This is a genomic window from Methylocapsa palsarum (assembly GCF_900114285.1).
Classification (GTDB): domain Bacteria; phylum Pseudomonadota; class Alphaproteobacteria; order Rhizobiales; family Beijerinckiaceae; genus Methylocapsa; species Methylocapsa palsarum.
Genome location: NZ_FOSN01000019.1, coordinates 1 through 49,661, shown reverse-complemented (window position 1 = coordinate 49,661; position 49,661 = coordinate 1). Strand labels below are relative to the sequence as shown.

Here is a 49,661-nt window from a genome sequence, read left to right as displayed (position 1 = left end):
CCGGGACGTCAGATCGCCGCCGATTTCGGGACCAATTCGGTCATCCAGAACAACATTTTCGACACGGCGGACGGCGTCATCAAATACAACTGGAACGATGGCGAAACGATATTGAGCGAGGCTGGCAACGCACACGACCGCGAAGACAGCGGCTCGGTGACGGCGGCCCAGGCGCTCAGCGTCACCGACAGTTCGCGCGGCTCCAACGCCTGGCACTATGATTCGACGAAACCGCACGTCCTCGTCATCGTTAACGGAATGGGCGGAGGCGAGTGGCGCAATATCGTCAAAATGACCGGCAACACGTTTTACCTGGATAAGCCCCTGGATATATATCCGGCGGCCGGCGATCGTTTCATCATCGCGCAGCCGTCGTACCTCAATGTCATCATCCGTAACAACATGATGAGCGGCAATCCCTTTGGCGTCGCCATGTACGACGGCACGTTCCTCAACGTGTCGGTGACTGGCAACAAACTGACCGACAACGGCGGCATCTATCTCAGTCCCGATCAGGAAAAGAGCGGGATGGCTGGACCTGGCCAGACCGGAACGAAATTCAGCATCTACCGGAATATCGAGATCAACAACAACATCGTCACCGACAAGTCGGGATATTACCCCGCCTATATCCAGATCTTTTTCCGGCTGGTCAATCAGACGACGCTGTTTGGCCGTAGTGTCGAAGCTGTGGAGGTGCGCAACAATCAGGTGACGGCGCGCTCCGGCACCAAGCTTGATTTGTTCCCCTTCGCCTCGGGCTACGGCGCATGGCTCGCCTATCAATACGCCGGCGCCCCTTATGTCGAGACGAAGGTGAAGCTCATCCTCGGCGCCGTGTTCCAGGGGGACAGCTGCGTGAACTGCCCCGTCAACTACAAACTGACCGGAGGCGACTCCGCCACGGTGATCTGGAATGCGACATCGCCGAACACCAACGGCTTCCAATCGACCTTCATGACCGACATGCCGATCTGGAGCTCGACAAAGGTGACCTCGACCGCGACGATAGTCGGCAAGGACTGACGAGACATTGCTCCGCTGGGGATGCGACTGCGCAAAGTTCCACTGCGCAGTCGTCCCCTGCCAGAAATTGCAGCGGGGTGATGGGACGCAGTCCTCTCATCCGTCAAGCAAACTCCGAACCAGCCAGTGCGGAAAGGCGCGTCCCGACTGCTGTTTCAGCGCGACAGGCGCGGCGGCCGGTACGGCGGCGTCGCTAAAATCGAGGTTCGAAACGCGCGAATGTGTGAAGCAAAGAGCCCTCAAGTCCTCGAGTCGAACAAGACGGGCTCCCAGCCGCCGGCTTCCATTTCGATGGCGAAGGCGACGCCGCGCGAGATCAGCCGGTTTCGTTTGGTGATGCCCGCGACCCGCGCTCCGGGGGTCGCGGAAATTTCGGCGATCAAGGCCCCCTTGACGACGGCCTGTCCCTTCCGAACGATGCCTCTGATCCGTCCCGCCACCGGAGCGATGACGATTGTTTCGCCGATGGCTCCGAGCGCCTCGCCGGCCTCAACCACAGCGCCGATCAATTTCGTCGCCGCGAAAACCCCGGAGGCCGGAGCGATAACGCCGCGCCCGGAGGAACCCTCATCGTCCGCGCGCCGATGTCTTGCCGGAGCGCGGCCACTCCGCACGATGGCGCCAGGATCTGGTCCCTGCGTTTCGATGACCGCATCGCAATTGACGCCGGCGGCGTAGTTGGGTCCGAGCCCCAATGTGAGGTTGGCGAGGCCGCCGATATTTTCAAAGGACAGATCTTCCTCGGCCTGAACCGAGACGATGACATCCCAGGGCCACCGCCCGGTCACGTCGACGAAAGGCTGCGTCAGGAGCGGCATGAACTGCCGGGTGCTGAGGCCGAGGATGAACTCGCCGTTGACGTCGGCGCGCCGCGCCTCGACCCCGTCAAGAGTTGCGACGCCGTCGAACCATGCGTCGGCGAAAGCCATTCGGCGCCGGAGGGTGCGGGGCGGCGCGCTCTGGTGAATCGCGACGGCGCAGTCTTCAGAAAAAAGCCGTCGCGCGATCGCCGAAGCGATTTCGGAGAGCCCGCAGACCAGGACGGAAATATCCTTGTTCATGGCTTCAACCGGCTGGTGAACGCCGACAGCGATCGGATCGATTCGAAAGCGTGCTCCTGTTGGCGCATCAGTCTAGTCTCCTCTGAAAAGGCGCGGCGTCCCGGCTTCGAACTCTGGTAAGGCGGCGCGATCATTTCCCGGCGATCCGAGGAAGCGGTGGGCCTCGTCCCGGCAGATCGCGCGCAAGGCGCGTAGATAAGGCCCTTGCGGGTTTGGCCAATGAATCAGATTGAGGGGCGGCCCGAGGTCTGCGATCAGCGCTCGCGCGACGCTTTTGACCTCGCGCGGGACGAGGATGAAACCGTAGCGCAAGTTGGCCCTCATCCAGAGCGCGAGCCGCAGTTCGCTGTTGTCGCAGAATCGGTAGTTCCGCGTGGCTTTTGACTGCGGCAGCCCGCGCGGGATCGCGCGAAGGCGCAACTGCTCCTTCAAAAGAGCACCGAGCGACCGGCGGAGCGTCGAAAATCCGCTATCGGCGCAGGCGAATTGATCGCGGACGTCCGCGCTGGACTCCGCCGCGCCGACATAGATCAGACCGCGCGGTTCGGCGCGCATCCCGGCAAGCACGGTCGAGCCGGCGAGGAAAAAAGCGTATACGCCCGTCCCATCCTCGGGAGGCAGGTCATCGGCGCCGAACCGGCTGCTCAGGAGATGGTCCTTGACCTTCGGCAGATCAGTCATTGACGCGTCCACGGAGCGACGGCGCATTCTCCGCCGCTCCCGACGACCAGCCAGCCAGAATGAATGTGGGTCTTAGTCAGCATCGCAACTTTGAACATGGCGCGCAGGACTCAAGCCGACAGGCAGAGGCGGGGTCCATGCCGAGTCGCTTTTGCCATAATCGCTCCACCAGGCGTCGAGCGCTTGCATCGTCGGGGCGACGTCATCGGACAGCGCTCCTGCGAAGCGCGACCAGTCTTCGGTCAACCCCTCTGAAACAGCCGTAATAATGGGAAGTCCCGCGAGGATCGCCGCGCGGAAGGCGTCGCAGAGCCCGCCGCGCGCGGCTTCCAGCTTGCCAAACTTGCTCAGGACGACGACGTCGACGCCGTCCCCAATCGCCCGCTCCACGTTGGCGCACGCTTGCGCAAGACCATATGGGTCGAGGTTGCAGGCGGTCGAACCGGGACCAAGATCCTGCGAGATCGAGATCGATGCGCCGGAGATCAGGTCGCGAACCGTCAAATGGCTGCAAGCGCCTTCACTCGCGCACTGGGAGAACTCGACGACGCCGCCGACGCGCAATCCCCTGCGCTTGAGGTCTTGGGCAAACTGCCAAAGAATGGGCTGCGCCGGCTCGAAGCGAAGGCCTCGAACCGCCGCAATGCGGGAAGTAAGGTCGATCGATTCCACTGCGCTCATTGTACGACCATCTCGTTCGAGGTTCGCCGCCAATCGTTTCGCCCGACGCCGTCTTGCTGTAGCAAAATTCGCACTCAGGACAACGAGACGCCGAGCATAGTGGCGGACGGCCGGCGCGGCAAGCTTCGAGCCGCGCCCTGACTCCTAAAAAAATTATTGTTTTCATCGAGTTAGACGCGCGCCCGAGCAGGGATCCGATCCGGAACCCTGCCGCAAGCTATATTGATTTAAATATAACATGCCTTACGTCGAGCCTGTCCGGAAGATGACAAAATGTCCCTGGATTGGCGCGGGCCGCGCCCGCCGCATCAAATGCTGCGCCAAAAGCGCTATATCCGGGATATTTTCCGGATCTCGCTCGCTTTTCACGTAACGGTCACACTCCTTTTGCCGGCCCTGTTCATTATGACTTCGCTCAAGGCGAAGGGATCATGCAGATGGAGCAGGCGAGTTCATGCAGCGCCAGGCGATTTTGAGATCGGGACTGCGGCGGCAGATTTTCGGAGCCGCGGCGCTGATCCTGTCGCCGATTGCGATCGCGGGCTTTGCGCAGGCGCAGAACGTCCCGCTTTTCGCGCCGCAGGAAGCCGATCGGCTGGGACACGGCGTCGATCAGCCGTCGCTGGCGCCGACAATTCCTGGATTGGGCGAGCTGAAGAAGGCGCTGCTCGACCGCGGGATCACCCTCCAGGCCGATTATATCGCGGAGGCTTTCGGCAATCCGACGGGCGGGGTCAAGCAAGGAGCGAATTTCGCCAACGCCCTCTATATGGCGCTGGATGCAAATCTCGCATCGTACGGGTTGAACGGCGCCAACTTTTACGTCAACGGATATGAAATCAACGGACGCGATCTGACGACGAACAATATCTACAATCTGGCGAATATCTCCAGCATCAACGCGCGATCCACGGCGAGGCTTTACGAACTCTGGTTCGAACAGAAATTTTCCGATTGGGGATCGATCCGAGTCGGCCAGCTCGTCGCCGACAACGAATTTTTCGTCAGCGCCTTCGACGACATGCTCATCAACGGAACCTTCGGCTGGCCCGTCATCACTGCGGCGAATCTGCCGAGCGGCGGCCCCGGATACCCCCTGACGACGCCCGGCGTGCGGATCAAGCTGACTCCCAACGAGGACCTCGCTCTGCTCGCCGCGATCTACAACGGTGACCCGAGCGGAGCGGGTTTCACCGGATTGCAGGAATACAAGAATCCGAGCGGGTTGAATTTCCGAATTCAGGACCCGCCCCTGGTGATGAGCGAGATTCAGGTCAATTATAATCAGGAGAAGGGCTCAACAGGGCTCGCGGGAACCGCCAAGTTCGGGATCTGGGCGCATTTCGGCAATTTTGCCGATTATCATTTCGACGCCGAGGGGCAATCTCTCGCCAATCCGGAGAGCTGCGGCGCCGCGCAGTTCCAGCATGGCGATTCCGGCGTTTACGGGGTCGTCGAGCAGATGCTCTGGCGTGCGCCGGGGGATGAGCCGTTGAAAGGGGTAGGCGTCTTCGGTCGGGTTTCATTCAGCCCGTCCGATCGCAATCTGATCGATTTCTACGCCGATGGCGGCCTCATCTTCTCGGGCGTTCTGCCTGAAAGGCGCGCCGACGCGTTCGGCGTCGGGGCGGCCTTTTCCCGGCTTTCCCCTGCGGTCGGCCAGCTTGATCGCGACCAGGCGTATTACGACGGGGCTCGCCTTCCGGCATGCGATTACGAACTTGTCCTGGAGGTCACCTATCAGGCGCAGGTCATCCCCGGCTGGACGCTGCAGCCTGATTTTCAATATGTCGTCCACCCCGGCGGCGGCGCAATCAATCCCAACGATCCGTTGGGCGGACGCGTGCCGAACGCCGCAGTTTTTGGCGTCCGGAGCATGATGCGATTTTGACGCGCCGATCCGCTGGCGCGGAAAACCCTCAGGCGTAGATGGGATCTTTGCGTTCGAGTGCACGACTTCTGTGCAAGTGCCGCAAACTACGCCTTGCGCCGCCGTTTCACTGCCTCACACTGATCCGCAAGCACTTCTTTTCATTCAATCGACGAGAGCATTTCGCTCGGCCTTCTCCAATGCGAAGGGTGGAACGATGCCGGCATCAGTAACGTCGCAGGAGGCGGAACCCCGCGCCGCTCAAGACGGGCAATCGTCCGACCTTCAAAATCCGCGCGGCCAGAGGTTCGCGAATTTCGCCGAGATCTCGCTGCACGGCGTTTATGAGATCTCGAAGATTCTCGCCGCCCCGGCGCGGTTGGAGACGACCTTGTCCAATGTTCTCAAGGTCCTGTCGAGTTTTCTCGACATGCGCCACGGAGCGATTGGGCTGCTCGACGAGCATGGCGCCCCCACCATGGTCGTTGGCTCGAACTGGACCGAAGACGCGGACAAAACCCGGTTCGACAAGATCCCGGAACGGGTGATTGGTCAGATCGTGACGACGAAAATGCCCGTGGTGATCGAAGACGTGGCGACGAACCCGGTCTTCGGCGGTTGGTCCGCGGAGCAGGACCTCAAGCCCGGCGTCAAAGTCTGTTTTGTCGGCGTCCCCATCAAGGAGGGCGATCGCGTCGTCGGCGCCCTGACGACCGATCGGATATGGGATGGCGGAGCCGAAGTTCGTTTTGACGGAGACGTCCGGTTTCTCGTCATGACCGCCAATATGGTCGGACAGACCCTGCGCCTGCACCGGGTGGTCGCGCGCGATCGCGAACGTCTCATATCCGAGCAGCACCGCCTCGCGAAGGAGCTCTCGGAGGTCAGCCCGGCGGCGCGGGGCCTGCGCGCCAGGAGTATCCTCGGGGAAAGCGACGCGCTCCATGCGGTGCTTGACAAGATCGCTATCGTCGCGCGCACGAATTCCACGATTCTGCTTCGCGGCGAGTCTGGCACCGGCAAGGAGCTGTTCGCGCGCGCGGCGCACGACCTTTCGCCCCGAAACAAAGCGCCCTTCGTCAAGCTCAATTGCGCCGCGTTGCCGGAATCCGTGCTGGAATCGGAACTTTTCGGGCACGAAAAGGGCGCCTTTACCGGCGCTTTGGCGCTCCGCAAAGGCCGCTTTGAGCTTGCCGACCAGGGCACCTTGTTCCTTGACGAGATCGGCGAAATTTCGGCTTCGTTCCAGGCCAAGCTTCTGCGCGTTCTACAAGAAGGCGAGTTCGAACGCGTTGGCGGCATGCGGACGTTGAAGGTGGACGTCAGGCTCGTCGCCGCCACCAACAAGAACCTGGAAGAGGCGGTCTCGAAAGGCGAATTCCGCGCCGACCTTTATTACCGCATCAATGTCGTCTCCATTTCATTGCCGCCGCTTCGCAACCGACCCGAAGATATTCTGTTGCTGGCCAACGAATTCCTGAGGCGCTTCAACGAAGAGCATGGGACGCATCATTCCCTGACCCCGTCCGCGAGCGGCGTTCTGCAGGGCTGCTATTTCCCCGGAAACGTTCGCGAGCTTGAGAATTGCGTGCGCCGGACGGCGACCCTCGCAAAGGATGACAAAATCGTCGCCAACGATTTCGCGTGCCGTCACGACGAGTGCCTGTCCTCGACCCTCTGGAATCGGTCGTTCGTTCCGGTCGAGTCCGACAAATCCGTTCCCCGGATGCGTCCGGGCGATGAGCGGGGTCCGTCGCGAAAAATACCAAGCCCGCCGCCGCGGCTTGATTCACCCGCGAATCAGGCCGGCCAACTCGATCGCGACCAATTGCTTGACGCGATGGAGAGGGCCGGCTGGGTGCAGGCCAAGGCCGCGCGCATTCTCAATCTTACGACCCGCCAGATCGGTTATGCGCTTCGCAAACACAATATCCCGATCAAACGCTTCTGAGGCCGCCGGATCAATTGCGGGCTTTTTCAATCGGACACAGACCGGGAGAGCCGCACGCAGCCGGCTTGGGAAGAGTTCCCGATATGAGATGGGGCGGATTGAGCGCGCCGCAAAAATACTGAAGGATGGTCCGGCCTGATCATATTCGCAGGAAGGAAAGACGCTCGCATCGTTCAGGATGCGGGCGTCAAAGCGATTTTAAGTCAAAGAGGCTGAGCTACTTGGGAGCAGCCGACGTTATGGCGCTTTGGGCCAGAGCGCCAAGCTCAACGGCCTGCTTTTGCATTGCCGCCAGTTGCGCCTTGGCGAACTCGGATTGCAACGTGAGAACCTCGGTCACATCCTTGGCGCGAACGATCTTTTGCGCCAGATCGAAGGCCGCATTGACGTTGTTTTCCGCAAACGACATCGCCTTGGTCATTGCGTCCTTGGCTCCCGACGGCAGCGCATCCGCGGCGCCCGTCGCCTTTTGAGCGGCGCCGATGAATCCCAAGAACGCCTCCCGCGCCTGATCGACGTTTTTTTCTGCAAGCTCACGGATTTGCGACGGTATTTCCTGTGGAATGCCGATCATGAGTGCTCTCCTTCAGCAGGGCGTATTTTTGCTCTAGCGGCGAAAAAACTCTCGCATTATTGGCGTGGGGACGCAAGACGCGCGCCAGCCTCCGTCTTCAGTTCAGCCGGGGCGGATGCGCGGCGGGGCGGCCCTTGGGCGTTCAATCCGGCGGGCTCGCCGTTTCGTATATTCTCCGTATCGTATTTGAACGAGAAGGCGTTTGTCGGTCGGGACGGCCATTCCATGATGAGAGAATCCAGTTCGTTGAATGTTATCAGCCTTGAGGTAGAACGCGCGCGTCGCCGGGAATCGAAGCCCGCCCCGTTGATGAATTCTGTTCTTGAAATCGGGCTTTACAGCATGCTTTGGTGGAACGCCTGCTGGCGCTGCTTCATGAACGCTCCCTAGAGCATATTCTGCTCGGATTGAATCAATCCAATCGAGAAGAATATGCTCAAGCTTTTGACTCTGGAGCGATTTCTGATCGATCGCATGACTTCATGCGATCGGAAAGCGCTTTAGCCGCCCGGGCAATCCGTCGCTGACGCGCTTGACGCCAGGCGACCGAACGCGGAACCGCCGCGGCCCAATTTTGAGGACGGGCGAATGATTTTGCGCGGCCTTCGTCCGGCTCGTTAACGCGATAGACTCTAATCCGGTCTACATCAGCCTCGATCCGAACGAGCGCCGCGACCGGGGTGCGTTGCATGATGGCCAGGGAAAAAGCGTCTCCGCCTCGGCAGAACGCGCCCGGCGTTCGCCCGCGCGTCGTCGCATCAAACGCGGCGCCCCTCCGCGATGCGACGCCCCTGTCGCCGACGCAGCGAATCAGCCGCGGCTGGAACGTTTTCTGTGGCTGGCTTGGCCGTCGGCGCGATCATGCGATTGCGGCCTGGCGCAGACCGCATTCTCCTTCGCCTCTGCGTACCGTCGCCATAGCGGCGCTCGCAATCGGCGCTTTCTGCGTGGCGAATATCGCGTATCATGTCGTACGAAAACCGACGGAGATCTTGTTTTTACTGAGCGGCGCGCTCAACAAGATGCCGGCCGAGACCTGGCGTCAGTATGCGCCGCTGTTCAAGGAATATTCCACGGCCGTCATCACGCCTGAACTGCTGGCGGCGCTGGCCCAGGTCGAGAGCGCTGGCAATCCGGCGGCGCGAACCTATTGGCGTTGGCGGCTCACGTGGAACCCGTTCGAACTTTATCAACCCGCCTCGAGCGCCGTTGGCATGTATCAGCTGACCGACGCCGCCTTTGCCGACGCCAGGCGCTATTGCATCCGCAACCACGCCGTCATCGAGGAAGGGCCGTGGAGCGACTGGCGCTCCTGCTGGTTCAACGCGCTCTATACCCGCGTCCTGCCGAGCCACGCCATCGAACTGACCGCTGCGTCCCTCGACAGGAGCGTCGCGAGAATCCTTGCGCGCCGGCCAAAGGCGAAAGCGGGATTGCAACAGGCGCAGGATCTTGCCGCGATCATCCATCTCTGCGGCGCCGGCCGGGCCAAGGGCTTCGTCCGGGCCGGCTTCCATCTGAAGCCCGGAGAGCGCTGCGGCGACCACGACGTCGCGACCTATGTCGCCGCGGTCAACGCAATGGAGCGCCAGTTCCGGCGTTTCTCCGCCGAAAGGTAGAGGGCGCGTGTTTTATTTCGCAATCGGTTTTGCTAACCTCGCCGCGGATCCTTTTCAGCGCGGGCACGGAAGTTTGAAAGTAAATGTCATGCTCGGAAGATGGACGCATCCCGCGCCAAGCCTTGCAACCTGCCTTGCGCCAAACCTTCTGACGTCATGTCTTCTTGCGCCGTGTCTTCTGGCTCTGTTTTTACTGGCGCCGGGCGCCGCCGCCGGTTCTGTCACGCATTGCGATCCCGCCGAGACGATCGTTTACTCCTGCGCCTCCGGAAAGCAGATCGTCTCGCTGTGCGCGTCGAGGGATGTCGCGAACCAGTCAGGCTATCTGCAATATCGGTTTGGCCCGAAGGGAAAGCCGGTTCTGGTTTTTCCAGCGGACCGGACGCCGCCGGATCATCATTTCGTACCGGGAAACTTCAGTTTCGCGGGCGGCGGGGGCGCTTATCTGCAATTCGAAATCGCGCCGTACACCTACACCGTGCTCAGCGCGATAGGAAACTGGGGTCCGCGGGGAGCCAAGGCGACCGTGGATGGGGTTTCGGTGCAGAAGCAGGGCAAGGTTCTGGCGAATTACGCCTGCAGGGCTGACGCCAATGAGGCGGAGGGCGAATTCGGCCCTGACTTTTTCGAAAAGATCGGCCTTGGCGAGTCCCGGACGGATTTCGAGATTCCCGACGCGTTTTTCAAAAAGGGCTCCCGTCCCCGTTAGCGCTTCTGATCAGGCAGGTTCTGGATGCTGACCCGAGGCATCCCATGACGTCATCGAGCGGCGGGAGCGTCCGCTGACGAAAGGCGACGATCATGTCTCCTCGAGGCGTCAGAGCCTGAAAACATCTTTGTCACTCCTCTGATCGAAATCATGCGATCTTGGGTTGCCAACATTGGCTTGCGCGCGACTCAAGATGTCTTGTGGGCGCTTTCCTTTACGGCGACGACCTGGTCGAAGGCGGCGAGAGCATGACTCGAATACATCACGGAGGGGCCTGCGCCCATGTAGATCGCCATTCCCAAAGTCTCAAGAACCTCGTCCCGCGAAGCTCCCTGCGCGAGAGCGGCCTTGGTATGAAAGGCGATGCAGTCGTCGCAGCGCACGGCCACCGAAATCCCGAGCGCGAGGAGTTCCTTGGTCTTCGCGTCGAGCGCCTTCGGCTCGAGGGCGGCTTGAGCGATCGCGGAGAAAGCCTTCATCACGGCTGGCGCACCGCCGCGCAGGGTCTTGAGATCGGACGACAGCTCCGCTGTCAGTTCGGGCCAGTTGACGTCCATCATGATTGAGTTTCCTTCCGAGGCGACGACATTGCGGGAGTTTGCGTTTCGCGCTCGAAGCTCTGGTTGTCGTCGCGCAGCCAGACATAGAGGGCCGGGATGACGAGCAGCGTGAGCGCGGTCGAAGAGGCGAGTCCGAAGACGAGGGAGATTGCGAGGCCCTGGAAGATCGGGTCGGTCAGGATGAAGGCGGCGCCGATCATCGCCGCCGCCGCCGTGAGGAAAATCGGCTTGAAGCGGATGGCGCCCGCGTCGATCAGCGCGCGACGGAGCGTCGCCCCTTCGGCGCGGCGATGGCGGATGAAATCGACGAGCAGAATCGAGTTGCGCACGATGATCCCCGCGAGCGCGATGAAACCGATCAGCGATGTCGCGGTGAAGGCGGCGTCGAGCGCCCAATGGCCGAAGACGATGCCGATGAGCGTCAGCGGCACGGGAACAAGGATGACGAGCGGTAGCTTGAACGAGCCGAACTGGGCGACAACGAGCAGGTAGATGGCCAAAAGCGCAACCATGAAGGCGGCGCCCATATCCCGGAATGTGACATAGGTGACCTCCCATTCGCCGTCCCAGAGCAGCGTCGGCTTCAGATCGTCGACCGGTTGTCCGTGGTATTTGACGGCGGGGGGGCCCTCGGCGCCCCATTCGATCGATTTGAGCGCATCCTCCACCGCAAGCATGCCATAGACCGGCGCCTCGAAGCGTCCGGCCACCTCTGCGCTGACCATTTCGGCGAAACGCCCGTTGTGCCGGAAGATAGGGTAGGACGCGGGCTCGCGCGTGACGCGCGCCACGTCGCCCAGTTCGACATTGGCGCCTTGACGGGGCGTGCCTCCGGCGGGCAGGGGCGTCGACAAAAGACGTTCGCCCGGCGTCAGCGCGGATTTCGGCATTGCGACGACGATCTCGATCGGCTTCAGGCCGCTGCCGCGCTGTGAATACCCTATCTTCACCCCGCCGAGGATGGCGCTGATCGTATCGTAGACGGCCTGTTCCTGGACGCCATGGAATTCAAGCGCCTCCTGGTTGATCGACAACCGCAATCTTTCGGCCTGGACGCCAAAACTGTCATCGGCGTCAACGATGAAATCAACCGACTCGAAGCCCTTTCGAACTTTCGCAGCGAGGTCGCGCCGCGCCTTGGCGTCCGGGCCGTAGATCTCGGCCAGCAGCGTCGAAAGGACCGGCGGCCCTGGAGGCGCCTCCACCACCTTGAGCGACGAGCGCGGCGGGAGCGCGAGGCCGGCAAGCCGCTTGCGGATGTCAAGGGCGATCGCGTGACTCGCGCGCGAGCGATCGCCCTTGGGAACGAGGTTGATCGAGAGCTCGCCTTGTTGCGGAACGCCGCGCAGGTAGGAGTGGCGCACAAGGCCGTTGAAGTCGAAGGGCGCCGCCAGCCCGACATAGGCTTGCATCGACGTAAGCTCGGGAAGATCTTTCAGACGGTCCGCAATGGCTGTGAGCACGCGGTCGGTCTCTTCAAGCGAGACGCCAGCGGGAAGATCCGCGACAATCCGGATTTCGGATTTGTTGTCGAACGGCAGAAGCTTCACGCGCACGGTCTTCGTTGCGAAAGGCGCGAGTGACGCGAGCGTCGCCGCCCCGATGATGAGGAGGAAGACTTTCGATCGGGCTCTGCCGGTGAGCAGAGGCGTCGCCACACGAGCGTAGAACCGGCCCATGAGTCCGTCGCTGTCGTGAGTGCGGCTCTCTTTTGCGCTGGTCGCGGTTTCGAATTGTCCGCCGGCGATCTTGAGGAGCAGCCAGGGCGTGATCGTGACCGCGACGAAGAAGGAAAACAGCATCGCCATCGAGGCGTTCGCCGGAATAGGGCTCATATAGGGTCCCATCATCCCGCTCACGAACATCATCGGCAGGAGCGCCGCGACGATGGTGAGAGTCGCGATAATCGTCGGATTGCCGACTTCGGAAACGGCCTCGATCGCGGTTTCGACGAGGCCGCGCCCGTTCCGCATGCGCCAATGCCGGACGATATTCTCAACCACCACGATGGCGTCGTCGACGAGGATGCCGATTGAAAAGATCAGCGCGAAAAGGCTGACGCGGTTGATGGTGTAACCCATCAGCCACGAGGCGAAGAGCGTCAGCAAAATCGTCGTCGGGATGATGATGAAAACGACAAGCCCCTCGCGCCAGCCGATCGCGGCCGTGATGAGCGCCACGATGGAGACCGTGGCGAGAGCGAGATGAAACAGAAGCTCGTTCGCTTTTTCGCTGGCGGTCGCGCCGTAGTTCCGGGTCACCGCGACGTCGATGTCTTCCGGAACGATCCGCCCCTTGACGATATCCATCCGATCGAGAATATCGCGGGCGACGACGACGGCGTTGGCGCCCTTGCGTTTCGAAAGAGCGATGCTGACGGCGGGGCGCTTGTCCAGCCCCCCGCTGGCGTTGCGGGTCAACGTCCAGGCGCGCTGGTCGCGCTCGGCGGAGGCCACGCGAACGTCGGCTACATCCTTGACATAGACCGGCCGACCGTCGCGCGAGGTGAGGAGCAGAAGTCCGATATCTGGAACGCCCTGAAGGGTCTGGCCGGCGACCACCGGAAGGGAGCGGTTTTTCTCCCGCATGTCGCCGAGAAGAAAGGCGCGGTTGGCGTTGGTCAGCTTTTCGGTCAGCTGTCCGAGGGTTATGCCATAGAGCGAGAGCCGTTCCGGATCGGGCTCGACCCGGATCTGGTTCGGGCTGCCGCCGACGATGTAGCTCGCCCCGACGTTCTCGACCTTGGTCAGATCGTGCTGCAATTCTTCGGCGATCTGGAAAAGATCGTTGTCGGTCCAGCGGCTGGCGCGCTCCGGCTTGGCGGCCAGGGTGAGGACGATGGTCGCCACATCGTCGATGCCGCGCCCGACGATCAGGGGCTCGGGGATTCCTTTCGGCAGGCCGGTGATGTTCGCCCGGATCTTTTCATGGATGCGCAGGGCCGCCGTGTCCCGGTCAGTTCCGACAAAAAAGCGGGCGGTGACGACCACCTTGTCGTCTTGTGTCTGCGAGTAGACATGCTCGACGCCATCGATCCCCTTGATGATGTCCTCGAGGGGCCGGGTGACGAGTTCGACCGCTTCGTCGGCCTTGTAGCCATTGGCCGCGACGACGATGTCGACCATCGGGACGCTGATCTGCGGATCTTCCTCCCGGGGCAGCGACACAAGAGCGAGGACGCCGACAAGAAGCGCGGCGAGAAGCAGCAGCGGAGTGAGCGGCGATGTGATAAAGGTGCGTGTGAGCGCGCCGGAGACGCCGAGTTTTGTGGGCGGTCTCATGGGAGGCCTCATAGGCGGTCTCATGGGCGCAGGACCACGTCGCCGTCCTTGAGGCCGGACAGGATCTCGACGCCGTCCGGCCTCGTCTCGCCCGGCTGAACGACGACTTCCGCTCCATCCCTGAGCCGCACGAAGTTGACGCCCGCGCGCCGGTAGACGGCGTCCGCCGGCACAAGGATCGTGTCGCGCTTGCCTGTAGGCAGATAAACGCGGGTGCGCTCGCCGACGAAATAGTCGCCAAGATCGCCGACGTCGACGTCGGCGATCACCCGGCCGCCCTGGATCTCCGGATAGACGATGCGAACCTTGCCGCGCCGCATCGCGCCGTTGTCCTCCGCCTGATCGCCGCGGGCGGCGATCAGCACGTCGTCGCCCGCCCGCATGAAGCGCGCATGGCGCTCCGGCAAGGACAGCCGCAGAACGTAATTGTCCTCTGCGAGCGTTGCGAGCGTCTCGCCTGGCAGGACGACCCTTCCTTCCGACGCCGGCACGGTCAGGACGCGTCCGGCGCCGGGCGCGAGAACTGTTCCTTCCGCGGTTTGCTGAACGATAACGTCGCGGTCCGACCGCATGGCCGCAGCGGTCCGCTCGGCGACGTCGAGCGCGGTGCGGGCCTGATCGAACTGCACCTGCGAACTGATGCCGCGGCTTCTTAACTCGGTTACGCGATCGAAGTCGATTTTCGCCTGGTCGCGCTGCGCCTGCTGGGATTTGATGCGCGAGTCGAGCGCCTGGATCTGCAGGGCGAGCTTCTGGTCGACGACAAGACCAACTTCGGCGCCGGCCGTGAGGCGATCGCCCTCCTTGACCTTCAGGCGTATGATCGTCCCGCCGATTCTCGCGCGAGCGGCGAGCAGGTGCACGGGCTCGACCGTTGCTATGACCGCCTTTAGATCGTCTACTTGGCTTGAATGGACGCTGAAATCTTCGGCGAACGCATGGGGCGCGAGAATGGCGGTTGAGAAAACGATCAAGGCGAAGCGCATGACGGCAATCCGCAAAAGAGAACCCTTGACACTTAAAACAGAACAATCTAATTTAGCAACAATGAAATTAGAGGAATTGGGATCGCGGGCGGGAAAAGCGGAAGCCTTCCTCAAGGCGCTCGCAAACCGGCATCGGTTGATGATCTTGTGCGAGTTGCACAAGGGCGAGCAATCCGTCGGCGTTCTTCACGAAGCGATCGGCTTGAGTCAGTCCGCGTTGTCGCAGCATCTTGCCCGGTTGCGCGAGGATAAACTCGTCAAGACGCGCCGGGAATCGCAGACAATCTACTACTCGCTCGCGAGCAAGGAAGCCAATCAGGTTATCGCCTTGCTTTATGATCTGTTTTGCTCGGGGACCGCAAATACTGACCCGGGTTGCAAATACTGACGGGCTGCAAGCGCCGAAAGGGGAAAGTCATGAGTATCGACCGCGTCGTCCTTGCGTTCGCCGGAACGATGATCCTGTTGAGCCTCGCGCTCGCGCACTGGCATGGCTCCGGGTGGCTGTTGCTCACTGGATTTGTAGGCGTCAATCTTCTGCAGGCCGCGTTTACCGGCTTCTGCCCGCTTGCTACTGTGCTGAAACGCCTCGGCTATCGGCCGGGATGCGCTTTCGATTAGGCGTGTCCGCAGACCGGTGTTTGCAGAGTCCAGCCGCAAAAAGAAAAACAAACCCGGAGAGGAAACACTATGCCCAAGGTTGTTGTCATTGGCGCCGGTATAGGCGGAATCCCGACGGCGTTCGAGCTGCGTGACCTGCTCGGTCGCGACGCCGACATTTCGGTCGTGTCCGATAATGACTATTTCCATTTCGTCCCTTCAAATCCGTGGGTCGCGATGGGGTGGCGGCGCCCCGAAGACATCAAGGTCGCCCTGCCCGAAGTCTTCGCCAAAAAGAAGATTTTCTTTTCGTCCGCCGGGGCGAAACGCGTCGTTCCCGATGAGAACAGGATCTATCTCGGCGACGGAACCGCGCTCGATTACGATTATCTCGTGATCGCGACGGGTCCAAAACTCGCCTTCGACGAGATCGAAGGCCTCGGACCGCAAGGCCACACTCAATCAGTCTGCCACGTCGATCACGCCGACGGCGCTTCCAAACAATGGGAGGCGTTCTGTAGCGATCCGGGTCCGATGGTCGTCGGCGCGGTTCAGGGCGCTTCGTGTTTCGGGCCCGCCTATGAATATGCCCTCTGCGCCGTCACCGACCTGCGAAAGCGCAAGATCCGGCACAAGGTTCCGATGACCTTTATCACCTCCGAACCTTATATCGGGCATCTCGGGTTGGGCGGCGTCGGCGACACCAAGGGAATGCTCGAGTCGATCCTGCGCGATAAGGACATCAAGTGGATCACCAATTGCAAGATCGACCGGATCACTGCGGAGGGCGTCGAGGCGACCGAGGTCAATGACGACGGCAGCGTCAAGCGCGTGCACAAGATCGCGTCGAAATTTTCGATGCTTCTTCCGGCGTTTCGCGGCGTCGACTGCTTCAAGACCGAGGACGGCAAATGGATCGAGGGATTGACCAACCCACGCGGTTTCATCCTCATCGACAAATATCAACGCAATCCCAGATATAGCAACGTCTTCGCCGTCGGCGTCTGCACCGCGATCCCGCCTGTCGAACAGACGCCCGTTCCCACCGGAATGCCAAAGACGGGTTACCTGATCGAATCGATGGTGACCGCCACCGCGCACAATATCGCCGACCTGATCGCCAATCGGGAGCCCTCTCACGAAGGCACCTGGAACGCCGTCTGTCTCGCTGATTTCGGCGACAGCGGCGTCGCTTTCGTCGCGTTGCCGCAGATCCCGCCGCGCAACGTCAACTGGTCAAGCCAGGGCTATTGGGTGCATCTTGCTAAAGTCGGTTTCGAAAAATATTTCCTGCGCAAGATTCGCATCGGATCGAGCGAGCCCGGATACGAGCGTTTCGTCATGAAGAAGCTTGGGGTGGAGAGGCTGAAGGCGGCTCCGGGCAGGCACGCATCTTAGCAACGCACGCATGTAGACGAGCAGCATACTCCACCGCCACAAACGTAAGGAAACTTGAGATGAACGCGAATGTTGGAGCCCTCGACCGCATCCTCCGCATCCTCGCCGGCGTCGTGATGATCGGACTCGCCGCAAAAGGAGCTATTGGACTCTGGGGTTATATCGGCGTCGTTCCGTTGCTGACCGGCCTGTTCAGGTTCTGTCCCGCTTATACATTGCTTGGCTTCAACACCTGCGGCGTAAACAAATAAGGCCGGCCCCGCGCGTCATTCGGGAGCGTCAGGAAAGGCGAACAAACAGTCGACTTTCTGCCTCCAGGGCCAGTTCTATGTGGTAGACAAGGCGTAGGCCCCGCCAGTGGCCGCCGCCGCGACGGCGCCCGTTTCAACGCCTCTCGTTGAAACCGGCGCCGCGCCGCGCTAACATCCAGCGCTTCGGCGGAAGACGAGGCTGAGATTGTTGGCGGGCATTTCGATGATCTTTGGCCCCGCGAAACCCTTCGACCCGGCGTAGTCCGTGACTGCTTCAAGATCGCGCACGCCCCAGGCGGCGTTCTGAGCGCGAAGATTTACGTCGAACGCAGCATTGCTGGGAGCTGTATGCCCGCCACAGCGCTTGTAGGGACCGTAGAGATAGAGCGGCGCGCCGGTCCGCAAAATCTCTGAAGCTCCCTCGAACAAGCCTTCGGTCGCCGCCCAGGGCGAAATGTGGACCATGTTGATACAGATCACGGCGTCGGCTCGAAGGATGGGCCGGGGCGTCGTTTTCGCGTCGAGCGCCAGCGGCGCAAGGATGTTGGCGGCGCCCGAGAAAGCAGTCCACGATGAAATGCTGGCTCGCGCGGCGGCGTCGGGATCGGAGGGGCGAAATGTCAGATTCGGCAGTTGCGAGGCGAAAAAAGCGATATGCTCACCCGAGCCGCTCGCGATTTCAAGCGCCAGTCCGGTCGGGGGCAGGACCGTCCGCAAGACGTCGAGAATGGGACCGCGATTGCGTGCGGCGGCGGCGGAGAAGAGACGGGCGTCACTCATCTTGGACCGAGGACAGGCGCGAAACAAACCATGCGTTTACTTCTCTATCTGTCCGGCCGGCCGCCGTATACGCAAGCCTTTTTTATGTGCTTCCGGGGGATTTCCGTCCCTTGAGAATGGGACTAACCGGTTCCGGACTTTCCTGTCCCGGATTTCTCTAACCCGATGGCCGCTCATTCTTTTGCGGGGAATCCTGGACGGCGTTTGCGAACATGCCCCAGACAAAGACTCTGACCAGGATCCAGGTTAGAATATTTTCCAGCGCAAACATGTGCGTTTCCTTTATGCAAAAACTTGAACGGCGCGAGGCGCGACATGAATGTAACGAGAGCTTAGTTGAAAAGTTCACTCACTGCGTACGGCATCGCAAAGATGTGAAACGAGAAGCTGAGGCCGATTAAGAGCCGGCTGTCCTTGAGCCCAGGAACAGAAGCCAAGGCGCCACATGACTCCGGCTTCCGTCGCAAGCGCCCGATTGGTCAGAAAGATCCGCGCCGCGCAATTGGCGACGGGGGGCGCTGTTCAGCAATTCCCAGGGCTCTCCATTGGCGTAAGCGGTCCATGTTGACGACGCGCGCTTCGAAAACATAGAGGCCTCCTTCGCTTGGCCAATTGATCTGTCCGTCGGCGTCACGGATCAGGATCGTCTGACCTTATCGGATCGTGATCTGAGGCGGACCAATCCGCACCTTTCGGCTCCTCTCTGAATCACGCCCGATCGCGAAGCCTCGGAAACGATCCCCACGCCCTGTGGCGAGGATTCTGCCGCTTTCTGATCCGCCTGCGTGACAATCCGCGCTTCGGCGAGGACATCGCGGCGGGACCCGCGCCGTCGTCCCGATGTGCGCACAAGCCGGGGACCGCGAAATCGCCGTTCCGATCGACCGTGGCGGCCACGGCGTCTTCGCAACCGGCGTTTCCACGCATTCTTCTGATGTCGGGATGGAGCAGGCGGGCGCTTCAAGATGGAACGGCAATGAACATGGCGCCACTTTTCAAGCGCCGGAGGAGCCGAATGCGAGAGAAAAAAATTCACGGCTTGACAAGCGCCCCGATCGACGAAAGCGCGGTCAATTCGTTGTAAACGTTGCTATTCGAGGGCGATCTCCGGCGCGCGCGCAAGATCATGCCGACGCCTCTTTATGGCAGATCTACGGCGACAGTTTGGAGTCTACGGGGTAAATTGATAGATTATGACCGCTAAAAGCCACGATATTGAATGTAATGAAAAAAGATAAATAATAACACAGGTCATTTACAAATGTATAAAGCATCATAGCAAATATTTTAACCATCCATTTTAAATATAATACTAAAGTAGTCAATGACAAAAAACTGAACGTGGCCATAAGACGTCATTTGTATTGCAAAACTGTAGCTTGACAGTGACGATTAAAAGATTTTGACATTTACATATTTTAGCCTTAAACTTTGTAAAGATGGTCCCGTGAAGGTCAAGCAGTTGTGTTGCTTTGACCGGTCGGTTTTGCCGTGGTTCGGTGAAAGGAACAGTGATGTCCAGCCTCGAGATCTCCCGTCGGTCGTTATCCTCCGCCGCCTCGCATCGGGAGCGGCAAGGTCAGAGGGGGCGGATCGACGGCCGGCATCTCCTTAAAGATTGTCTTGGCGTCATGACGCTTCTCCTGGCGTCGGGGTCAGGCGCGCATGCGCTGACAGACCCTTGCGCCAGCACGGCGCAGCAGCAGAACAGCGTCTTGAATATTACGTCGCCCACCGCCCAGGTCGTCGTGCCGGGAGTCGCCGGAAGCATCACGCATATTTGCCAGATCCAATGGGCGACAGGCTCGAATCCCGCCACCTTCTCGCTGAACGAAGGCACAGGCGCCGCTTGCGCAACAGCCACGAAAAGCCTTCACGCATCAACGTCATTGGCGGCCTATTCCAGCGCGACGTGGAATCAGGCTGGCGTCGGCGCCGCGACCGTCGCCCAGACAGCGGTCGCCGGGGACGACATATGCGTCACCGCGACTCGGCCTGCGGCAGGCCCCCTCGTTCTTCTCGCAGTCACGGCGCAACAGCAGGTGGTGAGCCAGCCGCCGGCGCCGACTCCCAAAGTGAACGAAGTCTTCAATCCCCCAAATGGAACGGCGTCGCAAACGGGAACCACCGGATTAACCACGCCGGATGGGTTGTTCAAAGTTGACGGCACATGGACCGGCACGGGCGGTAATACGATCGTTCCCTCCCTCGCCGTCTTCACCCGTGCTGATCCAAGCGGCGTCAATGATCCCGCGGCGGGGTTTCTGTCGCTTGCGACAACTCCGAGCAAGCAAGCGGGCGAAATCATATCGAATGCGCTTCCTGGCTATGGATACGGCTATTACGAGGTGCGGATGATCGTTGATCCGCAAAAGGTCTCAGGCGGCGTTGCGTCCTTCTTCTGGATGCAGGCGGGCGGAACCCTTAACGCCAGAACATACGGCCCGCAGGAATTTGACATCGAGTTTCTCCTGAACGAGTCGTGGCTCACGTCGAGCAATGCGGGTCTGGTTCATTTCACGACCCATCCATCCAATGCGACCTATGCGCAAAAGCTCAATTTCAATCCTGCCCTCGGCTATCATAGGTACGGGTTCCTCTGGGTTCCGGGATCGCTGTCTTTTACCGTCGATGGCGTGACCGTCCACACCGTGACCGGTTCCGATGTGGCGTCTGCCCCCGCCAATGGCGGCTGGATCATGGCCAATGTCTGGACGGGAGCAGCAACGTGGGGCGGCGGCCCGCCGTCCAAGACATTCACCGCGGACTACAACTGGATCAAGTTCTGGCCAGGTGTCACGTCGGTGCCGACGAATTAGCAGGCAGGGCGCCTCTCTCGCTTCGAGGTCACTCCTTTCACGCGTGACGACAACGCTCCGACAGTCTCGTCGAGCGCGACAATAAGGTCGCGGCCCTGGGCGCGTCCTTGCCAAATGACTCCCCCCAATCAGACCGCCCAAAGGCGGCAAGTACAGGATTGATCAAAATGAACGTGTTGCGTAGGAAATTTTCATCGAGCAAGCTCACGAGAACCGTGGCTTTGATCTCGCCCTTATACCTTCTCTTGATGGGTTCCGTTTCGGCTGCAAGCTTGTTTTCAGCAAGCGATGTTCCGGCGAGGCTGAACGAGGACGACACATCTTCCGTCGAACTTGGAGTCAAGTTCAAGGCTTCGTCCGCGGGCAAGATCACCGGCATCCGTTTTTACAAGGGTTCGAGCAATAAGAGCCTCCATACGGTTCACCTCTGGAGCGCGAATGGCGCTCTTCTCGCCAGCGCCGATTCCGTCGGCGAGACGGCGAGCGGCTGGCAACAGGTCAATCTCGCGTCGCCCGTTGCAATCTCTGCAAATACAACATATGTTGTCTCCTATCATACCAATGGATATTATTCAGAAACCGATAATTATTTTAATGTGGCGCGCATCAGCGGCCCCTTGACGGCGCTCGACAGCGCCTCGAGCGGCGGGAATAGCGTTTACACCTATGGAACCACCGTGCAATTTCCGACCAGCACCTTTCGTGCTGCGAACTACTGGGTGGATCCCGTTTTCTCCGTCGCCACAGCTTACGTTCCGCCTATAGCAAATTCGTTCGGCGGCCTGGTCGCCGGAGTCAACACGCCGCTCCAGATCCAGTCGTCGACGATCCTGTCGCACGCGAGCGATCCCAACGGCTATCCGCTTTCAGTTTCGGCCGTTGGCAGCCCTAAGAACGGCTCAGTCGCGATGAACGGAACCGTCGTGACATTCACGCCCGCGACGAACTACACCGGCGCAGCAAGCTTTGCCTATACGGTTAAGGATACCGCGGGGGGCACAGCGTCCGCTGTTGCGTCCCTGTCGGTCAATGCTCTGGCTGCCCCGGTCGCCCGCAACGACACCGGATTTGCGATAACGAAAGGCTCGAATTTCTCGGTCCAGTCGTCGGCTCTACTCGCCAACGACACCGATCCTAACGGGCTTTCCTTGACGCTCACGGGTGTGAGCAATCCCGTAAACGGAACCGTTTCCCTCAGCGGCTCCACGATCACGTTCATACCGACGTCGGGCTATACAGGATCGGCAGGCTTCACCTACTCGATTCAGGATACAGCCGGCGGCAAGGCTTCCGCGACCGTTTCGCTCACCGTCAACGCCACGGTCAGCAACAGCGTCAGCTCGGCTAACCGGTATTCGCAATTCGCCAATTACCCGAATGATCCAAATTTCATCATGATCGCGAGCTGGCTGCAAAATCCCAATCGGCCTATTGGGGGCGCCTACGCCACGAATCTTGACGCCACTGTCGCCTCGAAGATCAACACCTATTGGGACATCGACAACGCGGCGGGCGGCTCCTGGGGTCCGACGAGTTTTGGTAAGGGCGATCCAGGCGGTGAGTTTGCCGCTATCTCGAAAGCCGGCCTCTATGTTATTGCCAACGTCAACACGAATGCTGGAGCCGGGACACCGAACAATACTGACCCAAGCTCAATCGCCTCGATTCTCGCCGATGTTGGCGCGACGGGCGCGAAAAACGTCATTGGCTGGAGCATGGGAGACGAACCGCAGACGGGGAGTTGCAGCGCATGGCCCATCAGCGCGATTCCGGGCCAGGTGGCGACGCTCAAATCTTATGATTCGACGCGCCCGACTTTCCTGAACAGCGATGAGTATCAAGTGAACGGCAGTGGTACTTGTCCGGGAAATGACGCCTACATCGCGGCAATGGGCGTCGCCTCATTTGATTCCTATCCCCTGACCAGCCCATGGAATTGCGGCACAGCCCAATGCGGCTCGCCGCGTGACGCGGCGTGGCTCCAGGGCTGGGCGGTCAACCGGTTCATGTCGGTGAGGGCTGCCGGCGCGCCGTTTACGCCCTTCGTCGATACCGGAACTGACGAACTTGCGTTTTCTTCGCAGAACGGTTCGAGCTGTTCTGAATCGACCAATTTGTGCACCGGCGGTCAATACAAGCGCGCTCCGGCTCCTCTGGTGAACGCCGAGGTGTGGATGTCGCTCATCAACGGCGCGTCCGGCTTCGCTTATTTCTGTCAGGATAGCAACGGATATTCCTGGTGTCTTGGCGAGGGCGGCTCGGCTGCGGCGAAGGCGGTCCAGGCGAACCTGACTTATATCAACACCAGCGTGCTTGCCTTCGCTCCGCAGATCAACGCCGCGACGGTCGGCAGCTGCACCATGATCAACGGATCCTCTTATACGAGCTTTGCAAAGTCGTGCTCGAACGGAGTTCTGACAATGAGTTCGTCGGCGACGCCCGGCTCGGCGATGGCGAAGTCCTACAACGGCGCCATTTACCTCTTCGCTCAGCCTGCGCACAATGGATCAGCGACGATGACCTTCACCCTCGCGGGATATGCTGGCAAGACCGCCACGGTCGTGTACGACTCGAACGCTCACTATGACGCCGGAAATTCTGCGATGGGTCGCACCTTCGCCTTGAATTCCTCTGCTCAGTTCGGCGACTCGTTCGGAGCCAATGGCGATAATTACCAGGTCAAAATCTACAAGATTCAATAGCAATCCATGAGGATGCGTTCCGGTTGACCCGGAACTTCATCTGAATGTAAGAAAATATTGTTGAGTCCCATTCTCCGATTCCGCGCCCTCAGGTTATAAACTGGTTCCCTGAGAAGCGCGGGAACGGCGGAATGAGAGGTGATTCAGAATCCCGACAGCTTGAAAGACCTTTCATATTGAAGTTCAGCGTCAAAACGCGCTATCTGCATGCGTTGCGTTCCTCCGAAAGGCGCCAGCGCTGAGGAACGCCAGACCGTCACGAGCCTTTGGCGGCTGACTGTTGGATCTTCTTCAAACTGGCGTGAAGTTGAGGGATTCGGGATGAACAACGAAGGTTCGGCCGTCGAAGGCGCAACGGAGGGGCCTGGAGGGGCGGCTAACGTCGACCAGGCGTTCATCTCGGTCATTATTCCCCATTATAATGATCTCGAAGCCCTGTCTGTGTGCATCGCCGGGCTTCATGCCCAGACCTGGCCTGCCGACCGGCTGGAAATCATTGTCGCCGATAACAATTCCGCCTGCGGTATAGAAGCTGTTGTGCGCGCAGCGCCCGGTTGCCGCGTCGTTCCTGCTCCAGTGCAGGGAGCGGGTCCGGCGCGCAATTGTGGAGCGGCGGTGGCGCGCGGCGAGGTTCTGGCCTTTATCGACAGCGATTGTAATCCGCGGCCCGACTGGGCCGAGAACGGCGCGCATGCGCTCGCCGCTTATGATTTTGTCGGGGGGCGCGTCGAAACGGTCGCGAAGGATCCGGCGCGGCCGACGGCGGTTGAAGCCTGGGAAATCGTGTTCGGATTCGATTTCGAGCGCTATATCCTGATCGAGGGCTATACGGGCAGCGGCAACATGTGGGTATGGCGCACGGTATTTGACTCGGTCGGCGGCTTTCGCACCGGCGTCGCCGAGGATATGGATTGGTCATTCAGGGCGCGCGCCGCCGGATTTCGTCTTGGCTACGAGCCTTCTGCGGTTGTCAGCCACCTTGCGCGGCCAAGCTGGTCCGACCTCAAGACGCGATGGCGGCGGGTTCTGGCCGAACATCATGCGCTGACGCTTGAAAAGCCTTTTGGGTTGATGCGTTGGGCGGCCAAAACGGCGGCGATGCCGCTGTCGGCCGCGCCCCATTTGCTGAAAGTGCTCCGCTCGGATCGGCTGCCGGACGGGCGGGCGAAGGCGGGAGCGGCGGCGGTTCTGGTGGCGCATCGGCTCTGGCGCACGGGCGTCATGGCGCGGCTGCTCTTCACCGCGCCTGCCCGCGACGGCATCCGCTCGACGTCCGCGTAATTTGAATTTGACGAAGATCCAGCCATTGAGGCGGCGCACGATGAAGTGCGGCGCCTGATCCTGCAACTCGGCGTGTAAAAAGTTCCTGGATTACGAAGGTTCAGCCGGAGGCGATTTTTCTTTCAGGGGAATGGCGCCGTCTCGAAGAAAGAATTGCGAAGCGGCCAGCCATCCCTTGTTTGACGCCCAGCAAATGTGTTCCCAGAGCGGGTGCCCGGTGAGAAACAACCCGGCCAGCCATCCCATCACTCCGAGCAATCCGACCCCGATGAGTTCGGCGATCCGCCCCGATCCGCTGACGTTGCTGATAAAGATGCCGAGCAGGATCGCGGCTGTGCAACAGCCCGCGACAATGGCGCTCTTCGCGGTGGCGCGGAGCAATTCAGCCGGTCGAATGTCCAGACGCTGGCTTATGAAATAGATTGCTACTCCCGCCTGAAGCGGCAAAGCAAAAAGTGTCGAAAAAGCGACTGCCTGGACGCTGAAAAACGAGGCGATTAAAATCATCAAGAGCGACGGAGGCAGCGAAATGAACGATGAGACAAGCGAATCCCGCACTCTGCCAACAGCGACCAGCACCGGATAGGTCAGAGAGGCCGCAAACAACGACAGCGAGGCGACGCAAATGAATTGAACCAGGGTAACGATCTGGATCCATTGCGGACCGAGCCAGATAAGGACGATCGGCTCGGCCATGAACGCCAGAAAGATCAGGAAGGGCCATTGAACGGCTGAAAGCAGCTCAATCCCGACAAGGTAAATCTGCTTCAGGTCGCCGCCGGCCCGGGTCTGGTCGAAGATTGCCGGCATGATCACGGGACCCAACACCTGCATGATAAGCTTGTCGAATATCTGGGTCACGCTGATGGCGCGGCCGTAAAGCCCAACCGCGGTGAAGTTCAGAACACGTCCAAGAATGAGTTGGGGCGACATCTGGTAAAAGACATTTATGATCGCGACGCCGCTGGAATAGGCGCCGAACGCGATCACGTCGCGATATCCAACGAAACTCGGGAGAAAAATCCGCAAGTTGCGCTGAAAGGCGATGAAAAGCGCCACCAGCGCCGCATTTCCTGCAACCGTCCCGATCACGGGACCCATAAAGCCGGCGCCCGACGCTGCGAGGGCGACCGATGTCGCCGCAGTGACGAAGTTTGCGACGAGATTACATTGGGCCACCGTATCGAACGCCATTTCGCGGCGTAGCAATGCCGATATTGTGCTCGAGAAGGGCAACAGAAGAAAACTCAGAGCCGAAACGCCGATCCCGTCTTTCAATCCTTCCAGGCCGTAAAATGTCGCGATGGCGTCCCGAGATAAAAAAAGGGCTGCCGCAACCGCGGCGGAAATCGCGAAATTGATTGTGAACGCCGTGCGGATATCCGGTTCGGACAACACCTGTTTCTGGATGATGTATCCGGCGCCTCCGAATTCCGCAGGCGTATTCGCCAGCGCCGTCAGCGCGGCGATCGCTGTATAAATGCCTGTCTGCTCCGGCGTCAGCAATCGTGAAAGAATTGCTATCGAGAAAAAGAAGAAAATGAAGCTGCCGTAACGCTCGCCGGCAGAGAAGAGTATAGATCGGTGGATCCGGCTCATGGGAAATGTTTCTGTCCATATTGAAAGACGAAGGTTCGCGTTTGTTTAAGTGAACCTGGATCGCGTCACGATGAATCAACGGTTCGCGTTTACAACGGCGTCCTGCATCCTACGCTGCAGTTCGGCGTCGCGCCTGCGTTTATAATTGGGCAGGTGGTACTGAAGTTCGTTGACGAACGCCCGTCCCGTTACCTGCGCGAAAGCCGCCGCCTTTCGCCTGAACGCAATTCGTGGTTCGCCGAGGCGGACGTTTTCGAACATTCCGATGAGCGATTTCGCGGCGGCCTGAAGGCTAAATCGCTCGATCACTGTCTCGCGGCCCCACTTGCCAAGCAAGGTCCGCCGTTCGGCATCCTCCAGTAAGCGCTCGACGGCCGCGGCCAAAGCGGGTGCGCCGGAACTCCCCGCGCCTTCTCCGAAGAAACCCTGATGCAGGAATACGCCGATCGTGTCGGGATTGCATGGAAGGGCCCAGCCGCGCTCGCCCTGGACGACGAGAGGTTTTTCATGCGCCATGGCCCTCAGCGCGGAACTGCCCATGCCGATCACGACATCCGCCCCCGCGTAGGCCGGACGCGGGTCGAGGCTTGGTCCCGGCAACAGGATCACTTCCCGGTTGTGCAAGGCGTTGACGATGTCCGCGCGGCGCCGGCATTCGGATTCCGCATCGCCTCCGCCAACCAGGACCAGCCGGATCGGCCACTTTGCCGCAAGGCTCGCCGCCGCGTCGATTGCGTCGGTCAATGCATCAAATTTGAGGTCGAACGACAGGCGCGAGACGGACGCCACAAGCAGCTCGTTGTCGGCGATGCCGAGCTGGCGACGAAACGCCCCGCCGTCGGTTGTGGGACGATCGGCGACGATATCGATGGGTGGTTCAAGCACATACACGTTTGCGCCGTCGCCCCGACGTTCGCGACGGACCTCGTCGCCGAGCGCTTCGGTGCCCATGATGAGGGGAACCGTGTCAGGCACTAGAGGCGAGGCCCACATTGACAAGACTGAGCACAGCACGGGGACGCCGAGAAGAAGATGGGCGCCATAATAGGCGTCGAGGCACGGAGGCCATTCATAGGCGTGGATCAGATCGATGCGTTCGCGTCGGCATAATCGGGCGAGCTGAGCAATGCGGATCGGGTTCGGTCTGACCGCATTGGGGTGGGCCGCGTGATAGTCCAGCCCTTTGCCGCGGATATATTCGGTCAGAGGCCCTTCGACGCCATAGATGATGGAATCGTGGCCGGCGTTCTTGATCTCGGCGGCAAGGTCGATGGCGTTGATCTGGCTCCCGCCAAGCGACAGTTCGTGAGGATAGACGAGGATTCTCACGGCAGGTTCACCGGCGTCGCGAGACCGAGGAGATCGGCGACGCGCAGGGCCTTCCGTTCCCAGGAATGCGGCGCGGCCGCGGCGCGCCGGGCGGCGACGAGTTCAGGCGTTCGATCCATCGCCAGAGTCGCCTCCACGGCGTCCGCGAATGCTTCGGGATTGGTCTCGATGGCGACCAGCGGCGTGCCAAGCGACCTGACGCCCGGAAGGTCCGTCGCGACCGAACCCCGCCCCGCGGCAAGATATTCAAGAGTCTTGAGGGGAGAACTGGACTTGTTGAATTCAGTCGGCGAGTAGGGCGTCATGCCCACGTCGATCAGCCGCAAATACGACGGCATCCGCTCGTAGGGTTGCGGTCCGACCCAGCGAACGTTTGGCCGCGCGACCAACCGGTCGAACCGGTCGCCTCCGAACTGCGCCCGGCGGGGACCGACCAGCAGGGTTGAAACGCCACGTTCGGCGACCGCCTCGAGGTAGCTGAGATCGATCCGGTCGGAAAGATTGCCGAGAAATCCTGCGATGGGTTTGGGCAAATCGACATTCTGAACGGGTTGCGCGCGGTCGACGCCGTCGAGCGTGTCGAGGTCGCAGCCATTGGCGACGACTTCGACAGCCGGGTGACCAGCCGAACGGTATCGCTCCGCCAGCACGTCGGAAACGGCGATGACGAGGTCGGCTGTCTCAAGGTGCCGCCTTTGAACCCAGCGCATCCTGTCCTCGGGCAAGCCCATGAGCCCTGCTCCGACGATCCAGTCGTCCGTGGCGTAAACGATGTGGCGGCTTTCCGGGAAATGAGACAAGATCGCCAGAGGGGCCGCAACCATCACGGCGCGCGGTTTCACGCCCGCCAGATTAAGCTGGCGCTTGACGGCGTGCGCAACGAGCGGCGCAATTGCGTGATGCGCGAGGGGTCGATACATCCCCCGCACGCCATTTGGCGTGATTCTCGTCACGCCGGGGTGCGGTTGATCAATCTGCGGCCTCGAAAGCGTCGGCCATGATCTGCTGACGGGAGGGTCGACGTAAACGACCGGCCCAAACGCAGCCAGCTGAGCGCCGAGCTGACGCTCGGACGCCAGCATGCCATCCCAGGGCGTGCCCGCGATAATGACGACCGGATCCCTGCCTCCAAACGGCACGCTCATTTTCAATTCGTTCATCCTCGAACGAGTTCGGATAAGTCAACGTTTTGACCATACCAGAGTTAAAACGGGGAGTTCTTCCGCTCCATATTGAATCGAGCAACCGAAGACAAACCGAGTAATCAAAGCGCAGGCGACAAATTTTGATAAAAAATCTTTATTGTTATAATGTTGTTGATCGCGCGGCATGTCGCGTTTGCAACTGATCTCCTAGGGGGGACTAAGGCTCTAGCTGGGACACAAGGCTTTAGCTCGGACATTGGTATCATCCCAGCTCATTGGCAAGTGAATAGTTTACCCATTTGGAACATTGACATTAACATGCCGATCAAGAACAAGAGGTAATTAAGATTGAGGTTTGCTGGAGTCTCACCCAAAGTTGAGATGTTTCTTGGTCTGCTGATCTTGACTTGTTTTTTATTCCTTCCATTCATAGCTAAGACTACGATGAGCGGTTGCGCCCTAAACAAAGCCAAAACGAAGACGAGGTAGTTGATGAGTGGTTATGCGCCGGCGAGGGTCGGGCAGCGTAAAGGCGCACAGGCGGCGCCCGAAGCTGCGGGTCTGAGTCTTGGCCAGCTCGCAGGGGTGTTCGCCCGGCGATGGCGGGTCGTGTGCGGCGTGACCTTACTGGTCGTGCTGGCGGGCATGGCGATTTTTGCTTCGTTGACGCCCCGCTACACCGGGACCGCGACCATAATGATCGACCCTAAAACGCCGGGTTCGATTGGCCCTGGAACGGACTTCGGTTCTGCGATCGCGGTTGACGCCGCCAAGATCGCGGGGGTCGCGTCCGTCATCCAGTCGGCGGGGTTGCTCGAGCGGCTGGTGAAGTCCGAGAAGCTCGATGAAGATCCGGAATTCGCCTATCGGGAGCCAGGCCTGCTGCAGAGATTTATCGCTTTGTTCCAGGGTCAGCAGGTGACGTCCGCGCCGCCGAAAAATCTTGCCGGGGATCACGACGATCCGATTGAAACGGCGGTGCAGCGGCTTCAAAGCGCGACGTCCGTGACTCGCGACGGGGCGTCCTACATCGTCAAGGTTGAGGTCAAATCCCGTGACCCCTTGAAGGCTGCGCGCCTCGCCAAGGCGGTGAGCGAGGCCTATATCAACGATCAGATGCAGTCAAAGCGCGACACGTCGCGGCGCGCCTCGGATGGCCTTGTCAGCAATCTCTCGGAGCTTCGGAAGGAAGTCATCCGCAGCGAGGAAGCGGTCGCCGAGATTCGCCGCGCCTATGGTCTGACGGCGACCGACGGAAGCGGCAGTTCGACGATCGCCAGCCAGCAGATCACGGATCTCAATGCGGCGATCGGCGGCTTGGAAACACAGCTCTCCCTCAAACAGGCCAAAGTCGAACAGGCGCGTCACGTCCAGCAATCCGGCGGCAACGCCGAAAGCCTTCCGGAAGTGATGGGATCGAGCGTAATCTCGGCGCTTCGTGGCGAACAAGCCTCGTTGCTGAGGAAACTCGCCGAGATGAAGCCGTTGCCGTCTCAGGGAGGGTTCGCCGAGGCCCGTCCGGTCGCCGTCCGCGCGGAACAGGCCCTGCGCGCGATCGACGCCTCGATCGCTGCCGAGGTGAGCCGCATCATCGCGAATCTTGAAAATGACTACACGTCGTCCCGCAATAATCTCGACGCCTTGAAGGAGCAGCTCAAAAGACTGACGGGAACACGGGCGGGGCCGGCCGCCGGCGACACTTTGAACTCCGAGGGGCAGGCGAAATTGCGGGAGGCGCAGAGCGTCGCCGATGCGAACCGTCAAGTCTACAGCTCGATGTTGAACAAGCTTAAGGAGCTGCAGCAAGGCGAGACGATTCAGGAACCCGAGGCGCGCATCTTCGAGATTGCGCATGCGCCCAAGACTCCGAGCTTTCCGCGGCTTCCCTACTTTTTCCTGGGATCCCTTCTGCTGGGATTGCCGCTTGGCCTCGCCACAGCCTTCGCCGCCGAGCGGTTGAGTTCCAACCGGATGCGGACGTCGGCGTTCGTCACGCCGAAGCAGGTCGAACAATCGCTGCAGCTGCCGATGCTGGCCGCCGTCCCCCGCTATAAGATTGACGACGCGCCGGAGGATAAGGTCAAAGGTAAGCCAGCTGAGGCTGACCTCGTTTTTATCAAAGGGCTTGTCGCAAACCGGTTTTCCCAATTCGCCGAAGCGCTGCGCTCGATCCGGCTCGGGTTGCGCAAGGGAGATGAAGAGTCGACAGAGAATGTGATTCAGATCACTTCCTCTCTTCCCGGCGAAGGCAAGTCGACTCTCGCTGGCGCTCTTGCCCTGTCAGCGTCGCTTTCAGGCGCGCGCGTGGTGCTCGTCGATTGTGATTTTCGCCATGCGACGACGTCAAGATTGTTCAATCTGACGCATGAAAAAGGGCTAAGCGATCTCCTGGCTGAGCGAAATTCCTGGGCCGAGGTCGCGCACAGATGTCCCGGCACGTCGTTGACGGTGGTGCCGGCGGGCACGTGTGACGACTCGTCTGTCGACCTTATCGGATCGTCCAAAATGATCGAGATGGTGAACGCCGCTTCCCAATATTACGATTTTGTCCTTCTCGACAGCGCGCCGGTCCTTCCCGTCTCGGACGCCGTATTGATCTCCGCGGTCGCCAAGAAAACGATCATCCTCGTCGAATGGAACAAGACGGATCGCGAGCTTGTGTCGCAGGCGGCCGCCAGCGTCAATCTCAACAAGGGCCACGTGATCGGGGTCGTCCTTAACAAGGTCGATCTCGAGGTCGTGAAATCCTACGGCTACGAGTACAGCAAGCACTTCGCCTATGGCGAAAAATACTATCAGGATGCGTATTAGTCTTTTGCGCGGCTCGATCGGGCGCGGCGCTTCGCGCCCTGGAGATCCGCAGCTGCGCCACGCTGAAAATGAACTGGCGGCCATCACGCGCCAAGGACCCTGCCTTTGTCTTTCGTCGTCGAGCCGCGCGTCATGAATGTTGATCTGACGTCTCCCGGCGCCTTGCCGGACGATGACGCCGAGGCCGGCCCTCTGAATGCGGGGCTCGCCAAGCTTCCGCTCCTGCCGGCGCTTCTGGTCGTCGCCGTGCTTTTGCCGGAGGAGCTGTATTTGCAGGTCGGCGGCCTGTTCCTCACGCTGCCCCGCGTCCTGCTTCTGGTGGCGTTCCCGTTGCTTCTCGTGCGGACGATCCGGCAGGCGACCAGGCCGGGGTTTCACGCCAGCATATCGGATTATGCAATCTTCCCTTTGTCGATATGGATGTTTCTGGCGGTGGCCGTCAGCCAGGGCTTCACGCGTGCGATGGTCGGCTCCAGCGCGCTGATCCTCGATTTTGCCGGCTCGTACCTTGTCATGCGAACGATCGCCAATGAGCCGGGCGCGGCCGTAGCGGTCGCGCGATTCATGGCCGGCGCGCTTGCGGTCGCCGCGTTGCTTGGCCCCCTTGACCATTTATTCGGTCAATACGCAATTCACCGGATTGGCGACATGCTCACGCATCTTGGTCGAGATCTGGACCCTGAATTCCGGCATGGCCTGATGCGCGCGCGCGGCGCGCAGGAGCACTCCATCCTGCTCGGATCCATTTCTTCTTTTGGCGCCATCCTTTCGCTTTCGGTTTTTCGAGGTGTTCCGCGCTGGATCGCGGTCATCTGCTGCCTGGCGGGGTTGTTTTCGGCTGTTTCCTCGGCCCCGATCCTGGCGACGTTGATGGGGTTCGGCCTCTTGTTCTTCCGGCGGCAAACGCCGCACTTCCCCTCGCGCTGGCTGGCGCTTGGAGTGACGGGCGGAAGTGTCGCTTTGCTGGTGTTCACGCTGCATCCGAGTCCGTTTGCGTTCATCTTTCAGCATTTCACGCTCGATCCGCAGACCTCCTGGTACCGGCTTGTGATCTGGCAGGTGGCAGGGTCTCTGGTGCTCGCAAATCCGCTGTTCGGGATCGGTCTCGACGATTGGGCGCGCGAGGCCTGGATGCCGAGCACGGTCGATTCAGTATGGCTGCGGAGCGCGATGATGTTCGGGATCGTCGGTTCCGCGCTGATCGCGGTCGTCGTCATCGGCGCATGCAGTCGGCCGCTCCGCGTCTCAGGACGCGAGGAATTGCCGCTCGCGGAGCAATCGCTTGGGGTCGGCTTAGGAATCATCACATTCCTGATCGCCTACCTTGGCTTTACTGTGCATTTCTGGGGCTGCACTTGGTTCATGATGGGCATGTTCGCGGGATTGCGAGCGCATCTTGGCGGGCTTGCGGCTGATCAGCCAAGTCTCGATGATCTGGATTTCACATTCGCCGATGACGAGGATGCGTGACGCCGCGGGAGGCGTTGTTGTCCCGGTGAACGGGATCACGCGGGAAACCACATAAAGCGCGATGCTGATCTGCGTCCCAGATTAGTCGAAAACAGCAATGCCGGCCGACGCCCTTGATCAGCCGGTATCGTAAACCAACCAGCGCACTGATTGTCAGCACCAGTCAGTCGCACCGCATATTCGTCCGGTCAGGAAACCGCCGACATTCATTCTACCTAATATCCCGCCGCATCCCGCCGGCGGAGCGATCGCCCGGCGTCAGGTCGACGGAGCGCATGACGCAACACAAAAAGAACGCCCAGCGGACTTTCCACCAGATAGCGGCGCGCGAGGCGGCGCGGATCCTGGAGCAGGCGGTAAGCCCATTCGCAAGCCATCTGTTGAACGAAGCGCGGCGCGCGTTTCTGGGCGCCTGACAAAAACTGGATCGATGCGCCAGCGCAAAGTCCAACACCGCGCGCGCCGCCGATCTCGGCGACTCGCGCAGCCAGCACTTCCTGTTGCGGCGATCCGACCGCCAAGAATGTGTAGTCTGCGCGGCTCGCCACGATGAAAGCCGCCGCCTTTGCGACTTCCTCTTCGCTCCGCCAGAATCCATAAGGCGGATTCATGTGGTGCACGTTGGTGAGGGCGAACCGGGATTTGATCGTGTTGATGCAGCTGTCGTCGCCGCCGATGACGCAGATTGGCGTCGACGGAGATATCACTTCGCGGAAGAGAACCTCGCACAGATCGGAGCCGGCCACTACAGGCGGGGGCCTCAGGCCAACCCGTCGGGCGATGCGCGAGATCACACGGCTATCTAAAAGGCAGAGCCATGCGTTGCGATAGATTCGCTCCAGATTCGCATCGCCTTTATACAACCGCGCCAGATGGGCGGCGTTTGGTGTGACGACATAACGCCAGGCGCCGCCTAGCGACGCCTGCTCGACCACCTTGACGGCTTCAGCCATGTCGAGTGAGGCGAACGGCAGACCAAGGAAGTTCTCGTCGGCCAGAGGCTCGCTATGCATAGCCAGCCCCACGACGTCAAGTTGCGTCATATGACCCTCCCAAGTAAGACTTGTAGATGTTAAATCATCATCTTTAGCAGATTTGAAAATAGACAGTGTACGCGATGTACATGCATGTCAAATACTATGTTTATACAGTAATGAATATAATTAGAGATATTTCAATATAAACTAGACAGTATTATATGTTAAAATACAAAAAATCTCACCCATTTGGGAGTGGCGCGACGGCGCGACGGCGTATAAAACGTATTATGACTTCTATGGAGAAGACTTGAACGCATGTGTAAAATGCGATAGATCGCCGCGTGAAACTGATTATTCCGGGGCGAAAGTTTAGATGCGAGCCTGCGTTATCTAGTTGTAACGCGAGTTGTCGCGCCGCGGATCGCCGGTTGGCGCTCTGGCGCGCGCCAGTGATCGCGTTTCGGCGCGGCTGGTTGCGAATCGCGAACAAGATATTTGAGTCCGAATTTTAATGTAGACCTGTGGCTTTCCTTTCGCTCCCCGCCGGATTTTTGCGTAAGGGTTCGCGATAAGGGGCCTCCCATAAAACGAGCGTCCGGTTTTGTGACGCAGCAGAAAGTCTTGACGGCGATTGAGTGTCAACGTCGTGGGAGGCATCGAGAGCTCCGGCCATTTCGCCGGCGGTAATCTACAACGCTGTAGCTCCACGGAGGGTTTGGTTTGGTTGGTGACGATGTTGTGCTTGGTGCGGATGTGCAAATCTTTCAGCCGACGCTGGTCAATCTCTACGGATGCTCGATTGGCGCTGGAACCAAGATCGGAGCCTTCGTGGAAATCCAGCGCGGCTCTACGGTCGGCCAAAATTGCAAGATTTCGAGCCACAGCTTCATATGCGAGGGCGTCGAACTCGAGGACGGCGTATTCATTGGTCATGGCGTGATGTTCACCAATGACATCTATCCAAGCGCGGTCAATGCGGATGGCGGCCTGCAGAATGCGAGCGACTGGCGCCTGGTCAAGACGCAGGTCAAGGCGCGGGCGTCGATCGGGAGCAACGCGACAATTCTGGCCGGCGTCACGATCGGCGCAGGGGCTCTGATTGGCGCAGGGGCTGTGGTCACAAGAGATGTTCCCGACAGGGCGACGGTGGCCGGCGTCCCCGCACGGGAGACGCGGCGTGGGCGCGTGCCGGAGTGATCGCTCCGGATTGCGCACGCATACCGAGGGGTGGGCTGGTGATCGTTCCGCCGCCGAGGAGTCTTAATTGGAAAACGGGAAAGTCATGATCAACATTGGCGTCATCGGATACGGTTACTGGGGGACGAACCTCGTCCGCAGCTTCGCGGAAGCGCCGGGCGCCGTGCTTCACGTCGTCGTCGACCCCGATCCGGAAAAGCTTCAACTCGCCAAGAGGCGCTATCCGGGCGTCAAGACGGCGGCGCGTCTCGACGACATCCTCGGCGATCCAGATCTTGACGCCGTCGCCATCGCCACTCCCGTCAGCACCCATTTCGACCTGGCGCTGGCGGCTCTGCGCGCCGGAAAACATGTTTGGCTCGAAAAGCCGATGACGGAAACCTCCGCGCAAGCGCGCCAGCTCACCGAAGAGGCGAAAAAGCGGGGGCTGACGCTGCTTGTCGACCATACATTCATTTACACCGGGGCGATCCGCAAGATGCGGGACATCGTGGCCAGCGGCGACCTTGGCGACATCTATTATTATGATTCAACGCGCGTGAACCTCGGGCTCTTTCAGCATGACGTCAACGTCATTTCCGATCTCGCCGTGCATGATTTCTCGATTCTCGACTACATCATGGGGAAGCATCCGGCGGCCGTGTCGGCGAGCGGAGTGACGCATTTCCCCGGTATGCCGGAGAACCTCGCCTATATCAGTCTGTTTTATGAGTCGGGCGCGATCGCTCACGCCAACGTGAACTGGCTCGCTCCGGTCAAAGTTCGCCAGATCCTGTTAGGCGGAAGCAAGAAAATGATCGTGTACGACGACATGGCGACGTCCGAAAAGGTCAAAGTCTACGATTGCGGGGTCAAGTTCGCCAAGGACCCACAGGAGATCTATCAGCTCCGCGTTGGCTATCGCACGGGCGACATGTGGGCGCCGAAGCTCGCGACGAGCGAGGCGCTGCGGGTGGCCGCTGATCATTTCGTGGATTGTATAAAGTCGAGTACAACGCCTGTCACAGATGGGCTCCTCGGGTTGCGCGTCGTCGAAATTATCGAGGCCGCCACCGCGTCCATGCTCAGGCGCGGAGAAACGATCCAACTTGAACGCCAGGGAAGAAACGTATGATTCCGTTTGTCGATTTAAAAGCCCAGCACGCGGGCGTCAGGACTGAAATCAACGACGCCATCCAGCGCGTGCTGGACAGCTGCCACTTTACGCTTGGCCCGGAAGTGACGGCGTTCGAGACGGAATTCGCGAGTTACTGCCAAGCGCAGGAGGGCGTCGCCGTGAACACGGGCACAAGCGCGCTGCACCTCGCGCTCCTCGCTGCGGGAGTCGGCCCGGGCGACGAGGTGATCACCGTCCCCTTCACCTTCGTCGCGACGGTCTCGGCGATCCAGTATACCGGCGCGACGCCGGTGTTCGTTGACATCGATCCGCGCACGTTCACAATGGATCCGACCCAGATCCGCGCGGCGATCGGCCCGCGCACGAAGGCGATTGTTCCGGTGCATCTTTACGGGCAGCCGGCGGACATGGACCCGATCCTGGCGATCGCCAGGGAGCGCGGCCTCGTCGTGATCGAGGATGCGGCCCAGGCCCATGGCGCCGAATACAAGGGACGGCGCGCCGGATCCATGGGCGACATGGGTTGCTTCAGCTTCTATCCCGGCAAGAATCTCGGCGCCTGCGGCGAAGGCGGAATGATCGTGACCAGCAATCCGCAATTCGCCCGCACGATGCGCATGCTGCGCGATTGGGGGGCGGAAAAGAAATATCATCACGTGCTCAAGGGATACAATTATCGCATGGAGGCGATTCAGGGCGCCGTGCTGCGAGTCAAATTGCGTCACCTCGAGCGCTGGACCGAAGCGAGACGGGCCGCCGCCAAACGTTATGATCGCCTTCTTGCCGAAAGCGGCGTCAGCACTCCGGTCGCGATGCCCTACGCGCGGCACGTCTATCACGTCTACGCCATTCGCACCGCACACCGACAGGTCTGGCAGGAGACGCTCGAAGCGAAGGGCGTTCAGACCGGGATCCATTATCCGTTTCCGGTGCACCTTCTGCCCGCCTTCGGCGATCTCGGCTATGCCGCCGGCCGCTTTCCTCATTCCGAGCGAGCGGCGAGCGAAGTCTTGTCGCTGCCGATGTTTCCCGAACTGACCGAGGCGCAAAGCGCGCAGGTCAGCGAGGCGGTGAGATCGCTCGCCGCGACGTCGGACCTGTGCGCGGCCGGCGCCTGAGGTGGGAATGGCTTCGCGCGACCCACGGCCATTGCTCATATTTCCTTGCAATGGGAACGGCCTCGAAGCCCTGGACTGCCTCGGCGAGGACTATCGCTGCATTGGCTTTGTCGACGACACTTTGACGAAACAGGGAACGTCAACGTATGGCGTCCCGGTCTTCGGACGGGGCGCCTTCGAGGACTTTCCGGACGCCTCGGTTCTCGCGGTTCCGGGAAGCCCCACATCGTTCCGGGCGCGCAGACAGGTGATCGCCGGACTGAACGTCAAGGACGGCAGATTCGCACGAATTATTCATCCATCGGCCAAGATCGCGCCGCAGGCGACGATCGGCCGCAATGTCCTCATCATGGCGGGCGTGGTGCTCACCAGCAATTGCGCCATTGGCGATCATGTGTGCATCCTTCCCAACACGGTGATCCACCATGATTCAACCGTCGGCGACTGGAGTCTGATCGGCTCTAACGTGACGATCGCCGGCGGCGTGACGATTGGCGAAAACTGCTATATCGGCAGCGGCTGCAGCATCATGAACAATCTGAACCTTGGCGCCGGCGCGATGCTCGGCCTTGGCAGCAACCTGATCAGCAATGTCGCGCCCGGCGCGACTCTCGTGGGAAATCCGGCCAGGGCCATTCGATAACCGCCGGCGCGCCGCCGCCCGGACGATCGAACGCAGAAAGGCCAGAAAGGCAGAGATGAAGATCAACGATTCGAACATATTGGTGACCGGCGGATGCGGGCTCGTCGGCTCGACCACGATCGACCTGCTGCTGCGCGATTACGCGCCCGCCCGGATTGTCATTTTCGACAACCTGAATCGAGGCACTCTCGCGAATGTCGAAGCCGCCCTGCAAGATCCGCGGGTCACGCTTGTTCGCGGCGACATCCGCGATGTTGGAGCGATCCACAAGGCCAGCGCCGGAATGGATGCTGTCATTCACATGGCGACGCTGCGCATCACGGCCTGCGCCGCGGAGCCGCGGGAGGCGCTCGGCGTGATGTGCGACGGCTCGTACAACGTTCTGGAGGCGGCGCAGGCCTGCGGCGTCAAGAAGGTGATCGCGGCGTCATCGGCTTCCATCTATGGTCTCGCCGATTCGTTTCCGACCCGCGAGGACCATCATCCCTATAACAATCGCACCTGGTACGGCGCCAGCAAGATCATGCTCGAGGGTCTGCTGCGGTCGTTCCATGATATGTATGGGTTGCCGTATGTCGCGTTGCGGTATTTCAACGTTTATGGTCCCCGGATGGACATCCACGGTAAATATACAGAGGTCCTGATCCGCTGGATGGAGCGTATTTCGCAAGGTCAGCCCCCGCTGATCCTCGGCGACGGCAAGACGACGATGGATTTCGTTTATATCGAGGACGTCGCGCGGGCCAACATCCTGGCGCTTGAGTCAGACGTCGACGACGAGGTGTTCAATGTAGCGAGCGGCGTTGAAACCAGCCTCAATCAACTGGCCGCGGGATTGCTCCAGGTCATGGGGTCCGGTCTTCGGCCGGACTATGGCGAAGAGCGCAAGGTCAATCCGGTTCCGCGGCGACTCGCCGACACCAGCAAGGCGGAGCGTCTGCTCGGCTTCCGCGCCGAGGTCGACCTCGATGATGGACTCGAACGCCTCGTCGGGTGGTGGCGCGCCAACAAGGACGCGGCGGCATGATGATTCCGATCATCAAGCCGGTCATGGGCGAGCCGGAAGCCGACGCGGCGCGGCGCGTGATTCTCAGCGGCTGGATCACGCAAGGCCCCGAGGTGGCGGCGTTCGAGCGGGAGTTCGCGGCGTTCGTCGGCGCGCCTTATGCATGCGCCGTCGCAAACTGCACCGCCGCGCTTCATCTCGCGCTGCTGGCCCTCGACGTCGGGCCCGGCGACGAGGTCATCACCGTCAGTCATTCCTACATCGCCACGGCCAACGCCATCCGCTATTGCGGCGCGACGCCGGTCTTCGTGGATATCGAGCGTGGGGGATACAACATAGATCCCGCCGCGATCGAGAGCGTCGTCAGCAACAGGACGCGCGCAATCTTGTGCGTGCACCAGATCGGCATGCCCTGCGACCTCGCGGCGATCGTCGAGGTCGCGCGCCGCCATGGGATTCCGGTCGTCGAGGACGCCGCCTGCGCCATTGGCAGCGAAATCCTGTGGCGGGGCGAATGGGAGAGGATCGGCAAACCGCACGGCGACATCGCCTGTTTTTCATTTCATCCCCGCAAGGTCATGAGCACGGGCGACGGCGGCATGATCACCACGGCGAACGCCGATTGGGACGCCAGGGTGAGGTTGTTGCGCCAACACGCCATGAGCGTCCCGGACACGGTTCGGCATAAAGCGAACGAGGTTATCTTCGAATCGTATCCGATGCTCGGATATAATTACCGGATGACCGACATTCAGGCCGCGGTGGGCCGCGAGCAGCTGAAGCGGCTTCCTGACATCATCAAAACGCGGCGCGAGCTGGCGGATCGCTACCGGGCTCTTCTTGCCGGGACGCCAGGCGTGGAATTGCCCACCGAACCGAAATGGGCCCGCAGCAACTGGCAAAGCTACTGCGTGCGTCTGCGCGACGGGCTTGACCAGCGCGCGGTCATGCAGCGCATGCTGGACGACGGCGTCTCGACGCGCCGTGGGATCATGTGCAGCCACCGCGAACCCGCCTACAACGACGCGCCGCATCATCCGCTGCCGCTTTCCGAACTCGCCCAGGAGCGCTCGATCATTCTGCCGCTTTATCCGCAGATGACGCCCGCGGAGCAGGAACGGGTGGCGATTGCGCTGGCGGCGGCGTGCCGTCCGTGATCGCCCGGTGAATCGGAGGTCGTCATGCAGCAAGAATCAGTCCCTGCTTCCTCAAAAGACGAGTCCGCCATCCCTGTCCTCATCGTGGCGTATCGCAACGCGGCCGACGTCAAGGCCTGTCTCGAAGCGATCGGGCGGATGGATCAGTCTCCGCCGATGGACGTCTTCATTTGTGAGAACGGCGGCCGCGACGCCTTCGATCGCCTCGTTGCGAGTCTGACCGGACCGGGAGGTCCGTGCGAAGCCGATCTCGCGCCGCCGATGGTTGCGTCGCCGCGATTCGTCCAGGTAACGCAATTGTGCTTGCGGGCCGTCGCGTCGGCGCGGCCGATCCGCGTCCATATCGGCGAGGCGATCGACAACCTCGGCTACGCCGGCGGCGTCAACGCCTTTCTTGAACCGCTCCTGCGCACGTCGGGATGGCCCGGCGTCTGGGTGCTGAATCCGGACACGGAGCCTGCGCCCGCCGCACTCGGCGAGCTGGTCCGGTATGCGGCGGCGCATGAACGCGGGATGGTCGGCAGCCGGCTGCGCCCGCGCGAGTCCGCGGACATCGTCATCACGCGCGGGCTTGCCTGGAGCAAATGGCGGGCGGGAACAAGGCTCGTCGACAGGCTCGCTTCGGCCAGCGTCGAGCCAGACCCCGAGCAGGTGGACCTGCGTCTCGACGCCCCCTCCGGCGCTTCCATGTATGTCACCCGCGACTGCATCGCGCGCATCGGCGTCATGGATGAACGCTACTTTCTTTATTTCGAGGATCTGGATTGGGGACTTCGTGCCAAACGGAACGGGCCCGTCGGCTACGCTCACAGGTCGATCGTCGTCCATGACGGAGGGACGACGATCGGAAGCGCCAGCTCCTGGCGCCAGCGTTCGCAGCTGTCCGTCTATCTCGATTTTCGCAATCGGCTGGCCTTCGTTCGGCGCTATTATCCGAATTGGCTGGCGTGGACGATTCTGATCGAGGTTCTTGAAATCGCCAACCTTGCGCGGCTGTTCGCCTTCGGGAACGTCGGAGCCGCCGCGCGCGGCCTCTCCGCCGGGCTGCGCGGCGCGAGCGGCAGACCCAACGAGATCGTGCGCGCGCATCTCATGTCGACTCGCGAGCGGACGCCCTGAAACCCGTCGCGCCGGAGTGCGGAAGTCTTGTGTACGAGAAATCGTCGGCTGAACTATTGAATTTCATCAACCAACACAAAGCCGAAGCAATCTCATAGAAGCAAATTCATATCAGAGGATGTGGAATAAGAAGATGAATAGTGTTGGATAACTACAATGATCGCATGTAGTAACTCACCCATTTAGGTGATTGGCCGCGCCGCTCTATTATGATATGGTAAATAATCCAGTCAAATGTGAGGATCCTGTCTTGAAACGCACCGTGATGGCACTCGCGCTTGTTGGCTTGATCGCGATCCTGCTGGCGGTTCGCGGCGGCATCGGTCCGGCGAAGAGCGCAGCGACAACTGGCGGCGGGTGCGGTCAGATCGCCGCGAACCTCAGCAATTTTGCGGCGACTGTCGCGGCAGACGCGAACACATATTTTACCCACCGGACGAATTTTATCGGAAAGGCGTATCCTTCGGGCGTCGCTTCAAATCTCGTCACCGCCAAAACGGAGAAGTCTCAGGCCGACCCGATCAAGGCGAACATGCCGAAGAATTTGGAGAATTTCCGGGCGACGCTTGCTGCGGCCAGATCCCAGGGATGCTTGAGCTCATCCGCCCTGCGCGACATCGAGGAAACCACCGTTCACTTCGCGCGGCGCGTCAATTTCGATCAGTTCCCTCCGCTGGAGGAAACTGAAGAGGTCGCGAGCGATGAAAGCCCACCCAGGATGCCAAGGTAGGCAGGGGCTGTTTTTCCTTTCCCCGAAAGATTCACCCGAAATTATAAAAAAGCGGCGATCGACTGACGAGGTTTGATCGAAGCGCTGGCGGATTTCAAGGAACGCAAGGTCATGAAACTGATTTTTCGCATATTGATTGCGGCTGTATTCGCGGCGGCGTTGGGCGCCAGCGGAGCGTTCGCGCAAAACGCCATCGTCCAGGAAAATCTGCTGTCCGGGACTCCCAACAGCGTTTGGGATCTCAACGGGCCGGGCGCGACCTCGCTTCAAGGTTTCACCACGGACATCAGCGTCAATCATGGCTCCACGATCACTTTCAAGGTGAACACGCCTTCGACCAACTGGAAGATCGACATCTATCGCCTCGGTTATTATCAGGGCAACGGGGCGCGGCTAATGACCACGATCACCGTGCCGAGGGCGCAAAATCAGCCGGCGGCGATCGTCAACGCCGCAACCGGAGAGGTTGACGCTGGCAATTGGGCGGTGTCGGCCTCATGGGCTGTTCCCGCCAGCGCGGTTTCGGGCGTCTATATCGCCAAACTCACAGATCTGAACAACACCGCCAATCAGAACCATATTCCCTTTATCGTCCGCGCGGACGAATCGACGAGCGCTATTTTATTCCAAACATCGGATACGACGTGGCAGGCCTACAACGGCTGGGGAGGCGCCAATCTTTACGGCGGCAATGGTCCCGGCGGAGATTCCGCTCCAGGTCGCGCCTTCAAGGTCAGCTATAATCGTCCGTTCGTCACGCGTGACGCGATCGGCACGGACGCCGGCCCGCAGGATTTCCTTTTTACCGCCGAATATTCGGCGATTTTCTGGCTGGAGCAGAACGGTTACGACGTCTCCTATGCGTCCGAAGTCGACACGTCCCGCAACGGCTCGCTGTTGCTCAATCACAAGGTCTTCACCTCGACCGGTCACGACGAATATTGGGACACCGTCGCCCGCGCCAATGTCGAGGCGGCGCGCGCCGCCGGGGTCAACCTCTTCTTCATGAGCGGCAATGAAGTCTATTGGAAAACCCGCTGGGAGCCGAGCATCGACGGTAGCGGCACGCCCTACCGCACACTTGTCTGTTACAAGGAGACCCGCGCTGGGAAGCCGACGGATCCGCTCGATCCGTCGACCTGGACAGGTACCTGGCGCGATCCGAGATTCAGCCCGCCCGCGGATGGCGGGCGACCCGAAAACAGTCTCACAGGAACGATATTCCAGGTCGACTCCTACAGGTCCGATTCGATCACGGTGCCCTACGCCTACAGCGGTTTGCGTTTCTGGCGCAATTCGACGCACGTCTCTAAGGCGAAGGCTGGCGCGACCACCACGCTCACAAAAAACATTCTCGGCTATGAATGGGACGTGTCGCCAGATAATGGCTTCGCTCCCGCTGGCCTCATCGATCTTTCGTCCACTCCGCTGAGCGTCAGCACCTGGCTTCTCGATTACGGGACGATGGTCGGCAACGGCACGGCCACCCACAACCTGACCTTGTACAAGGATCCGACGAAGGGCGCTCTCGTGTTCGGCGCCGGCACGGTCTTTTGGGCCTGGGGGCTCAGCCCCAATGACGACGGGCCGACGACGCCGACCGATCCTGACATTCAGCAGGCGACTGTGAATATGCTCGCGGATATGGGCGTTCAACCTGCGACCCTGCAGTCAGGGCTCGTCCTCGCGTCCAAGTCGACGGACGTCACGCCGCCCGCCTCCGTGATCAATTCGCCGCTCGCTGGCGCCATGTTCGCCGAGGGCCAGAACGTCACGATCAGCGGCGTTGCCAGCGATGTGGGCGGCATGGTCGCCGGCGTGGAGGTGTCGGTGGACGGCGGCGCCACCTGGCGCAGGGCGACCGGAACGACAAGCTGGACCTATGGCTGGAACGTAAAAGCTGGAACCACAAAACTCCTTTCACGTGCGACCGACGACAGCGTCAACACGGAGACGCCGTCGGCCGGGGTCAGCGTCAGCGTCACAGCGAACGGACCGACCGCCTTCTCTGGGGCGAACGTCCCGGACATTCAGACGACCGAGGACGCCACTTCGGTTGAACTCGGCATGAAATTTTCCGCCTCTTCCACAGGATACGTGACGGGCGCTCGGTTCTATAAAAACTCGATTAACCTTGGAACCCACACGGCGCATTTGTGGAATGCGTCAGGGACGCTTCTCGCGACCGCAACTTTCGCCAATGAGACGGCGAGCGGATGGCAGCAGGTCAATTTTGCGACGCCTGTGCAGATCAGCGCCGGCGCGACCTATACGATCTCCTATCATACCAGCGGCTTCTATTCGGCGGCCGTGGGCTATTTCAACCAGGCGACCACTGTCGGGCCCCTGACCCTGCCTGCGAACGCAGGCGTCTATGTCTACGGCGCCTCCGCCGCATTCCCGACGAAAATCTATCAGGCCGAGAATTATTGGGTCGACGCCGTGTTCTCGGCGATCCCGCAGCCGCCGGTCGTGACCAGCCCGTTGACCGCCAGCGGCACCGTCGGCGCGCCTTTTTCCTACACGATCGCCGCGTCCAATAGTCCTACAAGTTTCAATGCGACGGGATTGCCCGCTGGCCTCTCGGTCAACACCGCGACGGGACTCATCTCTGGAACGCCAACTGCAGCGGGAACGTCAAGCGTCGGATTGAGCGCCTCGAGCGCCGCGGGAACAGGGGTTGCGACCTTGGCGCTGACCATCCAGGTCCCCGCAGCGCCCTCGATCACCAGCGCCCTGTCGGCCACCGGCGTCGCCGGTTCGCCGTTCAGTTACGCGATCACCGCGTCGAATAGTCCGACGAGCTTCAATGCGACGGGACTTCCCGCCGGTCTCTCTGTCAATACTACGACCGGAATCATTTCCGGATCGCCGACGGCGGCTGGAAACTCGAGCGTTTCGTTGAGCGCCTCCAACGCGAATGGCACCGGCGCGGCCACACTGTCCCTGTCGATAAGCGCCGCCCCATCCGGTTACAGCCTGTTCCCGTCGGGCAGCGTTCCGGCCGTGGTGACGGTGAACGATCCGAGCGCCGTCGAACTCGGGTTCAAATTCTCGGCCGCTTCGGCCGGCAATATCAATGGCGTCAGGTTCTATAAGGGCCCGCAGAATACCGGCGTGCACACCGGCGAATTGTGGGATTCGACGGGCACAATGCTCGCCAGCGCGACCTTCGTCAACGAGACGGCAACCGGCTGGCAGACCGTTGTTTTCTCATCCCCGGTCGCGATCGCCGCTAATGCGACCTATATCGCCTCCTATCACACCGGCGGCTATTATTCGAGCGACAGCAATTTCTTCAGCACGCCCTATACCAACGGGCTCCTGACCGCGCCTTCGAGCGCCGCCAGCGGCGGAAATGGCGTGTACGTCTACAGCAGCACGGTCAAGTATCCGGCCAGTAGCTACAATGCGAGCAACTACTGGGTCGATGTGCTGTTCTCGCCGAATGGCAGCCTCGCCGCGCCTGTGATCAACAGCGTCTCGTCTGCGACAGGAGTCGTCGGCGCGAACTTCAGTTACCAGATTACCGGCACCAACAATCCGTCAAGCTTCAATGCGACTGGACTGCCGACGGGGCTGACTGTCGATACGACGACCGGAATCATCTCCGGTACGCCGACGGCGCCCGGGACATCCAGCGTAACCTTGAGCGCGACGAACACGGCTGGCACCGGGTCTGCATCTCTGACCCTGGTCATCAACACGGCGACGACTACTGTCAGCCTCTTCCCGACGACGTCCGTGCCCGCCATCGTGTCGGTCAGCGACCCGAGCGCGGTGGAGCTTGGGGTCAAGTTTTCGGCTACGAGAGCTGGAAATATTGTTGGCGTGCTTTTCTATAAGGGGGCTCAGAATACCGGTTCGCACACCGCCGAGCTGTGGAATGCGAGTACCGGGACGTTGCTCGCCACCGCGCTGTTCACCGGGGAAACGGCGAGCGGATGGCAATCGGTCACGTTCGCCAATCCTGTTCCGATCACGGCGGGCGCGACCTATATCGCCTCCTATCACACCAGCGGAAATTATTCGGCTGATTCCAACTACTTCGCGACGTCCTATTCCAGCGGTCCCCTGACCGCGCCGAGCAGTTCGGCGAGCGGCGGCAACGGCGTTTATGCATATGGCGGCAACACCACGATGCCGACGTCCAGCTTCAACGCGACGAACTACTGGGTCGACGTCATGTTCCAGTGAGCCGGCCTCGGGGCCGGTCCGGACCGGCACGGTTCTAAATCCGCAGCTATAAATCATGTCGGGGCTGGCCGCCCCGACATCTTATCGATCCTCTGACAGAAAAATCGCCTCCCAGGACGTCGTTCATCGTGGAGCAGGCGAGGGGCTGCGAGCCGCCTCGGACCGCGAAGCCGATCCGCGAGGGCAGGTCGTTTCCGCAGGGCGTTGCTCTGAAAGACGCGTGAGCGTCCGCCGTAAAGGATTGCTCAGCATCACTGACACTCCGGAGCGCAACGTTCGGCTGAAAACTGCCAACTCGTGGTCACGTCCTCGCTTGAGCTTGGGCGCATCCGTCTGATCCATACGAGTTGGGTGCGACGCGGAATCTTCGGCCTCTCAAATTTTGCTTTGTGATCAGTCCGATCTGCGGCATCGTGACGCCTGACGGCTATTGTCTGCGGATAAGTGGCCAGGCGTATCGAACAGAAAGTCTTGAGCCGGGCCGAGGGCGGCCCGCCTGAAAGGCCAATAAAGGCTTGGACCGCCTCCTTTTCCAAAAAGCGGTGATTATCGCGTGTGAAAAATAATGCGTTCGATTCGCGTCCTTATCATCGAAGCAGATTCCGAAAGCCCGCGCCCGGTTCGACACATGCTCAGCGAGCCCCGATTCATTGTGATCGATGAAGGCCGTCGGGACGCGCCGCACACAAGCCCGGACTGCGTCGTCCTCCTTTGCGGCCGCTCCGCAACCGAAGGTTTCAGGATTCTGGACAAGCTGGCGCCGGAGCGAGGCTCGCCTCCCGCGGCGATTGTGATGCTGATGGATGGCGACGAAGCGACCGAATGTCTTGCCTTGCGAAAAGGCGCGCACGAATGGCTTCCACAAGAGCATCTCGAAGCCAGCGATCTCCGGCGAGCGATCTTTCGCGCTGTCGCACGGCGCGAACTCAGCGCGCAGCGCGATCCCAAGCCCCCGGCGCGGGACGCGAAGCGCAGGTCGATCGTCGAGAACGAGGCCGAGATGATTTGTCTGTCCCTTCCCGACGGGACCTTGACCTTCGTCAACACGGCCTTTGCGCAAGGCTTTGGCCACGCGCCGGCGGATCTCGAAGGCGCCAGCCTCTATGATTTCGTTCCCGAAACGGAACGTGACGGCCTCCGCAGGATTTGCGCCTCCCTGACGCCGGGCGATCCTGTCGCCAAGCATCTTCAACAAGACGGCGTCGCCGAGTTGAGCCGGTGGCTGGAATGGACGATCCGCCTTTTGCCAGGCTGCGACGGCGCAGGCGCTGAATATCAGTTCAATGTCCGCGATATCACCGCTCGAAAGCGCGCCGGAGATGCGCTGCGCCGAAGTCAGGAGCGCTTCGAGGCCATCATAAACACGGCCATGGACGCCATTGTCAGCGTCGATGACGAACAGCGGATCGTCTTGTTCAATTCGGCGGCCGCAGCCTTGTTCATGTATCCGGCTGAGGACGCAATCGGCAAATCACTCGACCATTTCATTCCCGAGCGGTTTCGAACGGCGCATAAGCAGCATATCTTGCGTTTCGGCGAGTCGGGCGAGTCAATGCGCAAGATCAAGAGCCGTGACCCGATCTTCGCCCTTCGCTCCGACGGCGTGGAGGTTCTGGTCGACGCTTCGATCTCCCTGGCGCGCGTTGAGGGGCGCACGCTGTTCTCGGTCATCATGCGCGACGTCACGGCAAGAGCGCAAGCCGCGCAGGTGCTTCGCGAAAGCGAGGAACGATTTCGAAACCTCATCGCCACGGTTCCCGGCGTGATCTTCACCTCTTTTCAGGACAGCGCGGGCAAGCAGTCAATCCCTTACGCCTCGCCCCAGACGAAAGCGCTCCTCGGGTTGGACCCGGAGCAACTCAGACTCGATCTGCAGCCGTTCTTCCGGTTTGTCCATCCTGACGATTTGGATCATCTCGTAGCGGCCATTCGCGACGCCATTCAGGCGCGCGGCGCCTGGCGCGAGGAGTTCCGTTACCATCATCCCGAAAAGGGCTTGATCTGGCTGGAGGGGCAGTCTTCGCCGGAAGCGGATCCTTGCAAGGGCCTGGTGTGGCATGGCTATTTGCGAGATGTGACCGAGCACAAGGCGGCGCAAGCGCGGATCAAGAAAAACGTCGCCGAGCGCGTCAAGTCTCTCAAGGCCATGGCGGCGGGTCTTGCGCACGAACTCAACCAGCCGCTCGCGGCAGGAATGGCTTTCCTCGAATCGGCGCGCCATCTCGCCGGCATGGAGCCGCAGCGGCGCCCCGTCAGCATCAACAAGGTGTTGTCGGACGCCACCGATCAGATTGTGCGTGCGGCGGGGATCCTCGCCCGTTTGCGTGAATTCATCGCGCACAGTGAATCCAACAAGACGAACGTCAAGCTGCACGATCTGATCGAAAAGGCTTGTCTGGTGATAAACCAAATGGCGGACCAATGCCGGATCAATCTACGCCTTCACCTCGACGCGCGAGACGATATCGTCCTCGCCGACGCCGTTCAGATCGAACAGGTGCTCGGCAATCTACTGCGCAACGCCATCGACGCGATCGGCGACTGCGCCACGCGCGAGATCATCGTGACGACATGGTCGGACGAGACAGAGATCCGGGTCGATCTCTGCGATAGCGGGACTGGCTTCTCTCAGAAAGCGGCGGCGGATCTGTTTGAGCCGTTCGTCACGACGAAAGCCTCCGGCATGGGAGTCGGCCTCTTTTTTTCGCGTTCCATGATCGAAGCGCAGGGAGGAAAACTGACAGCCAGTTCAAACGAGGGGGCAGGGGCGACATTCAGTTTTACGATTCCGCTGGCGTCGCGCGAGGCGACGGACGGCGAAGCCGGCGCGCTGAAGTGGCGATAACCTGGTCTCGCGCGGCCACCGGATGACTCTGGGGCGTCAGGTAGACATATTGCCGTGCTGGCGCAAGGTTGAAGTAGTTCATTGTCGCAACCGGCAATTGATTCAGGGAATGCGTTATATGTCAGGGAAACGCCTGATAAATAACTTTCAGAATCAGCTTTACATTTCCGCGGCTATCTCGTACGTATAAATACGTATTACGGAAGGTCGAAGGCATTGGCCTTCAACGCCTTCCGGATACGTAGCAATTTTACAGAAACAATTTCGAAGGCGCCCTTTTCATCACGTATCAATTTGTTTTTTTTGGATTTGGCGGGGGCGGGGCAGGAGTAATTCCATGGAAGTTGTGGTTTATCATAATGACGAAT

37 protein-coding genes are annotated in these 49,661 nt (G+C 60.5%); 25 read left to right on the top strand and 12 right to left on the bottom strand.

The window, feature by feature from the left end; all coding sequences use genetic code 11:
- Positions 1-1,026, top strand: a 1,026-nt coding sequence (locus BM177_RS20170; protein WP_175492660.1) for a hypothetical protein, incomplete at its 5' end; no start/stop codon positions are given.
- Positions 1,027-1,265: 239 nt separating this feature from the next.
- On the opposite strand, the gene BM177_RS16545 is transcribed toward BM177_RS20170, so the two are convergent.
- From BM177_RS16545 to BM177_RS16535, 3 genes are all read right to left on the bottom strand, one after another.
- The gene (locus BM177_RS16545; protein ID WP_091685805.1) at positions 1,266-2,087 is read right to left on the bottom strand and encodes a hypothetical protein; all 822 of its coding nucleotides are present in this window, start codon (positions 2,085-2,087) and stop codon (positions 1,266-1,268) included.
- Positions 2,088-2,159: 72 nt separating this feature from the next.
- Positions 2,160-2,768: a GIY-YIG nuclease family protein gene (locus tag BM177_RS16540; protein WP_139223685.1), complete on the bottom strand. Its 609-nt coding sequence runs from the start codon at positions 2,766-2,768 to the stop codon at positions 2,160-2,162.
- A gap of 72 nt (positions 2,769-2,840) precedes the next feature.
- The gene (locus BM177_RS16535; RefSeq protein WP_091685800.1) at positions 2,841-3,449 is read right to left on the bottom strand and encodes a DUF2478 domain-containing protein; all 609 of its coding nucleotides are present in this window, start codon (positions 3,447-3,449) and stop codon (positions 2,841-2,843) included.
- A 454-nt stretch (positions 3,450-3,903) separates the two neighbouring features.
- Here BM177_RS16535 and BM177_RS16530 point away from each other — a divergent pair, with 454 nt between their 5' ends.
- Together BM177_RS16530 and nifA are read left to right on the top strand one after the other, a co-directional pair.
- A complete protein-coding gene (locus tag BM177_RS16530; RefSeq protein ID WP_091685798.1) occupies positions 3,904-5,340 on the top strand; it encodes a carbohydrate porin in 1,437 nt (478 codons plus the stop codon).
- 196 nt (positions 5,341-5,536) lie between these two features.
- Positions 5,537-7,270, top strand: coding sequence for a nif-specific transcriptional activator NifA (gene nifA, locus BM177_RS16525; RefSeq protein WP_091685795.1), 1,734 nt, complete (start codon positions 5,537-5,539; stop codon positions 7,268-7,270).
- Between the two features lie 217 nt (positions 7,271-7,487).
- Here the strand turns inward: nifA and BM177_RS16520 are convergent, their stop codons facing one another.
- Positions 7,488-7,844 (bottom strand): phasin family protein, encoded by a 357-nt coding sequence (locus BM177_RS16520; RefSeq protein WP_091685792.1) that lies wholly within the window; start codon positions 7,842-7,844, stop codon positions 7,488-7,490.
- Positions 7,845-8,194: 350 nt separating this feature from the next.
- On the opposite strand from BM177_RS16520, the gene BM177_RS20165 reads away from it, so the two are divergent.
- From BM177_RS20165 to BM177_RS16500, 3 genes are all read left to right on the top strand, one after another.
- Entirely contained in the window at positions 8,195-8,371 is a 177-nt protein-coding gene (locus BM177_RS20165; RefSeq protein ID WP_175492659.1) for a hypothetical protein, read from the top strand.
- A 420-nt stretch (positions 8,372-8,791) separates the two neighbouring features.
- Complete coding sequence (locus BM177_RS16505; protein ID WP_342028932.1) at positions 8,792-9,463, top strand: transglycosylase SLT domain-containing protein; 672 nt, start codon at positions 8,792-8,794, stop codon at positions 9,461-9,463.
- A gap of 88 nt (positions 9,464-9,551) precedes the next feature.
- Complete coding sequence (locus BM177_RS16500) at positions 9,552-10,172, top strand: hypothetical protein (protein WP_139223684.1); 621 nt, start codon at positions 9,552-9,554, stop codon at positions 10,170-10,172.
- Positions 10,173-10,360: 188 nt separating this feature from the next.
- Here BM177_RS16500 and BM177_RS16495 read toward each other — a convergent pair whose 3' ends face one another.
- The 3 genes from BM177_RS16495 to BM177_RS16485 are packed head-to-tail and all read right to left on the bottom strand — an operon-like array spanning position 10,361 to position 14,987.
- A complete protein-coding gene (locus tag BM177_RS16495) occupies positions 10,361-10,729 on the bottom strand; it encodes a carboxymuconolactone decarboxylase family protein (RefSeq protein ID WP_091685782.1) in 369 nt (122 codons plus the stop codon).
- Positions 10,729-14,013 carry an efflux RND transporter permease subunit gene (locus BM177_RS16490; protein ID WP_091685779.1) on the bottom strand — a complete coding sequence of 1,095 codons (3,285 nt, stop codon included), beginning with the start codon at positions 14,011-14,013 and terminating at the stop codon, positions 10,729-10,731. The genes BM177_RS16495 and BM177_RS16490 overlap by 1 nt, the downstream gene beginning before the upstream one ends.
- Before the next feature lie 20 nt (positions 14,014-14,033).
- A complete protein-coding gene (locus BM177_RS16485) occupies positions 14,034-14,987 on the bottom strand; it encodes an efflux RND transporter periplasmic adaptor subunit (protein ID WP_244532395.1) in 954 nt (317 codons plus the stop codon).
- 73 nt (positions 14,988-15,060) lie between these two features.
- On the opposite strand from BM177_RS16485, the gene BM177_RS16480 reads away from it, so the two are divergent.
- The 4 genes from BM177_RS16480 (at position 15,061) to BM177_RS16465 (ending at position 17,248) form a co-directional block, all read left to right on the top strand.
- The gene (locus BM177_RS16480) at positions 15,061-15,387 is read left to right on the top strand and encodes an ArsR/SmtB family transcription factor (protein WP_091685776.1); all 327 of its coding nucleotides are present in this window, start codon (positions 15,061-15,063) and stop codon (positions 15,385-15,387) included.
- Between the two features lie 29 nt (positions 15,388-15,416).
- A complete protein-coding gene (locus BM177_RS16475; RefSeq protein WP_091685816.1) occupies positions 15,417-15,620 on the top strand; it encodes a YgaP family membrane protein in 204 nt (67 codons plus the stop codon).
- A 69-nt stretch (positions 15,621-15,689) separates the two neighbouring features.
- The gene (locus BM177_RS16470; protein ID WP_091685774.1) at positions 15,690-16,997 is read left to right on the top strand and encodes an NAD(P)/FAD-dependent oxidoreductase; all 1,308 of its coding nucleotides are present in this window, start codon (positions 15,690-15,692) and stop codon (positions 16,995-16,997) included.
- Between the two features lie 59 nt (positions 16,998-17,056).
- Positions 17,057-17,248, top strand: a complete 192-nt coding sequence (locus BM177_RS16465) for a YgaP family membrane protein (RefSeq protein ID WP_091685771.1) — start codon at positions 17,057-17,059, stop codon at positions 17,246-17,248.
- A 168-nt stretch (positions 17,249-17,416) separates the two neighbouring features.
- Here the strand turns inward: BM177_RS16465 and BM177_RS16460 are convergent, their stop codons facing one another.
- Positions 17,417-18,028, bottom strand: coding sequence for a DUF938 domain-containing protein (locus BM177_RS16460; protein WP_091685769.1), 612 nt, complete (start codon positions 18,026-18,028; stop codon positions 17,417-17,419).
- A 1,514-nt stretch (positions 18,029-19,542) separates the two neighbouring features.
- Here BM177_RS16460 and BM177_RS16445 point away from each other — a divergent pair.
- From BM177_RS16445 to BM177_RS16435, 3 genes are all read left to right on the top strand, one after another.
- Entirely contained in the window at positions 19,543-20,847 is a 1,305-nt protein-coding gene (locus BM177_RS16445; protein WP_091685762.1) for a family 16 glycosylhydrolase, read from the top strand.
- 272 nt (positions 20,848-21,119) lie between these two features.
- Positions 21,120-23,549 carry a DUF4082 domain-containing protein gene (locus tag BM177_RS16440; protein ID WP_175492658.1) on the top strand — a complete coding sequence of 810 codons (2,430 nt, stop codon included), beginning with the start codon at positions 21,120-21,122 and terminating at the stop codon, positions 23,547-23,549.
- A gap of 321 nt (positions 23,550-23,870) precedes the next feature.
- Positions 23,871-24,830 carry a glycosyltransferase family 2 protein gene (locus BM177_RS16435; protein WP_175492657.1) on the top strand — a complete coding sequence of 320 codons (960 nt, stop codon included), beginning with the start codon at positions 23,871-23,873 and terminating at the stop codon, positions 24,828-24,830.
- Between the two features lie 90 nt (positions 24,831-24,920).
- Here BM177_RS16435 and BM177_RS16430 read toward each other — a convergent pair whose 3' ends face one another.
- The 3 genes from BM177_RS16430 to BM177_RS16420 all read right to left on the bottom strand — a co-directional run bounded on the left by BM177_RS16430 (position 24,921) and on the right by BM177_RS16420 (position 28,903).
- On the bottom strand, positions 24,921-26,429 hold the full coding sequence (locus BM177_RS16430; protein WP_091685756.1) for an oligosaccharide flippase family protein: 1,509 nt from the start codon (positions 26,427-26,429) through the stop codon (positions 24,921-24,923).
- 75 nt (positions 26,430-26,504) lie between these two features.
- Positions 26,505-27,758, bottom strand: coding sequence for a glycosyltransferase family 4 protein (locus BM177_RS16425; protein WP_091685753.1), 1,254 nt, complete (start codon positions 27,756-27,758; stop codon positions 26,505-26,507).
- A complete protein-coding gene (locus BM177_RS16420) occupies positions 27,755-28,903 on the bottom strand; it encodes a glycosyltransferase (RefSeq protein ID WP_175492656.1) in 1,149 nt (382 codons plus the stop codon). Before BM177_RS16420 ends, BM177_RS16425 begins: the two co-directional genes overlap by 4 nt.
- A gap of 492 nt (positions 28,904-29,395) precedes the next feature.
- Here BM177_RS16420 and BM177_RS16415 point away from each other — a divergent pair, with 492 nt between their 5' ends.
- The gene (locus BM177_RS16415) at positions 29,396-31,714 is read left to right on the top strand and encodes a GumC family protein (protein ID WP_091685749.1); all 2,319 of its coding nucleotides are present in this window, start codon (positions 29,396-29,398) and stop codon (positions 31,712-31,714) included.
- Between the two features lie 132 nt (positions 31,715-31,846).
- On the top strand, positions 31,847-33,184 hold the full coding sequence (locus tag BM177_RS16410) for an O-antigen ligase family protein (RefSeq protein WP_139223683.1): 1,338 nt from the start codon (positions 31,847-31,849) through the stop codon (positions 33,182-33,184).
- Between the two features lie 215 nt (positions 33,185-33,399).
- Here the strand turns inward: BM177_RS16410 and BM177_RS16405 are convergent, their stop codons facing one another.
- Complete coding sequence (locus BM177_RS16405; protein ID WP_091685745.1) at positions 33,400-34,227, bottom strand: WecB/TagA/CpsF family glycosyltransferase; 828 nt, start codon at positions 34,225-34,227, stop codon at positions 33,400-33,402.
- Between the two features lie 657 nt (positions 34,228-34,884).
- Here BM177_RS16405 and BM177_RS16400 point away from each other — a divergent pair.
- The 10 genes from BM177_RS16400 to BM177_RS16355 all read left to right on the top strand — a co-directional run bounded on the left by BM177_RS16400 (position 34,885) and on the right by BM177_RS16355 (position 49,293).
- Positions 34,885-35,361 carry an acyltransferase gene (locus BM177_RS16400; RefSeq protein ID WP_091685742.1) on the top strand — a complete coding sequence of 159 codons (477 nt, stop codon included), beginning with the start codon at positions 34,885-34,887 and terminating at the stop codon, positions 35,359-35,361.
- An 85-nt stretch (positions 35,362-35,446) separates the two neighbouring features.
- Complete coding sequence (locus BM177_RS16395; RefSeq protein ID WP_091685740.1) at positions 35,447-36,475, top strand: Gfo/Idh/MocA family protein; 1,029 nt, start codon at positions 35,447-35,449, stop codon at positions 36,473-36,475.
- Positions 36,472-37,596 (top strand): DegT/DnrJ/EryC1/StrS family aminotransferase, encoded by a 1,125-nt coding sequence (locus BM177_RS16390; protein ID WP_091685738.1) that lies wholly within the window; start codon positions 36,472-36,474, stop codon positions 37,594-37,596. The genes BM177_RS16395 and BM177_RS16390 overlap by 4 nt, the downstream gene beginning before the upstream one ends.
- A 7-nt stretch (positions 37,597-37,603) precedes the next feature.
- Complete coding sequence (locus BM177_RS16385) at positions 37,604-38,239, top strand: NeuD/PglB/VioB family sugar acetyltransferase (RefSeq protein WP_091685735.1); 636 nt, start codon at positions 37,604-37,606, stop codon at positions 38,237-38,239.
- 61 nt (positions 38,240-38,300) lie between these two features.
- Positions 38,301-39,266: an NAD-dependent epimerase/dehydratase family protein gene (locus tag BM177_RS16380; RefSeq protein ID WP_091685813.1), complete on the top strand. Its 966-nt coding sequence runs from the start codon at positions 38,301-38,303 to the stop codon at positions 39,264-39,266.
- A complete protein-coding gene (locus tag BM177_RS16375) occupies positions 39,266-40,402 on the top strand; it encodes a DegT/DnrJ/EryC1/StrS family aminotransferase (RefSeq protein WP_091685811.1) in 1,137 nt (378 codons plus the stop codon). Before BM177_RS16380 ends, BM177_RS16375 begins: the two co-directional genes overlap by 1 nt.
- A gap of 24 nt (positions 40,403-40,426) precedes the next feature.
- Positions 40,427-41,521: a glycosyltransferase family 2 protein gene (locus BM177_RS16370; protein ID WP_139223682.1), complete on the top strand. Its 1,095-nt coding sequence runs from the start codon at positions 40,427-40,429 to the stop codon at positions 41,519-41,521.
- A gap of 250 nt (positions 41,522-41,771) precedes the next feature.
- Positions 41,772-42,251 (top strand): hypothetical protein, encoded by a 480-nt coding sequence (locus tag BM177_RS16365; RefSeq protein ID WP_139223681.1) that lies wholly within the window; start codon positions 41,772-41,774, stop codon positions 42,249-42,251.
- A 117-nt stretch (positions 42,252-42,368) separates the two neighbouring features.
- Entirely contained in the window at positions 42,369-46,448 is a 4,080-nt protein-coding gene (locus BM177_RS16360) for a DUF4082 domain-containing protein (RefSeq protein ID WP_483129253.1), read from the top strand.
- A 628-nt stretch (positions 46,449-47,076) separates the two neighbouring features.
- Complete coding sequence (locus BM177_RS16355; protein ID WP_175492654.1) at positions 47,077-49,293, top strand: PAS domain S-box protein; 2,217 nt, start codon at positions 47,077-47,079, stop codon at positions 49,291-49,293.
- The last annotated feature ends 368 nt before the right edge of the window (positions 49,294-49,661 follow it).

Bases quoted from the DNA above. Each gene is read 5' to 3' on its own strand.
- BM177_RS16545 (WP_091685805.1), bottom strand. From the start codon at position 2,087: ATGAACAAGGATATTTCCGTCCTGGTCTGCGGGCTCTCCGAAATCGCT.
- BM177_RS16540 (WP_139223685.1), bottom strand. From the start codon at position 2,768: ATGACTGATCTGCCGAAGGTCAAGGACCATCTCCTGAGCAGCCGGTTC.
- BM177_RS16535 (WP_091685800.1), bottom strand. From the start codon at position 3,449: ATGAGCGCAGTGGAATCGATCGACCTTACTTCCCGCATTGCGGCGGTT.
- BM177_RS16530 (WP_091685798.1), top strand. From the start codon at position 3,904: ATGCAGCGCCAGGCGATTTTGAGATCGGGACTGCGGCGGCAGATTTTC.
- nifA (WP_091685795.1), top strand. From the start codon at position 5,537: ATGCCGGCATCAGTAACGTCGCAGGAGGCGGAACCCCGCGCCGCTCAA.
- BM177_RS16520 (WP_091685792.1), bottom strand. From the start codon at position 7,844: ATGATCGGCATTCCACAGGAAATACCGTCGCAAATCCGTGAGCTTGCA.
- BM177_RS16500 (WP_139223684.1), top strand. From the start codon at position 9,552: ATGCTCGGAAGATGGACGCATCCCGCGCCAAGCCTTGCAACCTGCCTT.
- BM177_RS16495 (WP_091685782.1), bottom strand. From the start codon at position 10,729: ATGGACGTCAACTGGCCCGAACTGACAGCGGAGCTGTCGTCCGATCTC.
- BM177_RS16490 (WP_091685779.1), bottom strand. From the start codon at position 14,013: ATGAGACCGCCCACAAAACTCGGCGTCTCCGGCGCGCTCACACGCACC.
- BM177_RS16480 (WP_091685776.1), top strand. From the start codon at position 15,061: ATGAAATTAGAGGAATTGGGATCGCGGGCGGGAAAAGCGGAAGCCTTC.
- BM177_RS16475 (WP_091685816.1), top strand. From the start codon at position 15,417: ATGAGTATCGACCGCGTCGTCCTTGCGTTCGCCGGAACGATGATCCTG.
- BM177_RS16470 (WP_091685774.1), top strand. From the start codon at position 15,690: ATGCCCAAGGTTGTTGTCATTGGCGCCGGTATAGGCGGAATCCCGACG.
- BM177_RS16465 (WP_091685771.1), top strand. From the start codon at position 17,057: ATGAACGCGAATGTTGGAGCCCTCGACCGCATCCTCCGCATCCTCGCC.
- BM177_RS16460 (WP_091685769.1), bottom strand. From the start codon at position 18,028: ATGAGTGACGCCCGTCTCTTCTCCGCCGCCGCCGCACGCAATCGCGGT.
- BM177_RS16445 (WP_091685762.1), top strand. From the start codon at position 19,543: ATGTCCAGCCTCGAGATCTCCCGTCGGTCGTTATCCTCCGCCGCCTCG.
- BM177_RS16435 (WP_175492657.1), top strand. From the start codon at position 23,871: ATGAACAACGAAGGTTCGGCCGTCGAAGGCGCAACGGAGGGGCCTGGA.
- BM177_RS16430 (WP_091685756.1), bottom strand. From the start codon at position 26,429: ATGAGCCGGATCCACCGATCTATACTCTTCTCTGCCGGCGAGCGTTAC.
- BM177_RS16420 (WP_175492656.1), bottom strand. From the start codon at position 28,903: ATGAGCGTGCCGTTTGGAGGCAGGGATCCGGTCGTCATTATCGCGGGC.
- BM177_RS16415 (WP_091685749.1), top strand. From the start codon at position 29,396: ATGAGTGGTTATGCGCCGGCGAGGGTCGGGCAGCGTAAAGGCGCACAG.
- BM177_RS16410 (WP_139223683.1), top strand. From the start codon at position 31,847: ATGAATGTTGATCTGACGTCTCCCGGCGCCTTGCCGGACGATGACGCC.
- BM177_RS16405 (WP_091685745.1), bottom strand. From the start codon at position 34,227: ATGACGCAACTTGACGTCGTGGGGCTGGCTATGCATAGCGAGCCTCTG.
- BM177_RS16395 (WP_091685740.1), top strand. From the start codon at position 35,447: ATGATCAACATTGGCGTCATCGGATACGGTTACTGGGGGACGAACCTC.
- BM177_RS16390 (WP_091685738.1), top strand. From the start codon at position 36,472: ATGATTCCGTTTGTCGATTTAAAAGCCCAGCACGCGGGCGTCAGGACT.
- BM177_RS16385 (WP_091685735.1), top strand. From the start codon at position 37,604: ATGGCTTCGCGCGACCCACGGCCATTGCTCATATTTCCTTGCAATGGG.
- BM177_RS16375 (WP_091685811.1), top strand. From the start codon at position 39,266: ATGATTCCGATCATCAAGCCGGTCATGGGCGAGCCGGAAGCCGACGCG.
- BM177_RS16370 (WP_139223682.1), top strand. From the start codon at position 40,427: ATGCAGCAAGAATCAGTCCCTGCTTCCTCAAAAGACGAGTCCGCCATC.
- BM177_RS16355 (WP_175492654.1), top strand. From the start codon at position 47,077: ATGCTCAGCGAGCCCCGATTCATTGTGATCGATGAAGGCCGTCGGGAC.